This is a genomic window from Deinococcus detaillensis (assembly GCF_007280555.1).
Classification (GTDB): Bacteria; Deinococcota; Deinococci; order Deinococcales; family Deinococcaceae; genus Deinococcus; species Deinococcus detaillensis.
The window spans coordinates 1-55722 of record NZ_VKDB01000006.1; the positions used below are offsets into that span (position 1 = coordinate 1).

Consider the following 55722-nt stretch of genomic DNA (forward strand, 5'->3'; position numbering starts at 1 on the left):
CAGGACCCCCGTGAACCACTTCGGAAGGAGTGTCATGCCCAAGTTTGACAGGGGGAGCAGCTTGCTGCTCCCCCTGTCAATGGCCAAAGTCGAGCTTACGGATAAACCGTTTACTGTAAATAACAAAGCCGCCCACTTGAAGAGAAGAGCGGGCGGCTAGACAAGAAGAACTTACTTTTGCAGATTGGTTTTGGGAGCGTCGGGTGCTACTGGAGAAGTTGCAGCAGCCACCGGCTCAACTTTAACGTCTGTTCTGGCTTCCGAGATCACGCTGCCGAACTGATCGGCGTGGGCTTTTTCGGCGGGCACCCTAAAGTCGCGTACCGGCACGTCACGCGAGGCGTAAGCGATGTCTCTGGCGGCTTGCTGGGCGGGGGTGAGATGCAGATTGCCGCGCTCGTCCGCGTGGGCTTTTTCGGCTGGGGCGCGGAAATCGCGGATCACCACTTCTTTGCTGGCTTTGGGCGCTTTGGGAGATTTACCCGCGTCTCCAGCTTGCTGGGTCAGGTTTTGGGCCAACTCCTCCAGCTTGGGCGCGATCACCCGGTCTTGCAGCAGCTTGAAGGCCAGCGTGCCGAGGGTCGCCAGCAGCGCTCCGCCGATGCTCGACGCCGGGCCTTTGTGGCGGGCTTGGGCTTTTTCAAAGGCCTTGCGCTCTTTTTTGGAGAGCGTGTCGTCCACGTAAATTTTCTTGGTCTTATTAAACGAGCGCCCCAGCACCAAGCCCAGCACCGCGCCGACGCCGGTGGCGATGCCCAGCATCTTCAGCGGCTCTTTTTGCATCTGCACTTGCAAGCTGGCCTGCTGGCCGAGCCGGTCGACCGAGTCTTGCAGCCGCATCCGGGCTTCTTCGCGCTGGGTCATCAGTAACCTTCCTTTTTCATGTCGTCTTTGTAAGTGGGTTCAGTGCTGACGCTGATTCCAGCCGGAGCTGACTTGCTCTTATCCGGCACATGCGGCCCCGCGTCGTTGTTGCCGTGCTTCTGGTGCTGGGGATTATGGGCAACGGTACTGGACGCTGTACCGCTGCGCTCGGCAATGCTGCCTTCGCCTGCATTTTTGCCGGCGGCCAGCGGCGCAGTTGGCACGATGTCTTCTTTGCCGCCTCTGACGCCTTCGACTTTGGCTGCGCCGTGCAAATGCACTTCTTGTACGCGGCCGACTTGCTGGCCCTGCGGCACGCTGGCGCGGCCAGCCACGATGGTGTCGTCGTCACGGAGTTCGCCTGCTTGCTGGGTGTACGGCGTTTTGAGGTCGTAGCTCTCAGCGGTTTCGTCGTCCTTGACTTTGGCCGAGAGTCTGCCCAGCCCGATGACCACCAACAAGCCCGCCATGCCGAAGCTGGCCAGCGCGATAAACAGCGCGGCGGCCCAAGCCCCTAACCCCAAGCGCATCAAGCCGTAAAACAGCGCCAGAATAATAAAAATGAGGCCCAATGTTAGCGGTGCAGTGGCCGCCAGCAGCAGCACCACCCCGATGCCCTTGGCTTTGATTACGTCAGTGGCCCGCTTGGTCAGCACGCCCGCTTCGGTCTTGATTAAATTCACTGCGGCGTCAAAGACATCAATCAATGACCCGCCGAGACCTTTGTTCTGTTCCATGTTTACATCCTCCGTGCCAATGTTGATTTTGGTGCACCGACTTCAGCGTCACTTCAAATGCCGAGTTGGGTTCAGTCTGAAGGTGCAGCGCCTCCCGCCATCATCTGCCTAGCATAATGGCAGTATGTCTGGCTCTGGGCAACTTGAACAAAGCGTCATTGAAGGAACCGTAAACTTCTCGCCTGTGGGGAGCGCTCCGGCCCGCCCCACTTCACCGTCTGCCCGCACGCCTGCGCAGCGCAGCAACATGCTGGATCTGACCGCCCGGGGGTACGCGCTGTGGCGTGCCCACTCGCTGAGTCTGCTCACCGGCGGCCCGCTGCCGCTGACCCGCGAGGCCGAGTATTTCCTCTCGCTGTGCCGCCCACAAACGGGGCAGCAGTGGCTCGACGTGGGCACCAGCGCCGGATTTTACGCTGGGGTGTTGGCCCGCGCCGGAGCCGAGGTGCTGGCCTGCGACATCAGCCCCGCCATGCTGCGTGAAGCGGCCAGACGCGAGCCGGACTCGCGCATTCAGTACGCTCTCCTCAACGCGGAGCATACTGGACTCCCCGCCGAGAGTCTCGACGGCGTGAGCATCGGCGCGACCCTCAACGAAACGGCGTGTCCCCAGCAGATGTTCACCGAAGCCCAGCGCCTGCTGCGTCCCGGCGGGCAGTTGTGGGTGATGGCTTTGGGGCGCGACGGCACCGCCAAGCAGGCGCTGCTGAGTCGGCTGGGCGGCCTGAGCTTCCCTGATGAAGCTCAGCTTGACGCTTGGCTGCCGCAGATGCGCTGCGTGGACGGCTGGCGGCGCTCGAATGTGCTGTTTCGGCACTGGATCAAGTCAGATGGACAAGGCAGCCTCTAGGGCTGTAAGCATGAGCAAGTCTGTAAGCATAGGCGCTCTTTGCCGCCGGACTTTGCCTCTAGACTGCTCACCTAAGGAGGGGGACGTGAGAGAAAGCCTCAGCAGCGGCTGGACATCCAGTGGACGGACATCCAATGAACTCAGCAGCGCCTTAGAGCACTGCCGGACGCTGACCCGTCACCATTCCAAAACGTTTTACTTCGGTTCGCGTTTTTTTCCTTTGTCTCAGCGCCAAGCGGTCTGGGCGGTTTACGCCGCTTGCCGCCAGGGTGACGACATTGTCGATGAACCGGGCGGCGGCTCGGCGGTGCTGGAAGAATGGTGGGACGCCACACGCGCGGCGCTGAGCGGCTCGGGTTTTTCCGCGCAGCACGCCCACCCGGTCGGCAAAGCGCTCCGCTGGGCCGCTTCGCAGTACACCATCCCTGCCGAGGCCTTTTACGAGCTGTTTTTGGGCCTGCAAATGGACCTGAAGATGGACGCCAGCGGCCAACCGTGCGCCGACTTTGCCGACCTCGAACTGTATTGCCGCAGGGTCGCGGGCGTCATTGGTTTCATGATCGCGCCGATTTGCGGCTACAGTGGCGGAGAGCGCACGCTCGACTATGCGCTGCGGTTGGGTCAGGCCATGCAGCTCACCAACATTTTGCGCGATGTGGGCGAAGACCTTGAGCGGGGCCGGGTGTATCTGCCGCAAACCTTGCTCGACGAGTACGGCGTGACCCGTGCCATGTTGGAAGCCGGGCAAGTCACCCCGCCTTACCGCGCTTTGATGCGCTACCTGACCCAGCAGGCGCGGGCGTGGTACACCGAAGGCCGCGCTGGGCTGCCGTATCTGCACGGCTCAGGCCGCTTGGCGGTGACGGCCGCCGCCCGCGCTTACGAAGGCATTTTGGCCGACTTGGAAGCCAACGACTACGACAATTTCAGCCGCCGCGCCCATGTCAGCGGCCCGCGCAAACTGCTGATGCTGCCCGGCGCGTGGTGGGAAGTCAAATCGCAGCCCAAACTCGCCTAAGCAACTGGTTTTCCCCAAATCCACCCAAATACTCTGGCAGCCCAGCTTTCAACTGCGCTGACGGCTCACACGCCAGAAAGGAACTCTTATGTCCATTCCCACTCCTGTCAATCCCATCACGACTGCGCCTCCCCGCGAAGCGTTCAGCTCCCGCCGCAAAACTGCGCTGATTATCGGCAGCGGCATTGGCGGGTTGAGCCTCGGCATCCGCCTCCAGAGCCTCGGCTTCGACACCACCATTTTGGAGCGTATGGACGCCCCCGGCGGACGGGCCTATCAGCGCCGGGTCAACGGCTACGTCTTCGATATGGGGCCGACCGTGATTACCGTGCCTCACTTTATCGAGGAATTGTTTGCTCTCGAGCGTGACCGCGCCCACCTGTCTGAGCCGGACTTTCCCAACGAAAACAGCGCCGAGCCGCCTTCGCACGACCACACCGCCAAGTACGTCAAGCTGGTGCCGATTTCACCGTTTTACCGGATTTACTTCGACGACGGCACCTTCTTCGATTATGACGGCGATCCGGTACATACCCGTGAACAAATCGAAACGCTGGCTCCCGAAGATCTGAGCGGCTACGAGCAGTTCCAGCGCGACGCCAGAGCCATTTTTGAGCGCGGCTTTCTAGAACTCGGTTACACCCACTTCGGTGACATGCCCACCATGCTCAAAGTGGTGCCGGATCTGATGAAACTCGACGCTGTTCGCAGCCTGTTTTCATTCGTGCAGAAATACTTCAAGAACCCCAAGATGCAGCAGGTCTTTTCCTTCGAGACTTTGTTGATTGGCGGCAATCCACTGAGCGTGCCCGCCATCTACGCCATGATTCACTTTGTCGAAAAAACCTGGGGTATTCATTACGCGGTGGGCGGCACCGGCGCTCTGGTGCGCGGTATGGTGAAAAAGTTCGAGGAACTCGGCGGCACGTTGCGCTGTGAGGCGGGTGTCGGCGAAATCCTGACCGCCAAAGAAGGCCGGAAAACGGTGGCGCGTGGCGTGAGGTTGGAAGGCGGCGGCGAAGAACTCCACAGCGACATCGTGGTGAGCAACGGCGACTGGGCCAATACCTACCTCAAGCGGCTGGACAGCAAGGCCCGTAAGATCAACTCGGACACCCGCGTCAAGCTCGCGCCGCAGAGCATGAGCTTACTGGTGATCTATTTCGGCTTTCGCGATGACCCCGCCCGCCCGCTGAGTTTGCGCCATCACAACATCATTTTGGGGCCGCGCTACGAAGAACTGCTGCGCGAAATCTTCGGGCAAAAGGTGCTGGGCAAGGATTTCAGTCAGTACCTGCACGTGCCTACCCTCACCGATCCTGATCTCGCCCCGGCAGGCCACCACGCCGCCTATACGCTCGTTCCGGTGCCGAACAACGCCAGCGGAATCGATTGGGCGACGCAGGGCCCGCGCTTGGTGGACAAGGTTCTGGAAATGCTCGACGAGCGCGGCTACATTCCCAACCTGATGGGCCGCCTGACCCACCTCGACTACGTGACGCCGGACTACTTCGAGCAGACCCTCGACAGCTATCAAGGCAATGCCTTTGGCCTTGAGCCGCTGCTGGTTCAGTCGGCCTTCTTCCGGCCCCATAACCGCTCGGAAGACGTGACCCATTTGTATTTGGTCGGTGCCAGCGCCCAGCCCGGTGCGGGCACGCCCAGCGTGATGATGTCGGCCAAGATGACGGCCCGCTTGATTGCTGAGGATTTCGGTATCCATCCGTCCATCGCTGACTGAACCTTGGACGACTTGCTCGGGTCTAGGTCGTGAAACGCTTTTTAATCAAGTTGCTGCTGTCTGTTGTTGTTCTGTGGTGTTTTACCGGCTTGATCAAAAGTCAGATTACTCCTCAAGCTTCGCAAGAGATGCAAACGCTTGAAAGACTGACTCGGGACTTCTATCAACCCGGTAAGATAGAAGTCTATCAAACGAGCTGGAATGTGAATCACACCAAGCTGTGTGGCTCGCTCGATTACAAAGCGAAAGAGGCAGCACGGTTCAACCCCGAGTCGCAACAGGTCTTCAGAGACTCTTTCACTCCGTATGTTTCTCTTTCATGGAGGAGGGTGAGGGGTGGGATGAAGAATAAAGTCCTGCTCAACATTCACGACGCCGTGAATTTGAAGCGCAATCGCAGGGCCGTATTCTTCGTCACTGAAGACAAGAGAAATGTCTTCGCAACGGATATAAAAAGCTGGAGTTTTTGTTCCTTCCGATTGGTTAAGTCACTCACCTTACCGGAACCGGTCAAGGGAGGAGTACTCAAGTTCTCTTGGTAGAGGCCGCGCGTTCAGTAGCTTTTCGGTTGATCTGGACTGGGATGCACACCTCAACATTCAGGTTCACATGAAGGCTGAGATGACAACACACTGGAGACAAGTAGCGGCTGGGCGCGGCCCCAGCAAGCCCTTGACCAAAAAGAGTTGGGCTTTATCTCACCAGCCTCAAACGGTTTTATGTAAAAATAATAGAGTTGCGCCCAGCTCAAAAAACTGATGCAGGACATTTGAAGTACACCTTATTGAGCGCCGCACTGAACCCATTTGGAGAACCACACTATAGCGCACCTTGCCTCTGGAGGCTCAATGTTTAACCCACCTACCGTCGAAGACCTGCAAGAAACCCGCCGCGCCAACGAAAAATTGGTGCTGGCCGCGCTGGACAGCAAACCAGAGTGGGTCGAGACGGAACTCGCCAAAACCACCAGCTTGGCACTCTCGCACCTGCGTGCGGCGCTGGCCAGCTTGCTCGATCAAGGCCGGGTGCGCCGTTTGCCCGGTACCGGCACCCGCGCCGTGTACGGTCTGGCCGATCCGGGTCTCGCCGACGTGCCCGCCACCCCGCTGACGGCGGACGCCAAGAAAATCCGTGACTACCTCGAAGGCCGCGCCGACAGCGCCCTGCACATGGCCGATCAGCTCCGCATGACCCGCGAAGACATTATGGTGGCCCTGAGTTTGCTCAACGCCCACAAGCAGATCACCTGCACCTTTGTCGGCAGTCTGGTGGTCTTCCGTCTGCGCGAGGCCCAGGCCTTGATCGACCAAAAAGACAACAAGAAAAAGCAAGTGGCTTAAAGCCTCCTGCGCTTTTCTGAGCGGCTCTCCCTATCTGGGCGGGCCGCTTTTTTTGGCTGAGGAGCAATGCCGCGACACCTCCTTTTCGCATGAGCGGCCTTTCGTCACATCCGCGCCCATCCAGACCCGGCAAATGCGGCAGACTGAGCGGCAATGCGTTTAACCATCCTCGGCTCAACTGGTTCTATCGGCACGCAAACGCTGGACGTGGCCCGTGAACGTGGCGACACGCTGGCGGCGCTGGCAGCGGGCAAAAACCTCGACCTTCTCGAAGCCCAAGTCCGCGAATTCAGGCCGGAGCTGGTCAGCGTGGACGAAGCGGTGCTCAGCGAAGCCAGACAGCGCTTCGGCTCGCTCGTCCGCGTGATCGCCGACGAAAGCGAAGTGGCCGTTCAAACGGCGGAGGTCTGCGTCAATGCCATGAGCGGCCTCAAAGGACTCGCGCCTACCCGCGCCGCGCTGGAAGCGGGCAGGGCGGTGGCGCTGGCGACCAAAGAAGCCATGGTGATTAGTCACCACCTGATCTGGGAAGCGGCCGAGCGCGGCGGTGGGCGGATCGTGCCGGTGGACTCCGAGCACACCGGCATTTATCAAGCGCTGGCGGGCGAAAACATGGATGACGTGGCCGAGCTGATTCTCACGGCGTCGGGCGGCCCGTTTCGGCAAGGCCCCGCCGACCTGAGCCACATCACTCCGGCCCAGGCGCTCAAGCACCCGTCGTGGAGCATGGGCCGCAAAATCACCATTGATTCGGCCACTCTCTTTAACAAGGGGCTCGAAGTCATGGAAGCCGCCAGCTTGTACGGCGTGCCGGTGGAAAAGGTGGGCGTGCTGGTGCATCCGCAGAGCATCGTTCACGCCCTGGTGCGCTTTTGCGACGGCAGTCTCAAAGCCCAGCTCGGCCCCACCGACATGCGACTCTCTATTGCTTACGCCATCGACGCTGCGCCCAGCGGAATGCGTGGCCCCGGTGATGTGCGTGGGACGCGGCGTAGGGGAGAGGTCGCGGGTCATCTCGGCTTTCATTTGACGGGTCAGCTCGAATTTACCGACCCCGACTTGGAGCGTTTTCCCTGTCTGGCACTGGCTTACCGGGCGGGCGCGGCGGGCGGCTTACTTCCCACTGCTCTCAACGCCGCCGATGAAGTGGCGGTGGAGGCCTTTTTGAATGGGCAGCTCAGTTTCTTGGGGATCGCCCGCGTCCTCGAAACTGTGCTGGACGAAACCCCCAATGGAACACTGACTTGGGACGCCCTCGCCGAAACCGATGCTTGGGCGCGGCGGCGAACGGGCGAACTGATTCACTCCGGAACACTGAACAACCGAACATTGAACCCAGAGGTCAACCTATGAATTTCTTGCAAGGCATCGCCTCGGCCCTCACGCCCGCTGGACTGATCTGGACACTGCTCATTATTACTGTTGCCACCTTTTTGCATGAGCTGGCACACTACGCCCTCGCCCGCTGGCAGGGCGTCAAGGTCAATTCGTTTTCTATCGGCATGGGGCCAGTGCTGATCAAGCAGATGTGGCGCGGCACTGAGTGGCGGCTGAGCTTGCTGCCCATCGGCGGCTATGTGGAAATTGACGGCATGGCCCCCGACCTAGAGGACGGCACGGCCCGTGCGCCGACGCGGGGATTTGCGGCGCTCAGTCCGCTCGGTAAAATTGCAGTGTTGCTGGCCGGGCCGGTCATGAATTTGCTGGTGGCGTTTTTGATCATCACCGCCACCCTCAGCGCCAACGGCCTGACCACCCCGATCGAGAATCAAATCACCATTTCGCAGGTTCTGCCCGACTCGAAGGCCGAGGAGCTGGGCCTCAAAGCGGGCGACACCATCACTGCTATTGACGGCTCAGCCTTGCCGCAAAGCTACCGTGAGGCCGGTCAAGACAAACCCGGCTGGCAGCGCCTCGCCTCGGTGCTGGGCGTCAGCGGAGCGCATCGCCTCACCGTCGAGCGCAGTGGGCAGACTTTGCAGGTGCCGTTTGACTGGACGGCCAAAGTCGGCGGCGTGCAGCAAAAGCTGGGCGTGGCGTATGGGCCGGGCCAAAAGGTCACGCCGCTGAGTTTGCCGGGGGCCGCCGTACAGTCCGGCAAAGTGCTGGTGGGTGCTGTGCCGCAGGTGCTCAACGCCTTTAAGAACTTGTTCGTCCGTTTCTTTACTCTCAACCTCAAAACTGATGAAGGAGTGGTCGGGCCGGTTGGCACCGTGCAGGTGGTGTCGCAGGCGGCCAGTCTCGGCGGGTGGACGCTGCTGGGCATCGCGGCGGCGATCAACCTCAGTCTCGGCTTTTTCAACTTGCTGCCGATTCCTGGCTTGGACGGCGGTCGCATTTTGCTGGTCTTGGTCGGCGTGCTGCGGGGCCGTCCCCTGACGTTCGCGCAGGAGCAGGCGGTCACAGTGGCAGGCTTCGGGCTGGTCATGTTGCTAACGGTGTTTGTGCTGGTGCGCGATTTGGTGCGCTTTTTTTGAGCAGTTGATTCTCGGCTGACAGCTAAACTCACCAAAAATCCGCGTGCTGGGAGAAACATTCCTCGCACGCGGATTTTCGTAAGTGGCCCTGAAAAGATCTTGAGCTTCTTTTGGTGGAGCTCAGTAGCTCATATTGGGGTAAGTGGTGAACGATTTTGGATTGTCTCCCCACTTGTTGCTGCCTGGTTGGCTATCTTGCAAAGTGAAGACGAACAAAACGATTCCGCCCACTAGAGGAATGAGGCCGATGAACAACCACCATGCGCTGTAGCCTGCATCGTGGAGACGGCGAAAACCTAATGCTAAGACGGGGATATATAGTGCTATGCCGTAGATAGCTGTCAGAACCGTATACCCTTGACCATCATTCGTATAAGTTCCCAGGGAAAGGTTGATAGCAACGTCCAAACCGACAAACAAAAACGCGAACAGAGTGTAGAAGAGCTGAAACATCCAGTACTCTCTGCGTCTTGCCCGTCCGGTGAATGTCGCGTACTTCTTGAATACACCCAAAAATTCGTTCATCAGCTCTCCTTCTGCCCTGCTACTACGGCACGTGAGAGCTTTCCACGAATATTCTCACCTCAATCTTACTTAGGACGTGCTTTCAATAAAAAAGGCCGTCCCCGAAGAGACGGCCTTCACGATTTGGTGCTGGCTTAAGCTTTGCCGACGCTGCCCAGCACCCGCATTTTGTGCTCGATGACTTGGCTCATCACTTCGCGGGCGGGGCCAAAGATTTTGCGGGGATCGAATTCTTTGGGGTTGGCGTGCAGCACTTCTCTAATGCCCACCGTGCTGGCGAGGCGCAAATCGGTGTCCACATTCACCTTGGCGATGCCGTGCTGGCAGGCTTGGCGCAAATCGTCGTCGTCGATGCCCGCCGCTTCGCCGATGTCGCCGCCCGCTGCCCGGAAACGCGCAATGATGTCGGCTGGCACGCCACTGGAGCCGTGCGCCACCAAAGGAATGCTGGTCATCTCACCGATTTTGGCGATGCGGGCCTGATCGATGTAGGGGCGGCCTTTGCCTTTGAAAGCCCCGTGCGAAGTGCCGATGGCAATGGCAAGGTAATCGGTGCCCGTCTGCTCGATGAACTGCACCGCTTCTTCGGGGTCGGTCAGGAAGGCGTCTTTTTCGTCCACAATGATGTTTTCTTCGATGCCGCCGAGCCTGCCGAGTTCGGATTCCACCGAGATGCCCATGGCGTGTGCGGCTTCCACGACGCGGCGGGTTTCGGCCATGTTGTCTTCAAAGTTGTGGTGCGAGGCGTCGATCATCACCGAGGTAAAGCCCATCCGAATGGCGTTGAGGGCGCTGGCGTAGCTGCTGCCATGATCGAGGTGCAGGGCCACCGGCACGCTGGCGCGGTTGGCGAGGTCTTTGACGATGTTGGCCAAATCTTGCCCGCCGTACTTGATAGCCCCTTCGCTCATCTGCACGATCACAGGCGAGCGCAGCTTCTCGGCGGTGTGAATAATCGCTTGGGTGATTTCCATGTTGTTGGTGTTGAAAGCGCCGACGCCGTATTTGCCAGCGCGGGCGGGCACCAAAATAGCTGAACCGGTAACGAGCATGTGTGTTTCCTCCTGAAAGAAAGCGGGGGGTGAGCCAAAGGTTGCGCCCAACACCATAGCAAGTGCGGCGCTTGAGGTTGGCAAATGATATAGGCGGCTCCAATCCGCTAGACAGTCCGAGATAACCGGAAGCAGGCAAGGACGGCGGTTTGGCCTTCTCAGGCGACGGGGGAGTACCATGCAGCATGACGACTCTTGATACTCCAGCCAGCGATCAAGCGCAGCAGCAAACCCAGCAACAAGTCAAGGCCGCCCTCTGGAACGACGCTTTTTGGAAGTCGCGTTTGAGTGACCGCGCCCAGAGCATGACCGCCAGCGCCATCCGCGAAATTCTGAAAATCACCCAAGAACCCAGCGTGATTTCGTTCGCGGGCGGCCTCCCCGCACCGGAGCTGTTTCCGATGGAAGCCATCAAGCGGGCCTTTGACACGGTCATGGAAAAGTACGGCCCCGCTTCGATGCAGTATTCCACCACCGAAGGCCACCTGCCGCTGCGCGAGTGGATTGCCGGTCAGCAGGGTGTTCCTGCTGACCGAGTGCAGATCATGACCGGCAGCCAGCAGGGTCTGGATTTGCTCGGCAAAGTGCTGATCTCCGAGGGCGACGTGGTGCTGGTCGAGAGCCCGACCTATCTGGGGGCCTTGCAGAGCTTTCAGCCGTATCTGCCGCGCTACGTGGAAATGCCCACCGACGAGCACGGCATCGATATAGACGCGCTTGAGGCCCTGCTCAAAACCACCAAGGCCAAGCTGCTTTACGCCGTGCCGAATTTCCAGAATCCGACGGGCCGCAGCCTCAGCTTGGAGCGCCGCGAACGCCTCGTCGAACTGACCAATCAGCACGGCGTCATCGTGATTGAAGATGATCCTTACGGCAAACTGCGCTTTACCGGCGTAGAGCTGCCGAGTTTGTACCACATTGCGCTGCGCAACGCTGGCGGCGATCACGATAAAGTCAATGTCATTTATTCGTCTAGCTTTTCCAAGACGTTGGTGCCGGGTCTGCGCGACGCTTGGGTGCAGGCGGCCATGCCGATCATTCAAAAGCTGATTCAAGCCAAACAGGGCGCTGATCTTCATACGCCGACCCTCAATCAAATGATCGTGGCCGAGTTGGTTGAAGACACCTTGCCCAAGCAAATTGAAATCGTCAAAAAAGCGTATGGCGAACGGGCCAAGTATATGCTTTCGCAAATTGACCAGCATTTTCCGGAGGGCGCACACTACACCGTGCCGGAAGGCGGAATGTTTTTGTGGATAACATTGCCTGAAAGCGTAAACACGGTCACTTTACTGAGTGAGGCCGTCAAACGCAAAGTCGCCTACGTGCCGGGCAGTCCCTTCTTTGCCCTCGGCGGCGGCGAAAACACCTTGCGCCTGAGCTATTCCAGCGCCAACCCTGAGCAGATCGAGCGCGGCATGAAAGCGTTGGGCGAGACTTTCGCAGAAGCGCTATCGAAGGAGAAGGAAGTGACGCGCAGTCGGCGGTGAGGGGTTAAAAAGCTCTCTGGCCAAAACCCGCAACAACCCAAGAGCTCGGCCCACTTTGAACAGAGAAGTGGGCCGAGTTTGTTGCTGTTTGGTCTTCCTACTGACTTCTGACTGCTCTCCTTCCTGTATCCTGCGGTCACTGTGAGCGACACGGCCAGCCAGTCAAATGCGGATCAGCCCGCTTCTCCTCTTCCCGGAGGAGGCGACTTCAAGGCCCGGATGCGGCTGCTGGCCCGTCATTACGCTGCCGGGCTGCCCGCGCTGGATACCCACAGCCTCATGGACGGCGCACTCCTGCAAGCGGCGGGGGTGCGGCTGGAGTTCATGCCGATGGGCGAGCGCGACGGGGCTTACGACCCCGAAAACAAAGTTGTGCTCATCAACTCGCTCTCGCGCCCAGAGCGGCAACGCTTCACGCTGGCCCACGAGATCAGCCACGCGCTGCTGCTGAGTGACGATGACCTGCTCAGCGACCTACACGACCAATATGACGGCGAGCGGCTGGAAATGATGATCGAGACGCTGTGCAACGTGGGCGCGGCGGGCATTTTGATTTCGGACACGCTGATGAACGATGTCCTGACGCGCTTTGGCCCCAGCGGGCGGGCGCTTCACGAGTTGGTCAGGCGGGCCGATGTCAGCGGCAGCGCGGCGCTCTACGCCTTACTGGAAGCGGCCAGTGGGCAAATTCTTTTGGTGGTGTGCGCCGTTACGGGGCGCGGCGAGGCCAAGCAGCTTACGGTCAGGGCCAGCGGCGCAACCGAAAGCGTCAAATACCCGCTGAGGCCCGGCACGCCGATTCCCGACGAGCATCCCATTCAAATTGCCCTGGAAACGGGCCTAGAGATCAGCGCCAAAAGCTACGTGCCGTTTCGTTCGGGGCGCAAGATGCCCGCTTGGGTGGACGTGTATCCAGACGGCAACGGGCGGCGGGTGTTCGCCAGCTTCAACCTTGATCCGGCGCGTTTCGGCAGCGAGTGATCCAGCGGCAGTTAGATGGCGACAGCTGGACGGCGCGGCGCGGCCCACAAACCCCCGCTGAGCACAGCCTGACCAGCCAAGACCCCGACGGTGAAGACCACGCCCGCGTCATCCACAGTTACGCTTTTCGCCGCCTGCAAGGCAAAACGCAGGTGCTGGGCATTTTTGGCGCGGAGAGCGGCGACTTTTACCGCACCCGCCTGACCCACAGCTTAGAAGTGGCTGAATTGGGCAGTGCGATGCTGGGTCAGTTGCAGCGCCGCGCCGCCGTGCAGGGTGCCGACTGGGCCGCTGTATTGCCCAGCCGCACCTTGCTGGCCAATATCTGCCTCGCCCACGACCTCGGTCACCCGCCCTTCGGTCACGCGGGGGAGCGCACCTTGGACGCGGCCATGCGCGGGCTGGGCGTCCCTGATCTGGGCGGTTTTGAAGCCAACGGACAAACGCTGCGTCTGCTGAGTCACCTCGAAATTGGGCCGGAACAAGGCGACTACGGCCTCAACCTGACCCGCCGGGCGCTGCTGGGGGTGCTGAAATATCCAGTGGCTTATTCGGCAGCCGTCCACTCCGGCGCTCGCCCGCCCAAGTGCTACCTCGACACCGAACAAAAGGTGGTCGACTGGATTTTGGCTCCGCTGAGCGAGTCGGGCCGCGCCGCTTTCACCGCGCTGGGTGGGCGCGAGCGCAGCTTCGATTGCCGCTTGATGGAACTGGCCGACGACGCAGCCTACGGCGTCTACGACTTGGAAGACGGCGTGAACCTTCACTTGCTGGAGCGCGGCGCTTGGGACGCTCTGGCCGCCCAGATGCCTGAACTCAGCCAAGTGTCGCAGCTCCCCAGTTGGGCCGATCTGGTTTTCAGCGCTGACGAGGCCGAGCGCAAACGCGGCGTCGCGGCCCTTTCGCGGGCGCTCGTGACCGGCATAGACATTAGGTGGCAGGGCCGCTTTGACGAGCCGCTGCTGGATTTGTGGGCTGCCTTCACGCCCGCAGCTACCGCCTTGCAGCGCTTCCTGACCCGCTTGGTGTGGGAACAGGTCATCGACACCCCGCAGGTGCGCGGGCCGGAAGCTGGGGCGTGCCAGCAGCTTCTGGCACTGTTTGAAGCGGCCCAAGCCGAGCCGCTGCGCTGGTTGGGAGCCGAGTCGCGCCGGCGGTTGGCCGGAGCTGAAGGCGCGGCGGAGCGGGCGAGGGTGGTCTGCGATTACGTGGCGGGCATGACCGATCTTTTCGCGCTGCGGCAAGCTGGGCGGCTGGGCTGAGAAGGCGGTGAGGGGCAAGTTTTCCCATATCTCACCCCCAATGAATCCGTCATCAGTTCTATCTGACCGCTTCCTCACCGCCAGCCCTTAAGATGCTTGCTATGCTCCGCTTTGCCTTTGCTCTGTTGCCTTTTCTGGCACTCCCTGCCTTAGCCGATCCCTGCGACAGCGGCATCAAGCCGATGCAGCCCAACTGGGTCTGGACTTACCGCGACACCGACAAAGACGGCGTGGAATTTTATGAAATGCGCCGCGTCCTGACGGCCAGTGGCTACACCGACACCTACACCACCTCCGGTAAGCCGCCCGCGCCGCAAAGTTTCAAGTGTGACAACGGCGCACAGATCAATATCACCGCGCCCAGTATCGGCGGAGCTGAAATCACCAAACTGGTGGTCACGGGAGTCAGTTTTCCTGCGCCTGCCAATTGGAAAACCGGCTACGCTTGGCAGTACGTGATGAACTTACAGGGCCGTAAATCCGGATTTAATGCCAAGGCCGCCATTACCTTTGATTACCGCATCGTGGGCCGCGAAAAAATCAGCGTGGCCGCCGGAACCTTTGACGCGTGGAAAGTGGAGATGAACGGCAACGTGGACGCTCGCGTGGCCGTGCTGCCGATTCGCCAGAAGTTTTCCGAAACGCAGTGGATCGCTGAGGGCGTCGGTATTGTCAAGATCGTGCGGGCCAACAGCAGCTCGGAACTCGCCTCACTTAAAAAGCAGTGACCCAGAGACCAAGCTGAGCAGCACTGAATGAAGAACCGGGGCAGGCCTGCTCCAGGTGTTAGCTTAAGCGCATGACACAACCCGACGCTGCTCCTGAAATGCCCAAACTCAAACCCGGCGACGCCTTTCCCGCTTTCAGCTTGCCCGACGCCCATAACCAACTGCACAGCCTCAGCGACTCGGCGGGTCAGTATCTGGTGCTGTACGTCTACCCCAAAGACAACACCCCCGGCTGCACCAAAGAAGCCTGCGATTTCCGCGACAACATGGCCCTTAAGCAGCACGGCGCACAGGTGCTGGGCCTCAGTATGGACGACGCCGAGAGCCACGCCTCTTTTGCCGCCGAACACAGCTTGCCGTTTGCGCTGCTGTCCGATCCCAGCGCCGAGTTTCTCAAATCGGTCGGCGCTTACGGCACCAAAAACATGTACGGCAAAGTTTCGCAGGGCGTCAAGCGCACCACCTTTTTGATCGGCCCAGACGGAAGACTCGTTAAGGCCTGGTACGCCGTCAGCGTGGACGGTCACTCGGACGCGGTCGTCAAGGCCATCGAAGCCGACCAAGCGCGGGCCTGAGATGTCACCCGACTTGGAAGTTCTCAAAAAAGAAGCTGCCATCCGCGCTGTTTCGCTGATTGAAAGCGGAATGCATCTGGGCCTTGGTACTGGCAGCACCGCCAAGTACGCCATAGAAGAACTGGGCCGCAAAGTGGCGGCGGGCGAGCTGTCGAATCTGACCTGCGTGGCGACCAGTCAGGCCAGTGACACGCTGGCCCGCTCGCTGGGGCTGGACGTTGGGCCGCTGACGCCGCAAGCGTTTGACATTGCCATAGACGGAGCCGACGAAATCGCGCCCAGCTTAGATTTGATCAAGGGCCTCGGCGGAGCGCTGGTGCGTGAAAAGCTGGTGGAAGTCCAAGCCAAGCGCCTGATTATCATTGCCGATCACACCAAACTGGTGCAGGCTTTGGGCCAAAAAGCGCCGCTGCCGATTGAAGTGTTGCCGTTTGGCGTAGACAGCACGCTGGAGCGCCTTAAAGGGTTGGGCGCGGTGGGCGAGTTGCGCCGTCAATCGGGTGAGCTGTACATCACCGACAATGGCAATTTGATTTTCGACGCCCGCTTTGCTGGGCAAGACTTGGCGGGGTTGGAACGCACTCTCAAAGGCACTTTAGGCGTGGTGGAAACTGGACTTTTCCTCAATATGGCTGAGCGTGCGTTCGTGGCCGCGCCGGAGGGCGTGCGTGAGGTGGTGCGTTAAGTAAGTCTCAATCTTATTCACTCCCGTTTGGTAAACGCTTCACAATGGGTCATGGACGTTCAAACCCAGATTGACCAAACACCCTTTCCGGACGGCACTCAAGTCAGCAGCTACGAGGAAATGGAAGGCCGCGTGTTCCGAATTCGCCAGCGCTTAGGCGAAGTGCGCCGAGGTTTGGAGATTTTGTTGACCGACGAAGCTGCCCAACGGTACGGCGAAGAACCGATGGTTGCCACCGTGTTGCAGCAGCTTCAAAAGCATGCCGAAACAGGCCTCCCGGTGTTGGAAGCGGGCAAGGAATACGAGCGTTTGGTGTTTGTGGGCGACTGAAGAAAGGGGTGAAATGAGCATCGGGGGTTGCTCCTCTCACGCTCAAGCTCTCCCATAATACTCAATAAACTTGACACAACTGCACTCAAGTCCGATAATAAGGGGACTTGAGGAGGTTGCCCTTGAACCCCGAACACTTCACAGAATCATCGGTACAGGCTGTCGCTGAAGCGCAAAAGCAAGCTCAGGCGGCGGGCCACCAGACCATGACGACTTGGCATGTGCTCTCAGCGCTACTGGACAACGATGTGGCTTCCCGGCTCCTGACCCAAGCGGGGGGGGACATAACTGCCGTGCGCCGAGACTTGGAACGCGAACTGGGTAAGTTGCCCCGCGTGCAAGGCGGCGAGGGACAGACGTACCTCGATCCTGCTCTGGCCCGCGCTTTTACCAAAGCCCACGACATTGCCAAAAGCATGGGCGACAGCTTCGTGGCTCCCGACGCGCTGTTCATGGCGCTCAGGGGCGAGATCAAAAATCAGGTTCTTCCCAGCGCCGCCCAACTGACAGCGGCGGCGACGGCGGGCCGCAAAGGAAAAACTGTGACCAATAAGACCAGCGATCAGCAATTTGAAGCGCTCGAAAAATACGGCACCGATTTGACCCAGCGGGCCAGGGACGGCAAATTCGACCCGGTGATTGGCCGCGACGAGGAAATTCGCCGCGCCATGCAGATTCTGCTGCGCCGCACCAAAAACAATCCTGTACTGATCGGTGAACCGGGCGTCGGCAAAACCGCCATTGCTGAGGGTTTGGCCATGCGAATCGTTAAAGGCGACGTGCCGGAAGGGCTGAAAAACAAAAAGATCATCGGTCTCGATATGGGCAGTCTGCTGGCGGGCGCAAAGTTCAGGGGCGAATTTGAAGAGCGTTTGCGCGGCGTGATTGACGAAGTGGTGGCCTCGGCAGGCGAGATTATTTTGTTCGTCGATGAGCTGCACACTATCGTGGGCGCGGGCAAGACCGAGGGCAGCCCCGACGCGGGCAATATGCTCAAGCCCGCACTCGCACGCGGTGAACTGCACCTGATCGGCGCGACGACGCTGGACGAGTACCGTGAAATTGAAAAAGACCCCGCCTTGGAGCGCCGTTTCCAGCCGGTGTTTGTCAATGAACCGAGTGTAGAAGACACCATTTCGATTTTGCGCGGCATTAAAGAGCGGTATCAAGTTCACCACAACGTAGAAATTACTGATCCTGCTCTGGTGGCGGCGGCGCAGCTGTCTCACCGTTATATTGCGGATCGTCAGTTGCCCGATAAAGCCATTGACCTTATAGACGAGTCGGCGGCCCGCTTAAGAATGGCGCTTGAATCAAGTCCAGAGCGGATCGACCAATTAGACCGCCGCAAACTGCAACTAGAAATTGAGCGTGAAGCCCTCAAGCGCGAGAAAGATCAGGATTCACAAAACCGCCTCCTCGATATTGAAGCGCAGCTGGGAACCATCACCGACGAGCTGACTGAAGTGCGGGGCCGCTGGGAAGCTGAGCGCGGCGAAATTGCCCAGCTCCGTGAAAAGCGTGAATCGCTGGACGCTGTGCGAACTGACATTGAGCGGGCACGCCGCGACTACGACCTTCAAAAAGCCGCCGAGTTGGAATACGGTACGCTGCCGCAGCTCGAAAAAGACGTGCAGGAGCTGGAACGCAAGCTCAAAGGCGCGGAATTTGCCCACATGGAAGTTACTGAGGACGACATTGCCGCCGTGGTCAGCCGCTGGACAGGCATTCCGGTCAGCAAGCTGATGGAAGGTGAGCGCGAGAAACTGCTCAAGCTGGAAGAAGAACTTCACCAGCACGTCATCGGCCAAGACCGGGCCATCGTCAGCGTGTCGGACGCCATTCGCCGCTCGCGGGCAGGCCTCAGCGACCCCAACCGGCCCATTGGCAGCTTTATGTTCCTGGGGCCAACCGGCGTGGGCAAAACCGAGCTGGCCAAGGCATTGGCCGAGTATTTGTTCGACTCACCCGATTCGATGGTGCGGCTGGACATGTCCGAGTACATGGAGAAATTCAGCGTGCAGCGCCTGATCGGAGCGCCTCCCGGTTACGTGGGCTACGAGGAAGGCGGCCAGCTCACCGAAGCCGTGCGCCGCCGCCCATATGCCGTGCTGCTGTTTGACGAAATCGAAAAGGCCCACCCCGACGTGTTTAACGTGCTGCTGCAAGTGCTCGACGATGGCCGCCTGACCGATGGGCAAGGCCGCACGGTGGACTTTCGCAACACCCTGATTATCATGACCAGCAACACCGGCTCGCCGCTGATTCTGGAAATGCAGGCACGGGGCGACGACGCCGAAGACATCCGCGACGCCGTGATGGGCGCACTCCAGCAAAATTTCCGCCCGGAGTTTCTCAACCGCGTGGACGATATCATCGTGTTCGACGCGCTGACGCCCACCGATCTGCGCCGCATCGTGGAAATTCAGTTGGGTGGCCTGCGCCGCCGCCTCGCTGAGCGCCGCGTGAGTCTTAATCTGACCTCCGCCGCCCTCGACAAGTTGGCCCATGACGGCTATGACCCGGCTTTCGGCGCTCGGCCCCTCAAACGGGTGATTGCCAGCCAGATTGAAACGCCGCTGGCCAAAGAAATTCTGGCCGGACAAGTGCCGGACAACAGCAGCCTGAATATCGATTATGACGGCGAGCGCTTTGGGTTTAAGGTGGGGTCACTCAACTGAAGTTTTGAAATTCAATCAACAAACGCCGTCCCACATTCGGGACGGCGTTTGTTATGTTGCTCAGATACAGTTTTCGTTTTGGTGCCGATCCTCCGTAAAAGTGGCCCCCACCTAAGAGTAGGAGCCACTTTAAATCAACCTGAACGCTAAGCCGTTGCCATATCCTTTTCCACACCGAACATGCCCATATCCACGTCCAACGACTCGCCGCCCGCTTTGATGGTGGCCGAGAGCATTTTGGTTTCGGGGAAGAGTTTGTCGAAGTAGAATTTGGCCGTTTGCAGCTTGGCCTTGTAGAAGCCGTCCTTGTCTTTGCCCGCTTTTATGGCGTCCAGCGCCACTTTGGCCATCTTGACCCACAAGAAGGCGTAGGTTACGTGGCCCATGTAGCGCAGGTAATCCACGGCGGCGGCGTTGGCTTCGTCCGGGTTTTGCATGGCTTTCTGGCCGATTACCATCGTCAGGGTGGCGATTTGTCCGGCAGCTTTGCCGAGTTGGTCGGCGTAGCCTTGCAGTTCCTCGTCGTCTGCGACTTCATTGACCAGCGCTTCGACCTGCGAGGCCAGCCCCTGCAACTTCTTGCCGCCGTCCATCAGCACTTTGCGGCCCAGCAAATCCAGCGCCTGAATGCTGTTGGTGCCTTCGTAGATCATGCCGATGCGGGCGTCGCGGACAAACTGCTCCATGCCCCACTCGCGGATGTAGCCGTGTCCGCCGAAGACCTGTTGGCTTTGCACGGCGATGTTGAAGCCGTTGTCGGTCATAAAGGCTTTGGCAACGGGCGTCAGCAGCGCCACCAAGTCGGCGGCTTCTTTACGCTTGGCCTCGTCGGGGTGGTGGTGCTCGGTATCTAAGCTCAGGGCCAGCCACAGCGCCATGGCGCGGCCCGCTTCCGAGTAGGCCCGCCCGGTCAGCAGCATGCGGCGCACGTCGGGGTAGCTGATGATCGGGTCGGCTTTCTCGCTGGGCGTGACGCGGGGTTCGTGGCGCATCTGGAGGCGGTCTTTGGCGTAGGCCACCGCGTTCTGGTAAGCGATTTCGCCCAGACCCAGACCCTGCATCCCGGTGCCGAGGCGGGCGGCGTTCATCATGGTGAACATATTGTTCATACCCTTGTTGATTTCGCCCACCAAGTAACCCGTTGCGCCGTCGAAATTCAGGACAGCGGTGGCGTTGCCGTTGATGCCCATCTTGTGTTCCAGCGAACCACACACCACGCCGTTGCGCTCGCCAATCTTGCCGCTCGCGTCCACCAAAAACTTAGGCACCAGGAACAAAGAAATCCCCTTGGTGCCTTCGGGACTGCCTTCCAAACGGGCCAGCACCAGATGAATGATGTTGTCGGTGAAATCGTGCTCGCCCGCCGAGATAAAGATTTTGGTGCCGCTGATGGCGTAGCTGCCGTCACCGTTGCTCACGGCTTTGGTACGGATGATGCCCAAATCGGTTCCGGCGTGCGGCTCGGTCAGGCACATGGTTCCTGTCCACTCGCCGCTGACGATTTTGGGCAGGTACAGCGCCTGCAATTCGTCGCTGCCGTGCGCCACCAGAGCGCTGTATGCTCCGTGCGATAGGCCCGGGTACATGCTCCAGGCCGTGTTGGCCGAGATGTTCATTTCGGAAGTGGCGATATTGACCACGTGCGGCATGCCTTGACCGCCCCATTTGGGATCGGCGTCCAGGCCCGTCCAGCCCGCCTGACGAAACTTGGTGTAAGCGGCCTTGAAGCCGGTTGGCGTGGTCACGTTGCCCTGCGCGTCACGGACGCAGCCTTCCTGATCACCCACCGCGTTGAGCGGCAACAGTTCATTTTCGGCAAAGCGGGCGGCTTCTTCCATGACCTGATCCATCAAGTCGGCGTCGGCAGTCTCGTTGCCCGCGTAATACGGCATGGCGCTGAGGGCTTTGTCGGCCTTCAAAACTTCGTACATCACAAACTTCAAATCGCGGAGCGGCGCTTTATAGCTGGGCATAAGGGTATTCCTCCTGAGTGGGGTGAGGGCTAAATTGTGCTTACTTATACTCAGTCTAAAACCTTTTGGTGTGTATTGCTAGCGGGCATTCGTTAAGGTCACGGGCGACTGTCAGTCCCCTTTCACTTTCTGGCCTGCGCCTTCATTCTCCCGCTGCTTGTGCCGCCCAGCATGGAGGCCTTACGATACGTGTTATGTCCACCGCCCTGACTCCCGCCGAAGCGGGGGCACTGCTGCGCCGCCGCCGCGAGCAAAAGGAGCTGAGTCAGGAGCAGGTGGCAGCGGCGGTGGGCCTTCGCAGCGCCAATTATCTGAGTTACCTGGAAACCGGTAAGGTCAACCTCAGCCGCAGCAAATACTTCATGCCGCTGGCCCAACTGCTGTCGCTGAGTGCCGAGGATGTGGGAGCCATCGCGCCTGCGCTGCGCCTTACCGGACTGGGTTCGCCCACCATGCCGAGGGCGCTGCAAGACGCCGTTGCCGAGTACGGTGACAAATTTCCCGAGCTGCTCGATGCCGATTGGCAAGACACCTTGGCGGGAGCACGCTTCCGGGGCGGCGGGCCGGAAACACCAGAAGATTGGCTGGACTATTACCGCTTTATTCGCCGCTACACCAAGCCGAGGGCCGGAAGCTGATATGGACGAATACCTGTTTCAGCACTTCACCCAGTACGTCGAGCAAGTCCACGCGGGAGCCGAGTATCAGACTGACTTCCGCTTGCTGGCCGCCAATTTGGGCGTCCGGGTGCGGCCCAGCCAGCACAACTCGCTGGTGTGGGGCGAGCCGCCGCTGATTACCCTAAGTGCGGGCGAATACGGCGCACGGCAGGGCTTTAGCGCCATGCACGAAGTTGCCCACCTGCTGCTTAAGGAATGCGGCGCGGAGGCCGAGCTCCTGCACCATTTCGGCGGATTCGAGGAAGCTGCGCCGCACATTGAAGCGTGGTGCAACCACGCCGCCGGACTGCTGCTGCTGCCCGCACCGCTGCTGCAAGCCGCCGAGCGCCAATATGGCTTGAGCGCCCAGACGGTTCTGAGTTTGTATGAAGCTGGAGCGGGCCGGGTCAGTTTGGGAGCGGCCCTGCGGCGGCTGGTCTACGCCGACTCGCAGCGCCGTCTGGCCGCCTTTGTCAGCACCGCGTCTCGGCGGGTCAGTGACCTTGCCAAACTCAATATCGCCCTGCCGTTTTGGTTTGCCGACCCTCTGCCGCGCAGCATTCCCGCCGCCGCCGAGCAACAAAAAACCTTCGCCCTGAGCGGCAGCGAAGGTTCGGTGATGCGGGTGCCGAAAAGAAGCTTGAGTTCAGGCTTGTTGGTGGCGGAGCGCTGAGGTGCTGACTGTACCGGCTCAGCGCCGCGCGGTGGGCGTCACCAAGCTCTGAGCGCGGCCCTGAAAGTAAGCGCTGGCTCCGGTGTTGCTGTCGCGGTCGCGGCGCGAGAAACGCCAGACCAGCTTGCCCACCTGGGTGTTGACTTCCACCCTCGGATCAAGCTCGGTAAGGGCGCTGGTCAGCGTGTCGATGTCGGCCCGCCAATCTTCTTTGCTGACGGTGGTGCTGTGGTGCCCGTAATCTTCCAAAATTTTAATGAAATACCCGCCGTTGCGGTTTTCGGCTTTGTAGCGACCTTGGAGCGTGTTCATCCCTTGAGTTTACACTTAATCTCCGTCCTCAAACACAGGGCCGCTGTGCCGGGAGGCGCTTCTTCATAAAGTTTTCCTTATACTCCCAGCCCGCCGCGCGGCGTCACGTCCACCCGCACCCGCGCTTTGAAACTGCGGTTGAGCGCTTCCAAGAGCGCCGAAAGTCTCGCTTCGTCGCGCACCCGCAGCATCAGGTGATACGGATACAGCCCCCTGACCCGCGTGACCGGACTGGGCGCTGGGCCCAAGACTTCGGCGGAAGTCGCTCCGGCAGCAAACAAGGCCTGCGCCACTTCATCGGCTCCGGCGCTGGCGCGGCTTTGATCGCGGGCGGTGATCAGCACTTGGGCCAGCGTCGCGTGCGGCGGGTAGTGCAGCGCCCGGCGCAACTCGTACTCGCTGCTGGGAAAACTCAGAGCATCGAGCCCGTCCACCACGCTCCTAAGCGCTGGATGCTCGGCCTGAAAGGTCTGAACCAGCAGCAGCGGAGCGCGTTCGGGGTGCCAACTGATGAGTTGCCTGAGCAGCCGGTGGTAGCGTTCCGAGGCGCGGAAGTCCGATAAATTCAGCCACGTATCGGCCAGCGTGATGCCGATCAGGGCCAAGTTGGGCAGCGCTTCTTGCGACAGCAGCGCTTGGGTGCCCACCACCACGCCGCTCTCACCGTTCATCAGGGGCGTCAGGTTGTCTTGGTGGTCTTTGTCGAAGCGGTAGACCGGGCAGCCCGGCAGCAAGGTTCCCGCTTCGGCGGCAATCCACTCGGTGCCGGGGCCTTTGGCGCTCCACATCATCTCGCCGCATACGTCGCAGCGCTCAGGTATGCCCTGCGCGTAGCCGCATTGGTGGCAGGTCAGTTGGCGGGTGTGTTGGTGCAGCCGCAGAGGAATATCGCAGTTGCGGCACTGCGGGGTGTGTTCGCAGGCTGGGCAGCGAATCAGCGCCGAATAGCCGCGCCTCGGAGCCAGCAGCACCGCTTGCCGTCCGCGCTCGGCGACTTGGCGCAGCACTTTGGCGAGGTCGTGTGAAATCGGGTAGCCCGCGCCGCTACTGCGCAGCTGCACTCCACTGAGCGGCCCCATCTCGGGTTGGGCGGCGGGGTTGGCGTAGTCCACGATATGCAGGCGACTGCGCGGCGCGTCCAGCACCACTCCCGCGTGCGGCACACTTTCCACTGCGGGAACCGTACCGACATAAGCCAGCGGTGTTTGCAGGGCGCGGGCCATTCTGGCGGCCAAGTCCGGCACGAACACCCCCGAACCCGACAGCAATTTATAAGCGTCGCTGCCTTCTTCCAGCACCACCACCAGGGCCAGATCGGCGATGGGAGCGGGCAGCGCCAGCGCCGAACCGATGACCAGCCTCGCCGCGCCCGACTGAATCAGTTGCCAGGTGTGTTCGCGCTGCACTTCGCTGAGAACACCCGAAAAGAGCGCGGCCTGTGTGCCGGTTTCCTCAGCCAAACCGCTGAGCGCTTCCCAAGCGCGGCGCAGCGTGGCGGCTTCGGGAGCCAGCACCAGCACGCCGCGTCCGAGCTCCAAGCGGCGGCGAATGCGGGCGGCGAGGCGCACGAAGCGCTCGCGGTCACGCCCGCCGTGCAAGCGCCACACCAGCTCCTCGGGCAAATCATCGGGCACAGGGCGCGGCGCGGCGGCAGGCAGCGGCAGAGCGGGCGGCGGTGCGGGAACTTCCACGCTGTCGGCCCAGCGGCGGGCCAGCACACCGGCAATCTGACTGCCGGACATGCCAGCGGCCTGCGCCCAAGCGCTCTGGGTTTCAAATTGCCCGGCTGCCCTCAGCACCTCCCAAGCGTGGGGCGGCTGAGCGTCAAGTTGTACCGGCTCGGCCCAGCCGCGCTGCAACACCGCCATCACCACGCTGCTGCCCACGCCCGCTCGCCGCCCCCACTCGCTCAGGCCGCTGACTGGGCCATGTTCGCGCAGCCATTCCCAGGCTTTTTGTTGCCGGGCTGTCAGCGCAATTGGACTAGAAGCCAGGGCTTGCCAAGCGGTCTGAACGCGCTGCTCGGCGGGAACCTGCGCCCAAGGCCGCGCCCTGTAGACGCCAGTCATACGTGGCAGCAGGGTGAAGTCTTCTTCCAATAGACCCTGTTCGCGCACGGCATCAAGCAGGGTTGCAGGAAAAGTACTGGCGTCTGTCCAATCGGGTGTGGGCGTGTGTAGCCCAAAAACGCTCAAATCGGCGTCCTGCACAGCACGGACGCGGTGGCGGTAGCGCGGCGTGAGTCCGACGCCCAGCAAGTCCGAGAGCAGCAAGCCGGTGGGCACCCGTGAAAGGGCGCTGAGGCTGGCTACGCCTTCCAGAAAGCCCTTTCCGACCCACGCCGCTTCGTCTAACACGCCCGCCACTTCGCGCAGCTTGTGTCCGCTGCCTGCGCCGCCGCCCACCACCACGCCCAGCGCCAAGTCACCGCGCCAGGGCACCAGCACCCTCCGGCCCAGCGGCAGCGCCTGTGGGCCGTGCAACGCGGCAAAATCGTAAGCTGGCAGCGGCAACGGCAGCGCCACCGACCAGACAGCGGCGGTGGGCGAAGTGGCAACGGGAGAAGCAAGCAAAGCGGCAGACATGCGAGCGGCAGTATCCCGCCTCGGGGGTGTGCAGGTCTGTGGGCTAAGGCGGGGGGTACTGAAAATTTATAAAAAGTTGGACTCTATGTTAAACAGTCCGTTTAATCGAGACCTTGGAGAACTGCATATTCAGACGTCAAAAATTTCGTAAAACGGAGCGCCTTTTGTGATGAGTGACCTCACCGCATCCGCTGTACGCCGTCGAGTGCCAATTGATAATTTGGAGCGAGCCGAGCAGCGCGGCTGTAAGAGTCCAGCGCCTTAATTTTATCGGGGGCGGCGTCTTGTCCAGAGCGCTCGTAAGAAAGACCTAAGTAATACAAGTATTCGGGCGTGGTGCTGGCCAGCGCCACTGACTTGGTGAGATTGTTGCGGGCTTCTTTTAAATTGCCCTGATCGAGTTCTAAGCGGCCCATATAATAATAAAACTCTGGGTAACGCAGTGGATCGAGCTTGATCGAGGCCATAAGCTGGGCACGGGCGGTTTTGGCGTCTTTGGCCAAATACGACACCACCCCGTATTGGCCCACCGCATACGGATTTTGAGGCGCGACACGGGCCGCCTGCGCCGCTTCAGATTTGGCGGCGTTGATATTACCGCTCAGGGCCAACAGCTTGGCATAATAAGCTCGGTTAAAGGGATCGCCGGGATCAGCAATGACCGCCAACTGTAAATAGTTAAGCGCCTGCGGAATATCGCCGGTGGCGTAATACATATCGCCGATATTGTACAAGATGATGCCGTTATCGGGATTAAGGGTGTTGGCCTTCTTGAACGTCTCAATGGCTTTATCACTTTGCTGCTGCAAACGGTAGATATAGCCGCGCTCATTATAAATCTTAGATAAATTGAGATCGAGTTTATCGCTTTCGCCGCCGCGTGTCGCTGCTTCGCCCGCGTCCAGCACCTTGAGGGCGGCGTCTAAGTTGCCCAAAATAGGATTGCGGTCGGAGGTGCCGACGTACTGAGCCTGATACGCCTGCGCCAGGGCCAAGTAACCGCTGACATTGCGCGGGTCTTGCGCCACTAGCTTTTTGAGGGTGTCGAGCGCCGGTCCGTAGAGCCGCAGCCGCGACTGGGTGCGTCCCAACCCCAAGAGCGCTCCACTGATAGAGGGGTCGGCCTCCGCCGCCGTGCGGAATGCCAGATAAGCGTCGCCGAAATTGCCTTGGTCGTAGTACAGCACGCCCAGCGCCACATAATTGGCGGCGGGTGGCCTCGGCTTGGCAGGTAAGCCGGCAGCCGGAGCGGGCGCGGCGGGGACGCTCGGGGCGGTGGTCGCCGGAGGCGTAGAGCTTGGAGCAGCCGGCGCGGCGGTTTGTGCGGCGCTCAGTGTTAGGCCCAGCGCCACGAGCAAGGCGGCAGCGCGGCGGCTTTGAGAGTGGCGGCGCTGGACTGAACTTTGGGGACTTAAACCATGAGCCAAACACGAATCCAAAACAACCTTCGGCCACGCCGAACGGGGTGCCAGATTCGGGGCCATCTTTGCGTTGCTGTTGGGCATCGCCGCTCAGTATAGGGAGTTTTAGAGGGGCGGGCGTGAAAAAGAAGTGATGCAGGCAAATCTGGAGGTGTGGGCAGCGCCTTTTTCCAACTCCAGACGCCGCCTCAAGGTTCAGGGGTCTGGACGCTTATGATGCGGTCATGACGACGCCGATTCCTATTTCACTTTCGCAAAAAGTGCAAAGTCTCAAGCCTTCTTCTACGGTGGCGGTCACGTCGCGGGCGCTCGAACTCCAGCGCTCCGGCGTGGACATTCTCTCGTTGTCGGTGGGCGAGCCGGATTTTGATACCCCGCCGCATGTGGTGGCGGCGGCCAAAGCGGCTTTGGATGCGGGCAAAACCCGTTACACCAACGTGGGCGGCATTCCTGAACTGCGTGAAGCGATTGCCACCAAACTCCAGCGCGAAAACGGCCTCAACTACGCTCCTGAAGCGGTGGCCGTCACCAGCGGCGGCAAGCAAGCGCTGTTCAACGCCTTCTTTGCTCTGCTTGACGCGGGGGATGAAGTGCTGATTCCCGCGCCGTACTGGGTCAGCTATCCCGAAATAGTGTCTTTTGCGGGCGGCGTGCCGGTGGCGGTGCCGACCACGCCCGAAAGCGGCTATCAGTTGGACGTGGAGGCGCTGCGGGCTGCCGTCACTTCCAAGACCAAGCTGATCGTCATCAACAGCCCCAGCAATCCGACCGGGGCGGTCTATCCGGAACAGACCTTACGGGCGGTGGCTGAGCTGGCCCGTGAAAAAGACCTGCTGATCATCACCGACGAGATGTACGAACACATCGTCTACGACGCCCAGCACGTCAGCATTGCCCGCTTTGCGCCGGAACGCACCCTGACCATCAACGGAGCCAGCAAAGCCTACGCCATGACCGGCTGGCGCATCGGCTACGCGGCGGGGCCGCTGCCGCTGATTCGGGCCATGAACGCCATTCAGAGCCAGAGCACCAGCAATGCCAACAGCATCGCCCAGTGGGCGGCGGTGGCGGCCATCAGTAACAGCTGCGAATTCATCGAGCGCAGCCGCGCCGCCTTTTGGGAGCGCCGTGACAGGATCGTGGCGGGCCTTAACGATCTGGGGTTGCCGACGCCCACTCCGCAGGGCGCGTTCTACGTGATGGCCGACACCACGTCCATTCACTCCGATGAACTGGAGGCTGCGAGGATCATCTTGGACGAAGCGCGGGTAGCCGTCGTACCCGGCACCGACTTTGCCGCGCCGGGCCGGGTGCGCCTGAGTTACGCCGTGAGCATGGAGACGATTGAGGAAGTGCTGCGCCGATTCGCAGCGCTGCTGGACAGCCGTTAAGCGGGCTTCATGAACGCTTGAAGCCCGAACTTCTTACCCAGTCTCAGCTTGTCAGCGGTATCATGACAACATGTCAAGAGCGTTTACCAAAGAAGACAGCGGGATTCGCTGGGAAGCGCCCGCCGAGGCCAAAGCCTACCGAGTGCTGTGGGACGGCAGCGGCGAAAACGACGTGCTGCGCGAGTCTGATGATTTGCTTGAGCTGCTGAAATGGGCCCAGGCGAGGGAGCAGGGGAGATACCTTGTGCAGAGTGCGGACGGCAAAGTGCTGGCGCAGGTGCTGGAAGCGGCCTAAACGCCGTGCTACAGCAACACCAATTACAGCAACACCAAATCGTCTCTGTGCACCACTTCTGGCCCCTGATTAAAGCCCAGTGCGGCCTCGATGGCGCTGCTGCGCAGGCCCACGATGCGGCGCAAATCCGCTGAGCGGTAGCGGGTCAGGCCGCGTGCCATCTCCTCGCCGCTGGGCGCAAACAGACGCACGGTATGGCCGCGCTCGAATTCGCCTTCTACGCCGCGCACGCCCACGGCCAGCAAACTGCTGCCGCGCTGGCGCAGCGCTGAGGCCGCTCCCTCGTCGAGTATGACTCGCCCGCTGGCAATTTCAGCCAGAATCCAGCGCTTGCGGGCTTCGAGCCTGGAGCCGCCCGCCACGAAACGGGTGCCGATGGCCTCGCCCGCCGCCGCCCGCAGCAGGGCGTTCTCGGCGTCGCCAGGAGCCACGATGACCGGCGTTCCGGCGCGGGTAGCGATTTCGGCGGCCTGAATTTTGGTGTGCATCCCGCCAGTCCCTCTGTGTGAGCCAGCGCCGCCTGCCAAAGCCCACACCGAAGCGTCGATGCTGCTCACTTCAGGAATCAGCACGGCGTCGGGGTGGCTGCGCGGGTCGGCGGTATACAGGCCCGGCGCGTCGGTGAGAATCACCAGCAAATCGGCTTCGGCTAAGTTGGCCACGAACGCCGAGAGCGTGTCGTTGTCGCCGACTTTGAGCTGGGCAGTGGCCACCGCGTCGTTTTCGTTGATGATCGGCAGCACGCCCCACGCCAAGCAGCTGTCGAGGGTGGTGCGGGCATTCAGGTAGCGGGTACGGTCTCGGAAGTCGGCGGCGGTCAGCAGCACTTGGGCCACCTTGAGGCCGTAAATCTCGGCGAGGGTGGCGTAGGTGTGCATCAGCACGCCCTGACCAACTGCCGCGAGCAGTTGTTTTTCGGCCACGGTGCGGGTGCGCGGCGGAAACCCCAGCGCTTCCCAGCCTGCCAGTACCGCCGCCGACGTGACCAAAATGACTTGGTGCCCACCGGATTGCAGCGCCGCGATCTGGCGCACCAAATCCACCATCCGGGGGCGGTCGAGGCGGTCAGAGCCGCCAGTGAGCACCGAAGTGCCGAGTTTGAGAACGACGCGCATAGCTTAAGAGTCTAGCGGGGTGCAGCGGGGGTTGTGGCCTGAGGCGCACTCAGAGTTTCATGCCCTTCAAGACAATGGCGGCCAGCGCTTTGGCGGTGGTGGTCAGTTCAGCGCTGGCGTCGTCCGCGCCGCTTTGGGCAATGGCGGCGATCAGTGCGCCGGTCATCACCGACGTTTCGTACATCGCCTGAAGATCGCTTTGTTTGCCTTTCATCACGCCGGAATCCACCAGCAGGTCATTGAGGCCGCGCTGCAACGCTTCCGTTTCGGTTTCACCCAGCTCCACGCTGGTCTGCACCTGAAGACTGATGCCGATCAGCAAGGTCAGTCCGCTGGCCAGATTGTTTTTCCGAAACTCCGGAATGCTCTGGGCCGCGTTGAAAAGTTGCAAACAGGCGTCGGCCATCTGCTTTTGGTCGCTCGCCTTTTGCACCATCGCCGCGCAGTTTTTTTGCTGGGTCGGAGCGCCCTTGAAGGCAAAATCGGTTTTGGAAAGCTCGTATTTGTATTTGACGGGCGTGGCGGGCGGCTTCAGGGCTTGCTGAACCACCTTGGCGGTGAAATCGGGTCTGACGGTGGCTGCCACATAGCCCACCGAGCGCTGCGCGAAGCTCTGGTAATTTTGAAAGGAAGGCGTGAAAAATTGGGCCTGTCCGCTGCTCAGCAACGCGCCCGCCGCCAGCATCACTTGCCACCTGTTCCGTTTGCCGTGCCGGACGTTGCCCATCCTGTCTCCTCAAGTTTCGCTCAAAAGAATGACGAAGTGGCGGAACGCCGTTTTGAAAACTCCTCACAGCCTTTGATTCAGTGCTTATTGGGTAACAATCATAGCTGACCTTCCGTCTATTTTCAAGAAAAGGCGCTGAGTTTACCGATTTAGAGAGCAACTCCTGGTCAGGCCGCTTGATTTGGCGCTTTCAACTTGCTGCCCGTGAAGCTCAGGGCCAGCAACGCCGCACCGACGAAGGCAATCGCCAGCGAACCCCACACGAAACCCTGCGCGGGGTGGGTGTCGGGCGCAGCCAGCAGCAGCGGACTGAGAAACTGGCCCAAAAATACCGCGCTGCTCATGCCTGCCACGATGCGCCCGCGCCATGCCGCCGGGGTGATGTCGGCCAGCCAGGTGTAGAGGTTGGGCAGCACCAAGCCGCCGCCGAGGCCGCCCAGCACCAGCGCGGGCAGCAGAGCGGCAATGCTGTGGGCCTGCGTCACCACACTCCAGCCCGCCGCCAGCAGCAAAAAGCCGAGTGCTGCTGCCCGGCGCGGATCGAAGCGGCCCGAAAAACGCGAGTACAGCAGCGAAGTGACTGCTGCCACCAGCGTAAAAGTGCCGAGCAGCAGCCCGGTGCTGGCGGGCGCGGCCCCCAAGGACTTCATCAAAAATGGCCCCTGCGCGGGCATCAAATAAAACACCACCATGTAAGCCAGCGCCAAAGCGTAAACCAAGCCGATGGCGGCCCAGCGCGGCTTTTCACCGAGGTCAAGGCTGCGATGTGGCTTGGGCACGCCCCCAGGCAACTTGAAGACCAACGGCAACAAGCAGAGCGCCACCAAATAAATGCCAAACGGCGCACGCCAGCACCCCGCCGAGCGGCAGCAGCACCGCGCCGCCGAAACTGCTGAAGGCCGCTTGCTGACTCAGAAACTGGCCGCGTGCTGGGCCGCTGAAGAAGTCGTTGATCAGCGCTCCGCTGGCGGTCATGGTGCCCGCGACGGCGAGGCCCAAAACGACGCGCCCCACCAAGAGCATTCCCAGCGAGCTGACCATCAGGCCGCTGGCTCCGCCGAGGGCGTACAGGAGCAGCGAGCCGATCAGCACGGGCCGCCGTCCGTAACGGTCTGCCAACACGCCGCTGAGTGGAGCGCTCAGCGCAATCGCCAGGCCCACGATCGTCAGCGCCAGTTTGACGAGCAATTGGACATTGGGCTGCGAGGCGAAGTGATCTTGCATCGCTGGCAGCGCGGGCGCGATGGTGGCTCCCGCCATGATGGTCAGCGCCGAGAGCAGCAGCAAGGTCAGGCGGATTGAAGCCTCTGGCGCTGCGCCCTCTTGGTCTTTGAGCGGCGTAGCAGAGGAAGCGGTGGCGGGAGCGGTTCGGGTCACGGAAGCCATCATAACTTCAAAAAGTAAATTGGTTTGTCAGACAAAGCCGGTTCGAGCGTTCGGTTTCATTTCTACGGTGGCCTGCCGATTACAGCACCAGCACTCCTTGGTGCTTGGCTTTTTCCTGCGGCTCCACGTGAATGGTGACGCTCACGCCTTCCACCGCCAGTTGCAGGGCGTCTTCCAAGCGGTCGCAGATGGCGTGGGCGGCTTCCACCGTCATCTCGCCGGGTACCACCAGATGAAACTCCACGAAGGTGAGCGCTCCGGCGTGGCGGGTGCGCAGGTCGTGGGCTTCTAAGGCTCCCTCGCCCTCCAAGCTGATGGCCTGCCGAATGCGTTTTTCGGTGTCGGGGTCTACGGCGGCGTCCATCAAGCCGCCCACGCTGTCACGAACGAGGCCATAGCCGCTCCACAAAATGTTGAGGGCCACCAGTGCGGCGAGGAGCGGATCGAGGACAAACCAACCGGTCAGTTTGGCCAGCAGCAAGCCGCCCAGCACGCCCACGCTCGTCACCACGTCGGACATCACGTGCCGCCCGTCGGCCACCAGCGCCGGAGAACGCCGCGCTTTGCCGGTTCGCAGCAGCACGCCTGCCCAGACAAAGTTGATGACGCTGGCCCCCGAGCTGATGAGCAGGCCCAGCAGCGGCGCGTTCACTTCACGCGGATTGAAGAGCAGCGGATAGGCCGTCCAGAGAATGCTCAGCGCGGCCAGCACGATCAGCACGCCCTCGGACACTGCCGAAAAATACTCGGCTTTGCTGTGGCCGTAAGGATGGCCCGCGTCGGCAGGGCGGGCGCTGACCCGCAGCGCGAAGTAGGCCCCGCCCGCCGCCGCCACGTTGATGATGCTCTCCAAGGCGTCGGAATACAGCGCCACGCTGCCGGTCAGCCAGTAAGCGAGGGATTTGAGACCCAGCACCAACACCGCCACCACGACGCTTTGCAGCGCGGTGCGAATGGCATGGTGGGGGGATGAAGGCATTGGCACAGAGTACAAGATGAAAACGGGTCAGCGTGCGGACACTACACTGGCTTGATGTCTGCCGCGCCGCGCTCACCAATCGGACGCCGCCCCGTGCGGCCCGCCGAAGTTGACATCTGGCGCGAATGCTCGCGCTGCCGCTACCCAATGCTGAGATGGGCGGCCTTATGCGGCGAGGTGCCTCAGCGGGGCTTGCCGCAGTTTGAATTCCCGCTGCCTCCTCCAGCCGAGCCTTTCTCCTTTGCGCGTTTACTCTTCACTCCACGCACCAAACGGGGTGGTGGGTCTGTGCTTGTGGTTGGTCTGTATTTGATCAGGCTGGTGATAGACGAAATTGACGTTCGGCTGCGAAGGCGCAAATATCGCCGCTTATTCGGCGTTGCCAGACCGGACGACTGGGTCTGCGCCAACTGCCTGCACCGCGAATCTCCAGTCCGGACATCTACACTGGGTGAATGACCGAAGCCAATCTTTCCCATGTGCCCATCACCGAGTGGGCCGCGCTGGTGCCGGAGTTGGATGTCCGCGACCTAGCGCACAGCCAAGACGTGTACACCCGCTTGTTCGGCTTCACCGTCAACTACACCCGCCCCGGCTTTGCTTACCTCAGCTTGGGCCGCATTCAGTGGATGCTCTCGCAAATCCGTGAAGGCGGCTCGTGGCAGACCGGAGCGCTGGACTATCCTTTAGGGCGCGGGATCAATTTCCAGATCAGCGTGCCGGATGTGGACGCGCTGTACAAGCGGCTGGAAGCGGACGCCTATCCCATTTATGTGCCGATGAAGACTTCGGTGTATCTGGAAGGCGGCACCGAGCATGAGCAGCGCGAATTTCTGGTGCTCGACCCCGACGGGTATCTGCTGCGCTTCACCGACTGAGGCCTTCTGCCCACAGCGTAATCCCGCCGCCTTCGCGCTAGACTCTGCCGATGACTGTGCGTGATCTTCTCTCCGAACTCAACCCCAATCAGGCCGAGGCCGCCGCCCACTACGAAGGCCCGGCGCTGGTGATCGCAGGCGCGGGCAGCGGCAAAACCCGTACCCTGATTTACAGGATTGCCCACCTGATTCAGGCGCATCAGGTCGACGCGGGCCAGATTTTGGCCGTGACTTTTACCAACAAAGCCGCCGCTGAAATGCGCGAACGCGCCTCGCACCTGATCCCCGGTTCAGAGCGCTTGTGGATGAGCACCTTTCACTCGGCGGGCGTGCGGATTTTGCGGGCGTACGGCGAATACATCGGCCTGAAGCGCGGCTTTGTCATTTACGACGACGACGATCAACTCGATATTCTCAAAGAAATCATGGGCAGTATTCCAGGCATAGGCCCCGATACCCATCCCCGCGTGCTGAGAAGCATTATCGACAAAGCCAAGAGCAATCTGCGCTCGCCGGGCGACTTGGACAAGTGGCCGGAGCCATATATCAGCGGCCTGCCCCGCGACGCCGCCGCCGAAGCGTTCAGGCGCTACGAAACCCGTAAAAAAGCCCAGAACGCGATTGATTTTGGCGACCTCATTACCGAAACGGTGCGGCTGTTTCAGGAAGTGCCGGGCGTGCTGGCAAAGGTGCAAGACCGGGCCCGATTCATTCATGTGGACGAGTACCAAGACACCAACAAAGCGCAGTATGAATTGACGCGGCTGTTGGCTTCAAGAGACAAGAATTTGCTTGTGGTGGGAGACCCCGATCAATGTTTGCCGCCCGGCACGATGATCTGCACACCGCAAGGTGAGCGGGCTATTGAAACGCTGCGAGAAGGTGAGATGGTTTGCGGCACAGGCGGCAGTGCGTCGCTGATTGCCGGACAAATTACCCACGTCAAACGCGGTCAGTATCAGGGCCAGTTGTGGCAAGTGGAGGCGGGTGACATTACTCTGCGCGGCACGCCTCACCACGTCGTTTTGGCGAGGCATGAGCCGATGGCGGGGCAGTGGTACGTCTATTTGATGCAGCGTGAAGACCGGGGCTACCGCGTTGGCCTGACGATGGGGGCGCGGGTCAACAGCGAGGGCCAAAGCGATTACGGTTACCGTGTGCGGCTCAACCAAGAGCATGGCGATAAAGTTTGGGTACTGCGGGTATGTGCCTCGCGCTCGGAAGCGGCGTACTGGGAAGCGCTGTATGCTGCCCGCTACGGTTTGCCCACCGCTCTTTTTCACGGGGTGGGCCGCCAGTTATCTATGAATGAAGAGCAACTCAGCCGCTTGTTTGCTGAGTTAGACACCGCTGCCAGTGCCGAGCGCTTGATGAATGACCTGCATCTCCACCCCGCCTTTCCGCACCACCGCCCGCAAAACGGCCTACGGCGGCAGAGCGTCAACTTGATTATGTTCTCGGATTTCCGGCACGGCACGGTGGGCTATCACCGCATTCAGTGGAGCAGCAACCGTGAAGACGTGGCTCAGCGCTTATTGGCGGCAGGCCATCAAGTTCGCGGCAATGGCAAAGGGCGCGGCGGCTACCGCATAGAGATCAGCCGTAAAGACTATCCTGAAGCGCTCGCCTTAGCCGAACAAATAGCCCGAGACGGCGGTTTAGAGTTGCAGCGCAAGGCTTGTGTGGACGGTAAGATGTACAGCTTTCAGCCGCTGTCGCATTTGCATCCAGGCATGAAGATCTTGGTTCAGTCTAAGTTGGCACAGTCGGGTGGACAGCTTGCTGAAGAAAGCGTCAGCGCCGTCTCACAACAGCACTACAGCGGCCCAGTTTATGATTTGACGGTTTCGCCTCTGCACACCTATGTGGCCGGTGGAATGCTCGTTCACAACAGCATTTACAAGTTCAGAGGCGCAGATATTCAAAACATTCTCGACTTTCAAAAAGATTATACGGGTGCCAAAGTCTACATGCTTCAGCATAATTACCGATCCAGCGCCCGTGTGCTTGGCCTTGCCAACAAACTGATTGAAAACAACACCGAGCGCTTAGAGAAAACACTTCTGGCCGTCAAAGAAGACGGAATGCCAGTGATGTTTCACCGCGCCAACGACCACCGAGGTGAAGGCGATTTCGTGGCCGAGTGGGTGACTCGGTTGCACGCCGAGGGACAGCCGTTCAGCAAAATGGCGGTGCTGTACCGCACCAACGCCCAGTCCCGCGTGATCGAAGAATCCATGCGGCGCGTTTCCATTCCGGCCAAGATCGTCGGTGGAGTCGGCTTTTATGACCGACGCGAGATTAGAGACATCCTGGCCTACGCCCGCCTGAGCATCAATCCGGTGGACGACGTGGCGCTGCGCCGCATCATCGGGCGGCCCAAGCGCGGCATCGGCGACACGGCCATGGAAAAAATGCTGACCTGGGCGCAGATCAACGGCACTTCACTGCTGACCGCCTGCGCCAATGCCGAGAGCATTCTGGAGCGCGGAGCCAGCAAGCCCGTCGAATTTGCCAAGCTGATGGAAGCCTTTTCTGAAGCCGCTGACAATTACTCTCCCGCCAGTTTCCTCAAATTCCTGATCGAAAGTAGCGGCTACCTCGATCTGCTGCGCCAAGAAGGGCAAGAAGGCCAGGTGCGCTTGGAGAACTTGGAAGAACTGGTCAACGCCGCCGAGGAATGGAGCCGCGAGAACGAGGGCGGCATTGCCGAATTCTTGGATGACGCTGCGCTGCTCTCCAGCGTGGACGATATGCGAACCAAAATTGAAAACAAAGATCAGCCCGAAGACGCCGTCACGCTGATGACCATGCACAACGCCAAGGGCCTGGAGTTTCCCAGCGTGTTTATCGTGGGCGTGGAAGAAGGGCTGCTGCCCAGCCGCAACAGCCTCAACGAGCAGGGCGGCATCGAGGAGGAGCGGCGGCTGTTTTATGTCGGGATTACGCGTGCGATGGACAGGCTCTTTCTGAGCGCCGCGCAAAACCGGATGCAGTACGGCCAGACCAAGAGCGCCGAGGACAGTAGGTTTTTGGAGGAACTGGGCGACGGCTTTGACAGCATCGATCCTTACGGGCGGGTAATCGACTACAAGCAAAAGACTTGGCGCGACTTCAGGCCCGTTGGCCCGCAAACCGTGCCGAGCGCCGTCAAAAACACCAGCCCGCTGACTTCGGAAATGGCGTACCGGGGCGGTGAGAAAGTCAAGCACCCCAAATTCGGGGAAGGGCAAGTCTTGGCGGTGGCGGGTGTGGGCGACAAGCAGGAAGTCACGGTGCATTTCGCTTCGGCGGGCACCAAAAAGCTGATCGTCAAGTTCGCCAATTTGAGCAAGGCCTGAGCGCAAGGGTGGCTAGCGCCGAGACACCAGATGCTGCACGCCCTCACTCGGCAAGTTGAGGAGAGCGGAGCGCAAAAATGGTGGCATCAATTGTGCTTCTTCCAAGTGCTCCAAGCTGACCCACTCAAAAGCACTGGTCAAGTCAAATTGATTGTCAAACGGCTGCTCGGGCAAGTCGGGCGGTGACTCGGCCAGATAGTAAAAGCCGATTTCATGCGTGAATTGCTCCTCATTCTCAAAGAAGTTTTCCAGCAGGTAGCTTAGTTTGAGTGGCCCCACCGCTCGCCCCATTTCTTCTTGTATTTCGCGTTTGGCGGCGCTGAGGCTATCTTCACCAGCTTTGATGCGGCCCCCTGGCAAGTAGCACCAAGACGCCCTATTTTCGCGGCAAATCAGCAACTTGCCGCCGCGAATAAGAATCACGGCGGCTCGGCTCAAGAAACGGTGCTGGCCCAAATGGATGTCTACATCAGTCATGCAACCAGTGTGCGGTCTAAATGCATCCACTCCGCCAACTGGCTTATTTCACCGAGATGCGAACCGGCTGGGCGCTGATTTTAGCGGTTTGTTCCGGCTCTCCGGCGAACCCCTGAAACCAGCCTTCCACCATGTATTCACCCGCTGGCAGCTTGAGGGTGCGCTCAAAAGTGGCGCTGCCGCCAGCCGCTGCGGTGCGTTCAACCATTTCCTGCGTGCAAATGCGCTTGTCGCCGGTCGGATAGACCACTTCCCGCGTGCCGACTTGCAGCACCCGGATGCTGGGAACTGCCGCACAGTTTTGATCGCTGTCGCGTCCGGCACTGAAATTCATCGGTGAGAGTTGGCCGTTTTTCAGCGTCAGACTGATGCTGAATTCAGTGCCCACCGTGCGCGGAATCTGTAAGGTGGCGCTGACCCCTTCCATTGACCTGACCGCCCGCGCGGCCATGTTATTGGTGTCTGGCAGGGTTGGGGCCGAGGTGGACAGCGGGCCCGGAGGCGCTGGAGTGGACGCAGGCTGGCTGCCAACGGGCGGAATTTCGGGCAAGGTGCTCTGTGCCGCAGCGGGCAGCGACAGGAGGCCCAAGAGCAAAAGGGGCAACAATTTGTTCATGCCGCTCAGTCTAAATGACGGGGGTGACCAAGCGCTGATGAGCGCTTAAGGCTCTGAGATGGGCTGGAGAGGGAGAACCGGAATGGGCGTCGCTGGAAGGCTGGGCGCGGGCGGCGGCACCAGCGGCGCGTCCGGCTGCGGCGCACGGGGCAGCGGTGTCAGTTCGGGAAACGGCTGGGGAGCGGTGGGCGTGGGCTGAGCGCTCTGGCGCTGGATCTGATACTGGGTCTGCTGCGCGTAATCGTCGGCAATGCCCTGCGCGATGCCCTGCGCCAAAGCCTCGCGGCCCGCACCGCTCATCAGCAGCCTCAAATCATCCGCTTGGGTCAGGTAAGCCATTTCGATCAGCAAGCTGCGCTGCGAAGTCGGGCGGGTCAGGGCCAAACTGCTGACGCGAAGGCCCGGTATGCCCAGCGGCGGCAAGGTGCTGACGAGCAGTTGCGGCGCGGAGCGCGGTATACTCCGCAGCAAAGCGCTGGCCAGCCCCCAGGTCATCGGGTGAAAGCTGTAGAGTTCCAGGCCGCGCCGCTGCCGAGGATCAACGCCGTCTGGTAGGGCGTTGGCGTGAATGCTGATCAGCAAATCGGCCTTGAGGGTTTCGGCCATTAGCGGGCGGTCATACAGCGCCACCCGCACGTCACGGTCACGGGTCAATCGGGCGTCGGCTCCCTGTGCCCGCAGCAGGTCTGCCACCCGCGCCGCAATCGGCAGAGTGACGTTTTTTTCCGGCTCACCCAAACTGCCCGCGCCGCCGAGTTCCGAGCCGCCGTGTCCGGGGTCGATCAAAATCACTCGGCCTTTGAGCGGCTGGGCAACATCGAGGCTGGGGGCTTTGCGCAGATGCAAGATCAGTGCGCCTTGCTGATAGCTGACGAAGTAGCCCCAGTTTTGAACTTGCGGCAGCGTGACGCTCAGTTGCAGCGCTGAACCGCTCGGCATCCAATTCAGTTCCGGCGCGTTGGCGGCAGCGAGCCTTCCAGCAGGCAAGCTGGCGCTGGCAAGCGTCAGGGTCAGGCCCGCGTTGGAGCCAGCCGAAGTTTCTTCCAAGCTCAGGGGCGTGCGCTGGGCAATCGGTAGCCGAACTTGCCATTCGTCCGGCAGGTCAAGTAATTGCGGCGTGCCTGCGGCGGCTTGCGGCGGCGGCGTGCCGATGGGCAACAGCGTCAAGACCGATTTGAGCGCGGTGGCCAGGCCGTCCGGCCCCTGCACCAGGTAATCTTCACCCAAATTGCCCAGAACACTCAGCCGCTGGCCCTGCTTGGGAAACAGCAAATCGGTGGTCTCAGGCCCGGTGGCAAAAGCGCTGGTGCTGGGATTGACGCCCAGGCCGACATCCGCCGCACTGACTTCGGCCACCCGTGCCGCGCCGCTGGGGTTGGAGGTCACTTTGCCAAGAGCGGTGGCCGTCACGGTTTTGCCGTCTGTGCCGGTCAAGCTCACTTTGACTGCGGCAGCGCTGAGCGCCAAGTTTTCCGGCAAAGTCAAGGTGGTCTGATACCAGCCGGCGGCTCTGGGTGGGCGGGCACTGGCGGTTTGCTCGGTGAGGCGGAAAGTCCCCCAGCCACTTACGGTGACGCTGGCTTTGCCGCCCGGCGAGCCCTGAAAGCCCACCACCAAGCTGCGCCCTTCAACAGGCACGCGGGTATACAGTGTCAGCGGCTGAGCGGGGCTGAGCGTGCCGGCTTTGATGGCGGTGGGTCTGGCACTCAGGGCGCGGGGCAGGCTAAAGGTGACATTGAACATCACGGCGCGGCTTTGGCTGCCGAGTGTGCTGATCAATTTGAGGGCATTTTTGCCGGCGCTCAGCGGCAGCCATTCCATGAACAGGCCGTCTGCGCCGACATTCAGTGCCCGTCCATTGATGCTCAAGCTGGCGCTGGGGCTGACGTGGCCTTCAAAAATCACGTGGTCATACGGCACGTTCGAGTTGGCCGGTGGATACGCCACCACGATTTCAGGCGCGGCGGCGTGAGCACTAGAACAGAGGGCCAAAGTCAGAGCAAAACCGCAGCAAAGGCGCATGGCCGCTACCTTAGCGCCTGCTTTTAAGGGCAAGCTGAGCTGTACTCGTTGGCGGTTGGTCACTTCCCATTTTTAGCAATCTGTTCACGACCCGCCTGCTTAAAACCGAACTTCTAACCCCGCGCCGGCGCTCAGGCCCGACTTGGTGTCGGTTTTGACGCTGGCCCGCCAACCGAGTGGCCCCACCAACGGCCCGCGCAGGCCGCCTTCCAAATAAATGCCCACGCCAGAATTGGTGTTGCCAGCCGTGTGATAAGCCAGCCCGCCGCTCAGGAAAGCGTCGGTGCCGGTGAACGGCAAATTGAGGTCGCGCAGGGTGCCGCCCGCCCGCACTTCGCTCAGGCCGCCCGCCGCGCTGCTGGTCGCTGCGCCCGCTTCGATGCCCACCGTGCCGATAAACGGAATCGGCAGGAGGGCGCTGCCCACGTGGGCGTCTAAGCCGTTGGTTCTCAAATCGGCTCCGGCCCACAGCACGGCGGCTTGGGCGGGGGCAAAGCTGACCGCGCCCAATGTAAGGGCGGCAACCACAGCAAAACGGGGAAGAAGATTCATACGGCTCAGGGTAAGCGGCCAGCATGAAGGCTGTCTGATGCAGGTCGAGCGGCCCGGCATTCGGCGCTGTTCTCCCTCCGTAGAGCCCACACCCTACGAGGAGCGCAGTCTCTTGCGCTCGGCCACCGCTAGCTCGTCGACCCGCTCGTTTTCGGCGTGGCCCGCGTGCCCTTTGACCCAAACGAACGTCAGGGCGTGCTTGTGGGCCTGCTCCACGAGTTCTTCCCACAAATCCTGATTTTTCACCGGATCGCCGCTGGCCGTTTTCCAGCCGTTGCGCTGCCACTTGAGAATCCAAGCGTCGGTAAAGGCTTTGCGCAGGTACTGGCTGTCGGTCACCACCCGCACCTGACAAGGTCGCTTGAGCGCCTTCAGGCCTTCCAAGAGGCCGGTGAGTTCCATGCGGTTGTTGGTGGTGCCCCCGGCGTGGCCGCACAGTTCGGTGGTGTGCTCACCGTACTTGAGCAAGGTGGCCCAGCCGCCGTGCCCGGCCTGGGTGTCGCAGGCTCCGTCGCTGTAAAGCGTCACGGCGTTGCCGGCCACCGGAACTTTGGGCTGGATGCAGGCTTGGAGTGGCAACTGGTCGCGGACGGTTTGGGCCTGCTTGGCCGCCGCTTTTTGAACGGGAGAGCGAGCAGAAGAAAACTTGCGGGTCATCAGGGGCGTGAGTCTAGCAGGTGGGCGCAGGGGAAGCGGCAAAGCAGCGGGTGGCGACACCATAAAGAGCAAAAGAAAGCGAAACACAACTGTAATCGGAGGCGGCAGATAAAGGAGACGCTTCCCCCGCCCCGCTAGGCAGCACGCCGCTCCAGCTTTCATACTGTGAGAGATGAATCTCAAGCTAAAAACCCTATTCGAGCTGCTCAAAGACGCGGTGAGCGCTTTTAACCAAGACAACGCGCCGCGTCTGGCCGCCGCTCTGGCTTACTACGCTATTTCTTCGATTGGGCCGATTTTATTTCTGATCGTTACGGTGGCCGGCATCGTCTTTCAGGGCCAAGACCGTGCCGCCATTACCCAGCAGCTTACCGACGTGGTGCAAAACGCTCTGGGCAGCAGCGGCGACCCAGAAACGTCTAAGAATATCTCTCAGTTTGTGGGATCGTTCGTTAAAAATATCAGCGACCAATTTGACAACCCCAGCGCCAATACCCTGGCGATTTTCACCGGCCTCGCCACTTTATTTCTCACGTCCACCGGCCTGTTCTTGCAGCTTCAAGGCGCACTCAATGCCCTGTGGGACGTCAAGCCCGCGCCGGGACTCCTCGGCATGATCCGCACCCGCTTGATCGGCTTTTTGATGGTGCTGGTGTTCGGGGCGTTGGTGGTGGTGTTCATCGCGGGCAACACCTACCTGACCGCCCTCACCAAACAGATCGGCGACACGGTGGGGCAAGGAGCCAACTTTGCGCGGCTGGGCACCGGCTTACTGGCGATGGTGTTTTTTACGCCGGTTTTTGCCGCCACCTTCAAATGGCTGCCTGCCGTGAATCTCAAATGGCGGCAGGTCTGGACTGGCGGGGCCATCACGGCGGTGCTGTTCGTGCTGTCGCAAGCGGCGATTGGGGTGTATTTTGCCCGCGCCACCCCCGGCAGCGTTTACGGCGCGGCCAGCACTTTGTTCGTGGTGCTGCTGTGGATTTACTTTTCCAGCATGGTGATCTTTTTTGGCGCGGAAGTCACTTGGGTTTATAGTCAGCGCCCCGGCGAAAAAGAGCAACTCGCGGGCGTACAGGGCCGGGCCAGCACCGCCAAGGCCGCCGCGCTGGGCCTGCATGAGCGCCGCCCGGTGCATCCGCCGCACCACGCGCCGCGTCCGCCGCTGCCGCTCAGGCCGCCGCCGCTGGGCCGGGCGGCAGGCAGCGCGGCGCTGTCGGTTCTGGCCCTGCCTTCGGTGCTGGTGCTGGGGCTGCTGCGACTCACCGGGCTGCTTGGGCCGGGCAGGGAACCGGTCAAAACTTTATCTACCCGTCAAAAAGCTCGGGCGCAGCAAGTCTGGAACCAGAACGGCCTCGAGAAAAACCCGCCCGCCGCCGACGAGCCAACTTCTCCTAAACGCTAAATCCTGCCCGCTGAGTATTCAGCAAGCCTTTATCCGCCGCGCCCCGAGGGTTGCGGCGGTTTACTTTGGAGCATGACCCGGACTCCGCGCTCTAAGACTTCACTGACCACCCATTTGCTGCGCCGCTTCGGTTTGATCGAGTTGTCTTCTCAGCCCTCGCCCGCGTACCGTGGAGCGCTGCTGGGCCTGGCTGGCAGCTTGGTCGGCACGCTGGCGATGGGCCAGTATTGGACGAAAATCGCTCCGCTGGTGCAGCCGCCCAAAGCCGGCGCGCACAAACAAAAGCCGCAACCCGACCAAAACGTCATTTCGCCGCTGGGCCAGCAACACCAAAACGGCGAAAGCCCGACGGCGGCGCTGGGCCGCTTTGCTTACGAGCTGATTGCCCACAAAACCCCCAGCCGAGATGCCCGCGCTTCTCTGAGTGAAGCGGTGCATTGGGGTATGGGCGCGGGCAGCGGCGCACTCTACGGCGCACTGACAGCCCAGCGCGGCGCGAACCCCCTCAGTGGCAGCTTGTTCGGCGCGGCACTTTGGATCGCCGTAGACGAGACTTTGGTGCCGTTTCTCGGCTTGCAAGACGGCCCGGCCAGCAGCGATGTGCGCGGACATCTCAACCGCCTCGGCGCACACCTCAGTTACGGCGCGGCGCTGGGCCTGAGCATCTGGGCGCTCGGCAAAGTGCTGCCGGACTGAGCGGCAGACAAGCAGTGTGGCGCTGGCGACGCTTTACATTTATGGTGTGAGGTCAACTTCGCTCTACACTGCGGGTGATGATTCGTTTGCTGCTGGCGGTACTGGGCCTTGTTCTCGCCGCGCTCTTGAGCTTGACGGCGCTGTGGTTGCTGGGCGAGTTGGTATCGGGACTGGGCCAAGTCCTGACCACCACCGCTTCGCTGCTGCTCGGTGTGCTGCGTTTCGCGCTGACGGCCGGCGTTTTGGGTGGGCTCGCTTATATTCTGACCAGTGCTTGGGGACGCCCGCACCGGTAAGTGAGTAAAAGGTGAGATTTAACCCAAATAGAAATGAAGTTTTGCTAAGGTATCCTATTCCCATTCCGCCAACGCGCTTTCGACTTAGAACGTAGTGTTGGTTAGGATTGTTAAATTTACGTTTAGAGGTGAATGAGATGCATAGAAAGATGATCGTTTTGCTGTCGTGCGGCTTGATGGCTGCTTCTGCCGCGTCTGCGGGCGGAGCAGGAGCCAAGCCCACCACCAAACCCACCGCGATGCCCGCTGCCAAGTGCATGAGCATTGCCGATACGGTGGCCAACAACGCCCAGTTCAGCACCCTGCTGGTCGCGCTGCAAGCCGCAGGCCTGGTGGACACCCTCAAGAGCGGGCAGTACACGGTGTTTGCGCCCACCGACGCGGCGTTCAACAAACTCCCCAGCGACGTGCTGTCGGGCGTTCTTAATGACCCGGCGCTGCTCAAGTCGGTGCTGCTCTACCACGTGGTGCCGGGCAAGGTGAATGCCAAACAGGTCATGAACCTCAAGAGCATCAAAACCGCGCAGGGCGCTACCCTCAGCGTCCAGATGATGGGCAGCAAAGTGATGATCAACGGCGCGAACGTGGTGCAGGCCGACGTGCCCGCTTGCAACGGCGTGATTCATGTGGTGGATACCGTGTTGTTGCCGCCGATGACGGCTATGAAGCCCGCCGCGCCAGCAGTGGCGGCGACTCCGGCCCCAGCGCCCGCAGCCACAGACGACACCATGACCAGCGATAACGGAATGGCAGACAACGCCGCGTCCACGGACACTGGAACGTCGGATGCTGCCGCTGCGATGCCCACTGAGATGGCTCAGGCTCCCGCAGCCGCGACGCCCAGCTCTATCCCCGCCACGCCGCTGACCATGCCTATGCCCGTAGACAGCGGCGCGATGAGCGTGGACACCACCGTTGCCACTGATACGGCGGCTGCCCCCGCTGCCACGACCGACACCGCTGCGACGGACACAACTACGGCTGATACGACTATGGCCGACGTCAGCATGGGCGACAACACCATTTATGACGTGATTGTCAATGACGACCGCTTCGGCACCCTGCGCTCCTTACTGAGTGACGCAGACCTCACCGAAACGCTGATGGGTGGCACCTACACCTTGTTTGCGCCCACCGACGAGGCTTTCGCCAAAGTCGATCCCGATACGCTGGCCAAAATCGCCTCCGATCCGGCGCTCCTCAAGCAAGTCCTGCTCTACCATGTGGTTGCAGGCAACCTGACCGGCGAACAAGTGACCGGCTCCACTCAACTCGCCAGCGCTGAAGGCCAAAGCCTCAACGTGACCAAAGACGGCAACAACGTCAAGATCAACGACGCCACCGTCACGGCTGTGGATATGAAAGCCAGCAACGGCGTGGTGCATGTCATTGACAGTGTCCTGATTCCGCCTGACTTGAAACTTCCCTAAACTTGAGTTTTTCACTCTGCGGCGGCGCTTTCTTAAAAGCGCCGCCGCTTCGTTTTCGCCCACATGCTCCGCAGCACGGGCAGCTCAGAGCAGTGACCGTAAGTGCTGTGCTGGGCGGCCCGATCAATCCAGACGCGCTTTCCAACACTTATCAGGCATTGGTGAAGCTGGCGGGTATGCCGCGCATCCGCTTTCACTCCATAACGAGCTGTTAAAAATGCCGTCTACGCACGCGTCACGCACACGGTCCAGAATTAGGCAATTGTTTAGCAGATATAGAAACGAAAAAACCCGCACTGGGCGGGCGAATTCTTTGGAGCCAGAGGTCAGATTCGAACTGACGACCTACTGATTACGAATCAGTTGCTCTACCCCTGAGCTACACTGGCGGGCTGCCGAGATCAACAAGTGACACAGACAAGCTCAGGGAGTATAGAAGAAAGGGCAGACGGGTGTCAATTCCAGCGGAGCTGCGAGCGGGTTTGCCAGTACGTTTCGGCGGGTTCGCGCAGCGTTTCCAGCGCTGAGAAATCGGCTTCGATCAGCTGCGCCGCGCTGAGGTTGCTTTCAAGCTGCGCCCGCGTACTCGCGCCGCTCAGCACCACATCTGCCCAAGGACGCGCCAAAGCGGCTGCCAGTGCCAGCGCGTCAGGTGTAGAAGCGTGCTGCTCAGCGAGGTCGCGCAGTGCGGGCGGCGCTGGTGTGGCCAGCCTTCCGTTGGCCAGCGCTTCTTTGATCACCACCCGCCAGCCCGCCGCCTTGGCTTCGCTGAGGGTGTCTTCGGCAGAGCGCTCCAGCACGTTCCAAGTGGCCTGCGCCGCGCCGAATGGCCCGCCCAGCGCCAAAGCGGCCTGCAAAATCTGGGCCTGTTGCGGCCCACTGACCGATAAGCCCACCGTGACGCCCCGCTCACCGAGCTGCGCCAAGCGTTTGAGCAAGGCTGCGTCCCTGAGAGCCGGACTGTCCGGCGTGACGCTGTGAATGAAGTACAAATCCGGCGGCCCACCCAGCGCCGCCAAGGTTTCCGGCCACTGCTGCTCAAAAGTGGTGAGCGAATGATCTTTAATTTCGTGCTGCGCGGCGTCCATGCGCCACTCGCCGACATAGCGGTAGCCCCATTTGGAGCCGATCAGCAATTGCCCGCGCCGATCCGGATGCGCCGCCAGCCACTCGCCCAAAAAGACTTCAGCCAAGCCATATGAGCGGGCCGCGTCGAAATACCTCAGGCCCGCTTCCCAGGTGGCGTCGAGCAGGGTGTGGGTGCGCTGCCGTAGGTCGCCTACGCTGCGGCCCTCCGCGAAGTCAGCCGCGTGGCCCACGTTGATGTAAGCGGGCCTGCCCACTGCCGCCAAGCCGTACCCGAGGACGGCGCTCACAGCCCCGCCCCGATCACTGCGTCTGCTTCAATTTCGACCAGATACTGCGGGTCAATCAGCGCGGCGACCTGCACCATGCTGGTGGCGGGGCGAATAGCGCCGAATACTTCGCCGTGAACGCGCCCCACTTCTTCCCAGCGCGAAATGTCAGTCAGATAAATCCGAGTTCGCACCACGTCACTTAAGCTTGCTCCGGCTTGTTCGAGGGCCGAGCGAATGATCTCCAAGATGACGCGGGTTTGGCCCGCCGCGTCGCCAAGATGTACCACTTGGCCGCCTACAGTGGCCGTCGTGCCTGCCACGCTGACGTGATGACCGACCCGCACCGCCCGTGAGTAGCCCACCACGTCTTCCCAAGGTGAAGTGCCACGAATGTTTTGCCGCATGAAGATAGTGTGGCGCAAAAAATAAGAGCAAGGCAAAAATGGGACTGAGCGCAGCGCCAAGCCACAACGAAAGAGCGGAAGCCTTAGCCTCCGCCCTTCTGTGATCTGAAATTAAGTGCTGACGCTGTGCTTAGCGGGGCGTAACGGTGCGGCCACCGCCTGCCGCGCTGCGTGCGCCGGTGATGGCCAGCAGCAAGGTCAGGCCAGCGGCCAGCAGCCAGCCCCAACCGGCGGTGTTGGCGGCGCTGCGGGCGATCCGCTCGGTGGCGGCAGCGGTGGCGGCGGCCTGCTTCTCGGCGGCGGTGATGCCGTCATTGACCGAAGTCTGCACTTCGGCGGCTTGCGCTTGGCTCAGGCCCTGACGCTGCAAACGGGTCAAGAACTGATCGCCGGTCAAGGCCTTTTTGATGGCGTCGGTGCGCTTGGTCACGAAGTCGCCGACGTTATTGACGCTGGTCAAGTCGCCCAAGTCGTTGGCGGCGCGGCTCACGATACCCGTGACCACGTTGCCAGCGGCGCTGACCTGCTGCTGGTTGAGGTCGGGGCTGGCCTGCGCGATCAGGTTTTCCACGTCCGACTGGCTGAAGTTGCCGATAATGTTTTGGCCCTGGGGCGTTTGGGCGGCTTGATTGGCGGCGTTGGTGGCGGAGCTGGCCAGTCCTGGCACGGCGCTGGCCAAGCTGCCGAGGGCGCTGGTCGCCGCGCCGGTGGCAGAGCTGAGCGCGTTGTAGCCGAGCAAGCTGCCCAGCAAAACCAACAAGCTGCCGGTCACCAGGCCGGTCAAGGTGGCGTCGTCTTTGGTCATGGCGGCGATGCCGGGCGTGCCGTCAACGGTAGACGGAGCGCTGGCCCGCACGGCGACCAAGCCGGCTGCGTAAGCCGCGATCAGCACGCTGATGGCCAGCCAAATGACGGCGGCGATGCCCACACCCGACAAGGTAATGCCGGTGACTGCGGTAATGGCTGTGCCGAGGGCGATGAGGGTCAGCTGAACCACCAAGCCCACCACCAAACCGGCAAAGATGCCGCGCCAGCTCAAACGATGTGAAAGAAAATCCCGATTGGTCATGTATATCTCCTTAAAAAGTCAGTCCAATTCATTCAAAAGAGAACTGAGGTTGAGTTGCCGAAATTTCGCTTCGCCTTTGTGAGATGAAAGGTATTTCATAAGACAACCGCCTGCCGGTGGCGCGTTTGGCCGCCGTACAGTCAGACCAACCGTAACGGTTCTGACACACTTTGGAAACCCATCCAATACCAATCTTTCTTTCATCTTTGGAGACGAAGCCGCTTTTACTCAAGAGAAAATGAAGGCCATTTTTTGCTGCACGCCAACGTGTTTAAGTCGCTGGATATGTTAGGAACAGCCTCTTTTTGTGAGACTTCTTAGAAAATCGTTCAACAGTTTCTTTAGGTCAAATCAGCAACGTATGAAGACTCAAAGTAAGCTGTCTTGCAACGGCTTTGGTGTAGTAACAGCGATTCCCTGAGCAGTTAGTGCTTGGCGCAGCATCGGAATATTTTTAAGGGCGTGCCCGCGAGTGGTGTTTTCAAAAAACACGTACAGTTCGTCGACTTCGCCGTCGACAAAAGCGATTTTGGCGGCCCATTCGTCCATTTCAGCTTGGGTGTAGCGGTAATCGTGGCGCTCGGCAGCGCTTTCCCCGCTCCACCAATTGCCGCTGTTGCGCCCGTGCAGCCGCAAGTAGGCCACGTCTGCCGTGACGTGCAGGCTCGGCTCCGGCACGCCCGCGACCGGCGGATAATCGGGGCTGACCCAGATCAGGCCGAATTCGCGCAGGCCCTCGCGCACCTCAGGTTTGTCCCAGCTCTGGTGGCGAAATTCCACGGCCAGCTCGTGTCCGGCAAAGCGCTCGGCCAGCGCCTGCAAGTATTTGCGGTTGGGCGGCGTGCGGTGAAAGCGGTAGGGAAACTGAGCCAAATACGGCCCCATGATGCCCGCTTCGCGCAGCGGCTCGGGGCTTTGCAGCATCCGGTCAAAGTCGCTGTCTTGGGGCGTTTGGTCGTGGGTAAAGACCTTGTTGAGCTTGACGGCCATGCGGGTGCGGCCCGCCGAGCGCTTGGCCATGCCTTCGAAAGCCTTGAGGCCGGGAATGCCGTAAAAGCTGGAGTTGAGTTCTACGGCGTCGAAGTGCTGAGCGTAAATACTCAGGAAATCGGTCTGCTTGGTGCCGGGTGCGTAGAGCAAGTCCTCGCCGATCCAGTCGTCGTTGGTGTAGCCGCCAGTGCCGATATAAACTTTCATGCTTTCAGTCTGCGGCAGGTAGACGGGCGGCGTGTGGCACACGGCTTGTGGAAAAAATAAGGAACGCCAATACGGTAGCAGCGCCCACCTGAATAAGTTGGTGGGCGCTGCTGTTGGTGCTGCTGCTTCGCGTTTAGCTGAACTTGCTCAAGTCCAAAATAAAGTCGTAGGCGCAGCCGCCCTGCTCGTTGCGAATCAACAAATCCACTTTGGCATTGGCGTTCAGGCCCGCTTTGAGCGGCTCGAAGTAATACACCAACGTTCCGGCCTGCTTCCCGTCGGCTCCAGCTTTCCAGTCGTTGACGAAGCTGAAGCGGGTGGGCGCGAGCAGTTTGCCGTCCGGCCCTTTGAGGCGCACCTGATAGGCGCTGCGCTGCTGCAAATCGCTCAGCCCCCTGACCGAGACATCAATTCTGAGCTGACCGTCAGGCAGAGAGGGCGCAGAGCCTGGAGCGGGGGTGGCAGCCGGCGCAGGCAACTTGGCTCCGTAATCGTTGCTGCCGTCCGGCAAGACGCCCGCGCCAAAGCTGCTCAGGGCGCTGGCGGAGGTCATGTTCTTGAAGTTGTCACGGGCGTCTTGGGCGGCAAACAAGAGCTGGTCGGCCTGACCGCTGAGCGTCAAGCTGCCCACCCGGCTGCCCTGAGCAAAATCGGTGGGGTTGGCCAGCCAACTGCTCAGGCAAGTGTCGCCGCCGTCGTACACCTTGACGCTGCCGTCGGGCGCTTTGAATTTTCCGCCGTCCACGCTGAGGTCAAGCGTGTAAAAGGTGGGCACAGTGGCGCGGCGGCCATACGCGCTGTCGATCACGGTTTTGGCGCTTTGGTCTTCGAGCTTGGGCACCCAAGCCAGTGCAGGGCCAGAAGTGAGGGCGGTGAGCAGAACCAGACCGAGAGACGTTTTACGCATGAATTACCTCGCTGAGCTGTTGAGTCAAGTGGAGTTTTGGGGAAGAGTGTCTGAACTAACCATCTATTTAGTGCTTCAAAATGACGCAGAGCTGACCTCAAGGTGACGGGTTTGAGACCTATGCTCTAGTCCTTGAGATAAGCCAAGCGGCAGGCCTGACCCGCCGATCTGAAGGCCGCTGCGCCGGCCGCGTCGAGTACCGCGTCGGTGATGTAGTTGCTCTTTGGCGCGAACTTGGTGGCCTGCACCCTGACGGCCCGAATGCGGGTGACATTCTTAAATTGGCTGATCTGGCCCTCGGCGGTCAGGTAGGTGTGCAAGTTGCCTTCATTGACGAGCTGTGAGCTGACGCCTTTAATCAGCTCGGCGTCGGGCCAGAGTTGATTGCCATTCTGGTCGAAGACAAAACTGGTCTGCGCCCGCTCAAAGCGCTTATCCAGGCCGCGCACGTCAACTGCAACGGTGCAGAGCAGGGCTTTGTTCTCGTTGCCCGCGCCGTCGCCGCCTGCGCCGCTGGCCCGCCCGCCGCCGCTAGCGATGCCGTCGGTTTGGCCCGCTGAAGGCCCGCCGTAGGTATCGGGGTTGCCTCCAACTTGCCTTCCCTCGGCGTCACCGGCGGGTTGTGGAGCGCCGGCCCGCCCGCCGCCCCCCGCTGGACGGCCTGCCACCTCACCCACAGCGGGGCTGCCGCCCGCGCCGCTTCCGGTGCTGCTGCCTGCCGATTCGCGGGGCGCAGCGGGAGCGTCGGCACTCACGCCGCGACTGCCGGGCGTGCCGCGTGTGGGCGCGGTGCTGTCCGCGCCGGGGGTATTGGCCGCCGCCGCGCCGCTGCCGCCTGCCGGGGTTGCCGCTTCGCCGCTGGCGGCATTTTGCGGCCCCGAACCGCTGCCTGCGCCGGGCCGAGCCGTGACCGGATTCGCGCCGCTCTGTGCTCCGCTGCTGCTGCCACCGGTGGGCCGGGTCGCTTCGGGGGTGGCAGTGCTGCCCGCCGCATTGCTGGCATTCCCACTTGGGCGCACGGCCGTTTCTGGGGTCGGGCTGGCCGAGGCTTGGCCGCCGCTGCTTCCGCGTGCGGGCGCTGGCGATTGGCTGGGGGTTTCGCTGGGCCGGGTGGCCACCGGACTGGTATTGCGGGCCGGCGCAGCGGGAATGTCGCTGGCAGAAATCTGCGGGCGCGGTGAGACGGGCGCGGCGGGAGCGGGCGCAGCCGTCGCTGCTCGGCCTGCCCTCGGCGCGGCCTGGGCGATCTCGTTGATGGCGGGTAAGTTGCTGGCTGCGCTCTCACTGCGGCGGGCGGGCGCTGCCGCTTGCGTGCCGGGGTCGCCCGCCGCGCCGCCGCCGCGTGCCGCTTCGGTCTGCTGGGTGGGGGCGGCAGCGTCCTCGCGTCTGGGCAGAGAAGTGATCGGGGCGGGGTCTGGAGCGGGTGCAGCGGCGGCCGTCGGCGTGGGCGGTGCGGGCGCGTCGGGCGCTGCGGCGTTGGGCTGAATCTCGCGGCTGGTGGGCGCGGCTGGCGTGGGCGTTTCCACCTGAGCCGCCTGATTTTGAATAGGTGCGGGTGTGGGGCTGGGCGTCGGAGACGGCTGATCGCTAGGCGTGCGCGAAGGCTCGGTGAGGGTGGCCTGCGGCGTTGGGGTTTGCGCGGGCCTCGATTCCGGCGTCGGCTGGGTGGTGGGTACGTCGCTGGGCGGCGTCAGTGTCGCTTGTGGAGTGGGGGTCGCTTGCGGTGTAGGGGTGGCCTGCGGCGTGGGAGTAGGGGAGGGGGTCGGCGTCGGGTTGGTCGTTGGCGTCCGGGTGGGCGCGGTGCGGGCCGTTTCGGTGGGAACTTTGGGCTGCTCTTGCGGCTGCGTGTTGGGTGCGGGCGTCGTTTGGGCCGTTGGTGTTTTAGGCGCGGCCGTTTCCGGCGTGGACGACTTCTGGGGCGTAGGTTTGGGCGGCGTGGCAACCGGCGGCTTAACCACTGGAGGCGTTACTGCGGTCGGTCTGGGCACGGGCACGACTGGTTTGGGCGGCTGCACTACCACGGGCTTGGGCTTGGGCGGCTCGGGTTTCAGCGTTTGGGTCTTGAGCGGCGTTTTGGGGGTGGGCTGAACCACCGTTTTGGGCGGCGTTTTGATTGTCGCTGGCGGCGTGACGGGTTGTGTGGGCGTCAGGACTTCGGGAGCCAGCGTCACCACTTCCAGCGGAGCGCGGCTCAAATCCGGCGGAGTCAGCGAGCGGGTGGGGGCCGGAGGGCGCAGCGCCAAAATGCCCAGCAGCAAGGCCGCGTGAACAATGAGGGTAACGCCCAGCGCCCGCGCCCGGTCAGCGTTGTCAGGTGGCAGCACTCGAACGGTCAAGGCCGACTCCTTTGGTGAATAGCTGGCGATGAAGTCAAGGAGAGTGCGGCAGTCTTCACGGCGCTTATTTGCTCCCGGTCTTGGTGCCGAGGGCCAGGCGCTCGCCGCCGGCTTTCTTGATCACGTCCATCACCTGCACCACGCCGCCGTAGTTGCCTTTTTCATCGGCCCGCAGGCCCACCGTGCCGCCCGACACCTGAAGCAGAGGCTTAAGCTGAGCGCCCAGTTTGGTCAGGGTGGTTTCTTTGCCGTTGAGGTACAGCTTGCCAGAGCGCTCCAAGCTGACCACCGGCAATTCGGGAGTTTGCTGCACCGTCTGCGAAGCGCGGGGCAAATCCAGCGGCAAAGCGTTTTGGCGGGCGTTGAGGTTACTGGTCAAAAAGAAGAAAATCAGCAGCAGCAACACGATGTCCACCATCGGCGCAAAATCAAAAGTCAGCGGCTGTTCTTCCCGGAAGCGGCGTCTCATAAGGCTTCCAAAGGGGGCCAGGCCTTTTGTGTTTTAGGAGTTGTTGCAGTGGCCGGAGTCCGCTTCATGGCGTTTTGCTGCCCTCGAAGGTGAATTCCAGCGGAGCAATCGGCGCGGCCTGGGCGTTGGTCTGGGCCGCTGGACGGGCGGGAGCAGCCCGCACGGGCGCAGTGGGCACCACCACGCTCAACCAAGCCGGAAGTTCCTCGCGCACCCGCTCGGCCCCCGCTGCGATTCGGTCGGCGCGGGAACGCAGAGCGTTGCGGGCCACGTACGCCACAATCGCCACGATCAGGCCGCCCGCCGTATTGATCAGCGCTTCGCTGATGCCGGTGGCAAGCTGCGAAGGCGTGGGCGCGGTGGTCTGCGAAAAGACGATAAACGAGCGCACCATTCCGATCACGGTGCCGAGCAAACCGATCAACGGCGCGATCTGGGCCACCGTGCCCAGCGCACTGATGCCCGCGTACAACCGGGCGTCTTCTTGCAAGATGGCTCCGTTCATGGCGGCCTGCGCGGCGTCGATGCCCCGGTCGGCTCTGGCGAGTCCGGCCCGCAGCACATTGGCGGTGGGGGTCTGCAAACCCGAATAATCAATTTCGGCCAGCGCCGCCGCTCCGCCCGACTCGGCAGTCACGGCCCGCGTGCGCTCGATCAGGGCCGCAGAAGCAGAATCCTGACCCAGCCTAGAGAGTTCCAAGACCCGCAGCGTCGTCAGGTAGATGGTGTAGATCGACAGCGCCAACAACACCCACAGCAGCGGCCCAGCGGCCTGAATCAGGGAAAGGACATTCACCCTTTACCTCTTAGCATAGCCGTCTATGGCAAGCGTGAAAAATGCCTCGGCCTTCTCATCTTGGAGCTTCCCGAATCCGCACTAAACCACTCGACTTTAGGGGTGCTGAGCCGTTAGAATGGGCCAGTAAGTAGGAATGATTCCTAAAAGCAGCTTCACATCCTAAGGAGAGTTATGACCGAAGATACCACCAGTCCGCAGCAGAGCGCCCCGCACCAAATCGAGATCCGAAACCTGCACGCTTGCGTCGGGGACTTGCAGATCCTCAAGGGCATCGACCTGATCGTGCCGCGCGGTGAGCTGCACGCGGTGATGGGGCCGAACGGCAACGGCAAGAGCACCCTCGCCAAAGTCATCGTCGGCGACCCTGAGTACACCGTCACCGAAGGCGAGATCCTGGTCGACGGTCAGAACATTCTGGAAATGGAACCCGACGAGCGTGCCCGCCTCGGCCTCTTTCTGGCCTTCCAGTACCCGGTTGAAATTCCGGGCGTGACCATCGCCAACTTCCTGCGCCTCGCCATGCAGGCCCGCAAAGCCGAGGGCGAGGAAGTCAGCTTCACCGAGTTTTACAACAAGCTGCTGGCCGCCCTCAAAACGTTGGAATGGGACGAGAGCATCGTGGAGCGCTACCTCAACGCGGGCTTTTCCGGCGGCGAGAAAAAGCGCAACGAAATTTTGCAGATGCTGATGCTCGACCCCACCTACATCATCATGGACGAAACCGACTCGGGCCTCGACGTGGACGCCCTCAAGATTGTGGCCAGAGGCGTCAACTCGATGCGCGGCGAGAATCTCGGCGGTTTGATCATCACCCACTACCAGCGCCTCTTGGATTACATCATCCCCGATAAAGTCCACATCATCGTGAACGGAAAAGTAGTGCAGTCTGGCGGCCCCGAACTCGCCAAGAAGCTGGATTCGCAGGGCTACGAATGGGTCAAGGAATTGGCTACAGCCTGAGCCGTTTCGCCTCGCTGCCCGCACCATCTATACACTCTAAGGAGTTCAAATGACCATTAATCCCGCAGTCAATGACATCAACACCGACTATGAATACGGTTGGAGCAATCCTGAGAAGTACGCCTTCAAAGCGCCCAAAGGTCTGAGCCGCGAAGTCGTCGAAATGATCAGCAAGACCAAAGACGAACCCCAGTGGATGCTGGACTTCCGCCTCAAAGCATTGGACATCTTCTACAGCAAGCCGATGCCGACTTGGGGCGCGGATTTGAGCGGCCTCAACCTCGATGAAATCTACTATTACATCAAGCCCGAGGGCATGAACGCCCGCAGCTGGGACGATGTACCCGAGGACGTGAAAAAGACCTTCGAGCGATTGGGCATTCCCGAAGCCGAGCGGGCTATGCTGGCCGGTGTGGGCGCACAGTACGAATCGGAAATGGTGTACCACAACCTCAAAGAAGAGTGGGAAAAGTTGGGCGTGGTCTTCCTCAGCATTGAAGACGGCCTCAAAGAATACCCTGAGCTCTTCCGCGAGCATTTCGCCACCATTATTCCGCCGGAAGACAACAAGTTCGCGGCCATCAACTCTGCGGTTTGGAGTGGCGGCAGCTTTGTCTACGTCCCCAAAGGCGTCAAGGTGGACATCCCACTGCAAACCTATTTCCGCATCAATGCCGAGAGCAGCGGTCAGTTTGAGCGCACCCTGATTATCATTGATGAAGGCGCTCAAGCGCATTACATCGAGGGTTGCACCGCACCTGCCTATAACGCCGACAGCTTCCACTCGGGCGTCATTGAAATCGTGGTCAAAGAAGGCGCACGCTTCCGCTACAGCACCATTCAAAACTGGTCGCACAACGTCTACAACCTTGTCACGCAGCGGGCCGCCGTGTACGGCAATGGCGTGATGGAATGGGTCGACGGCAACCTCGGCAGCAAAGTCACCATGAAGTATCCGGCCTGCTACCTCCTGGAAGAAGGCGCACGCGGCGAGATCTTGA

At 61.1% G+C, this 55722-nt stretch carries 54 protein-coding genes and 1 tRNA gene (1 of these 55 only partly in view); 28 read left to right on the forward strand and 27 right to left on the reverse strand.

All coding sequences use genetic code 11. The features are described 5' to 3' along the window. Positions 1-171: 171 nt before the first annotated feature. Entirely contained in the window at positions 172-864 is a 693-nt protein-coding gene (locus FNU79_RS07635; RefSeq protein WP_143720290.1) for a hypothetical protein, read from the reverse strand. Then, positions 864-1601, reverse strand: a complete 738-nt coding sequence (locus FNU79_RS07640) for a phage holin family protein (RefSeq protein WP_143720291.1) — start codon at positions 1599-1601, stop codon at positions 864-866. Before FNU79_RS07640 ends, FNU79_RS07635 begins: the two co-directional genes overlap by 1 nt. Before the next feature lie 124 nt (positions 1602-1725). Between FNU79_RS07640 and FNU79_RS07645 the strand changes: the two genes are divergently transcribed. The 7 genes from FNU79_RS07645 to FNU79_RS07675 all read left to right on the forward strand — a co-directional run bounded on the left by FNU79_RS07645 (position 1726) and on the right by FNU79_RS07675 (position 9027). Next, positions 1726-2451 (forward strand): class I SAM-dependent methyltransferase, encoded by a 726-nt coding sequence (locus FNU79_RS07645; protein WP_143720292.1) that lies wholly within the window; start codon positions 1726-1728, stop codon positions 2449-2451. 169 nt (positions 2452-2620) lie between these two features. Beyond that, positions 2621-3469 carry a phytoene/squalene synthase family protein gene (locus tag FNU79_RS07650; protein ID WP_404825776.1) on the forward strand — a complete coding sequence of 283 codons (849 nt, stop codon included), beginning with the start codon at positions 2621-2623 and terminating at the stop codon, positions 3467-3469. Positions 3470-3557: 88 nt separating this feature from the next. Next, complete coding sequence (gene crtI, locus FNU79_RS07655) at positions 3558-5210, forward strand: phytoene desaturase family protein (protein ID WP_143720294.1); 1653 nt, start codon at positions 3558-3560, stop codon at positions 5208-5210. A gap of 29 nt (positions 5211-5239) precedes the next feature. Continuing rightward, positions 5240-5752 carry a hypothetical protein gene (locus tag FNU79_RS07660; RefSeq protein ID WP_143720295.1) on the forward strand — a complete coding sequence of 171 codons (513 nt, stop codon included), beginning with the start codon at positions 5240-5242 and terminating at the stop codon, positions 5750-5752. A 306-nt stretch (positions 5753-6058) separates the two neighbouring features. Next, positions 6059-6550 (forward strand): transcriptional regulator, encoded by a 492-nt coding sequence (locus FNU79_RS07665; protein ID WP_124868390.1) that lies wholly within the window; start codon positions 6059-6061, stop codon positions 6548-6550. 153 nt (positions 6551-6703) lie between these two features. Continuing rightward, positions 6704-7903 carry a 1-deoxy-D-xylulose-5-phosphate reductoisomerase gene (gene dxr / locus FNU79_RS07670; RefSeq protein WP_143720296.1) on the forward strand — a complete coding sequence of 400 codons (1200 nt, stop codon included), beginning with the start codon at positions 6704-6706 and terminating at the stop codon, positions 7901-7903. Further along, complete coding sequence (locus FNU79_RS07675; RefSeq protein WP_143720297.1) at positions 7900-9027, forward strand: M50 family metallopeptidase; 1128 nt, start codon at positions 7900-7902, stop codon at positions 9025-9027. Before dxr ends, FNU79_RS07675 begins: the two co-directional genes overlap by 4 nt. 120 nt (positions 9028-9147) lie before the next feature. Here FNU79_RS07675 and FNU79_RS07680 read toward each other — a convergent pair whose 3' ends face one another. Beyond that, positions 9148-9552, reverse strand: a complete 405-nt coding sequence (locus tag FNU79_RS07680) for a DUF805 domain-containing protein (RefSeq protein WP_143720298.1) — start codon at positions 9550-9552, stop codon at positions 9148-9150. Between the two features lie 134 nt (positions 9553-9686). Beyond that, a complete protein-coding gene (gene fba / locus FNU79_RS07685) occupies positions 9687-10604 on the reverse strand; it encodes a class II fructose-1,6-bisphosphate aldolase (protein WP_143720299.1) in 918 nt (305 codons plus the stop codon). Positions 10605-10909: 305 nt separating this feature from the next. Here fba and FNU79_RS07690 point away from each other — a divergent pair, with 305 nt between their 5' ends. The 8 genes from FNU79_RS07690 (at position 10910) to clpB (ending at position 19336) form a co-directional block, all read left to right on the forward strand. After that, entirely contained in the window at positions 10910-12094 is a 1185-nt protein-coding gene (locus tag FNU79_RS07690) for an aminotransferase-like domain-containing protein (RefSeq protein WP_143720424.1), read from the forward strand. A gap of 141 nt (positions 12095-12235) precedes the next feature. Further along, positions 12236-13075 carry an ImmA/IrrE family metallo-endopeptidase gene (locus tag FNU79_RS07695; protein WP_318636136.1) on the forward strand — a complete coding sequence of 280 codons (840 nt, stop codon included), beginning with the start codon at positions 12236-12238 and terminating at the stop codon, positions 13073-13075. After that, positions 13072-14337, forward strand: a complete 1266-nt coding sequence (dgt, locus tag FNU79_RS07700) for a dGTP triphosphohydrolase (RefSeq protein ID WP_143720300.1) — start codon at positions 13072-13074, stop codon at positions 14335-14337. The genes FNU79_RS07695 and dgt overlap by 4 nt, the downstream gene beginning before the upstream one ends. Positions 14338-14438: 101 nt before the next feature. Then, a complete protein-coding gene (locus FNU79_RS07705) occupies positions 14439-15065 on the forward strand; it encodes a TapB family protein (RefSeq protein ID WP_143720301.1) in 627 nt (208 codons plus the stop codon). Positions 15066-15136: 71 nt separating this feature from the next. Continuing rightward, positions 15137-15640, forward strand: coding sequence for a peroxiredoxin (locus FNU79_RS07710; protein WP_143720302.1), 504 nt, complete (start codon positions 15137-15139; stop codon positions 15638-15640). A 1-nt stretch (position 15641) separates the two neighbouring features. After that, on the forward strand, positions 15642-16325 hold the full coding sequence (gene rpiA, locus FNU79_RS07715; RefSeq protein WP_143720303.1) for a ribose 5-phosphate isomerase A: 684 nt from the start codon (positions 15642-15644) through the stop codon (positions 16323-16325). Positions 16326-16376: 51 nt separating this feature from the next. Then, positions 16377-16655 carry a hypothetical protein gene (locus FNU79_RS07720; protein ID WP_143720304.1) on the forward strand — a complete coding sequence of 93 codons (279 nt, stop codon included), beginning with the start codon at positions 16377-16379 and terminating at the stop codon, positions 16653-16655. 122 nt (positions 16656-16777) lie between these two features. Next, positions 16778-19336, forward strand: a complete 2559-nt coding sequence (clpB, locus tag FNU79_RS07725; protein WP_143720305.1) for an ATP-dependent chaperone ClpB — start codon at positions 16778-16780, stop codon at positions 19334-19336. A 146-nt stretch (positions 19337-19482) separates the two neighbouring features. Here the strand turns inward: clpB and FNU79_RS07730 are convergent, their stop codons facing one another. After that, entirely contained in the window at positions 19483-21309 is a 1827-nt protein-coding gene (locus FNU79_RS07730) for an acyl-CoA dehydrogenase C-terminal domain-containing protein (RefSeq protein ID WP_143720306.1), read from the reverse strand. Positions 21310-21503: 194 nt separating this feature from the next. Here FNU79_RS07730 and FNU79_RS07735 point away from each other — a divergent pair, with 194 nt between their 5' ends. Together FNU79_RS07735 and FNU79_RS07740 are read left to right on the forward strand one after the other, a co-directional pair. Then, positions 21504-21947, forward strand: a complete 444-nt coding sequence (locus FNU79_RS07735) for a helix-turn-helix domain-containing protein (protein WP_143720307.1) — start codon at positions 21504-21506, stop codon at positions 21945-21947. A 1-nt stretch (position 21948) separates the two neighbouring features. Next, a complete protein-coding gene (locus FNU79_RS07740) occupies positions 21949-22641 on the forward strand; it encodes an ImmA/IrrE family metallo-endopeptidase (RefSeq protein ID WP_143720308.1) in 693 nt (230 codons plus the stop codon). Between the two features lie 18 nt (positions 22642-22659). Here the strand turns inward: FNU79_RS07740 and FNU79_RS07745 are convergent, their stop codons facing one another. From FNU79_RS07745 to FNU79_RS07755, 3 genes are all read right to left on the reverse strand, one after another. Beyond that, entirely contained in the window at positions 22660-22953 is a 294-nt protein-coding gene (locus FNU79_RS07745) for a DUF2461 domain-containing protein (protein ID WP_143720309.1), read from the reverse strand. Positions 22954-23030: 77 nt separating this feature from the next. Further along, the gene (gene priA, locus FNU79_RS07750; protein ID WP_143720310.1) at positions 23031-25538 is read right to left on the reverse strand and encodes a replication restart helicase PriA; all 2508 of its coding nucleotides are present in this window, start codon (positions 25536-25538) and stop codon (positions 23031-23033) included. 179 nt (positions 25539-25717) lie between these two features. After that, positions 25718-27043 carry a tetratricopeptide repeat protein gene (locus FNU79_RS07755; RefSeq protein WP_225429947.1) on the reverse strand — a complete coding sequence of 442 codons (1326 nt, stop codon included), beginning with the start codon at positions 27041-27043 and terminating at the stop codon, positions 25718-25720. Between the two features lie 140 nt (positions 27044-27183). Here FNU79_RS07755 and FNU79_RS07760 point away from each other — a divergent pair, with 140 nt between their 5' ends. Further along, complete coding sequence (locus FNU79_RS07760) at positions 27184-28350, forward strand: pyridoxal phosphate-dependent aminotransferase (RefSeq protein WP_143720311.1); 1167 nt, start codon at positions 27184-27186, stop codon at positions 28348-28350. 70 nt (positions 28351-28420) lie between these two features. Next, entirely contained in the window at positions 28421-28645 is a 225-nt protein-coding gene (locus FNU79_RS07765; RefSeq protein WP_143720312.1) for a hypothetical protein, read from the forward strand. 23 nt (positions 28646-28668) lie between these two features. On the opposite strand, the gene proB is transcribed toward FNU79_RS07765, so the two are convergent. The 5 genes from proB to FNU79_RS07785 all read right to left on the reverse strand — a co-directional run bounded on the left by proB (position 28669) and on the right by FNU79_RS07785 (position 32852). Next, positions 28669-29760 carry a glutamate 5-kinase gene (gene proB, locus FNU79_RS07770; RefSeq protein ID WP_143720313.1) on the reverse strand — a complete coding sequence of 364 codons (1092 nt, stop codon included), beginning with the start codon at positions 29758-29760 and terminating at the stop codon, positions 28669-28671. Between the two features lie 49 nt (positions 29761-29809). Beyond that, positions 29810-30487 (reverse strand): DUF6683 family protein, encoded by a 678-nt coding sequence (locus FNU79_RS07775; protein ID WP_143720314.1) that lies wholly within the window; start codon positions 30485-30487, stop codon positions 29810-29812. 167 nt (positions 30488-30654) lie between these two features. Beyond that, complete coding sequence (locus FNU79_RS19400) at positions 30655-31266, reverse strand: MFS transporter (RefSeq protein WP_225429948.1); 612 nt, start codon at positions 31264-31266, stop codon at positions 30655-30657. Next, on the reverse strand, positions 31241-31864 hold the full coding sequence (locus FNU79_RS19405; protein WP_263862365.1) for an MFS transporter: 624 nt from the start codon (positions 31862-31864) through the stop codon (positions 31241-31243). The genes FNU79_RS19400 and FNU79_RS19405 overlap by 26 nt, the downstream gene beginning before the upstream one ends. An 88-nt stretch (positions 31865-31952) precedes the next feature. Continuing rightward, positions 31953-32852 (reverse strand): cation diffusion facilitator family transporter, encoded by a 900-nt coding sequence (locus FNU79_RS07785; protein WP_143720315.1) that lies wholly within the window; start codon positions 32850-32852, stop codon positions 31953-31955. A 455-nt stretch (positions 32853-33307) separates the two neighbouring features. On the opposite strand from FNU79_RS07785, the gene FNU79_RS07790 reads away from it, so the two are divergent. Together FNU79_RS07790 and FNU79_RS07795 are read left to right on the forward strand one after the other, a co-directional pair. Next, positions 33308-33730: a bleomycin resistance protein gene (locus FNU79_RS07790; RefSeq protein WP_143720316.1), complete on the forward strand. Its 423-nt coding sequence runs from the start codon at positions 33308-33310 to the stop codon at positions 33728-33730. A 50-nt stretch (positions 33731-33780) separates the two neighbouring features. Continuing rightward, the gene (locus FNU79_RS07795; protein WP_143720317.1) at positions 33781-37071 is read left to right on the forward strand and encodes a UvrD-helicase domain-containing protein; all 3291 of its coding nucleotides are present in this window, start codon (positions 33781-33783) and stop codon (positions 37069-37071) included. 12 nt (positions 37072-37083) lie between these two features. On the opposite strand, the gene FNU79_RS07800 is transcribed toward FNU79_RS07795, so the two are convergent. The 5 genes from FNU79_RS07800 to rnhA all read right to left on the reverse strand — a co-directional run bounded on the left by FNU79_RS07800 (position 37084) and on the right by rnhA (position 41395). Further along, positions 37084-37548 carry an NUDIX hydrolase gene (locus FNU79_RS07800; RefSeq protein ID WP_143720318.1) on the reverse strand — a complete coding sequence of 155 codons (465 nt, stop codon included), beginning with the start codon at positions 37546-37548 and terminating at the stop codon, positions 37084-37086. A 43-nt stretch (positions 37549-37591) separates the two neighbouring features. Next, on the reverse strand, positions 37592-38164 hold the full coding sequence (locus FNU79_RS07805; RefSeq protein WP_143720319.1) for a hypothetical protein: 573 nt from the start codon (positions 38162-38164) through the stop codon (positions 37592-37594). A gap of 45 nt (positions 38165-38209) precedes the next feature. Next, positions 38210-40249, reverse strand: coding sequence for an N-acetylmuramoyl-L-alanine amidase (locus tag FNU79_RS07810; protein ID WP_143720320.1), 2040 nt, complete (start codon positions 40247-40249; stop codon positions 38210-38212). A 36-nt stretch (positions 40250-40285) separates the two neighbouring features. Beyond that, positions 40286-40738, reverse strand: a complete 453-nt coding sequence (locus tag FNU79_RS07815; protein ID WP_225429950.1) for a hypothetical protein — start codon at positions 40736-40738, stop codon at positions 40286-40288. A gap of 93 nt (positions 40739-40831) precedes the next feature. Beyond that, positions 40832-41395 carry a ribonuclease HI gene (gene rnhA / locus FNU79_RS07820; protein WP_143720321.1) on the reverse strand — a complete coding sequence of 188 codons (564 nt, stop codon included), beginning with the start codon at positions 41393-41395 and terminating at the stop codon, positions 40832-40834. Between the two features lie 172 nt (positions 41396-41567). Here rnhA and FNU79_RS07825 point away from each other — a divergent pair, with 172 nt between their 5' ends. From FNU79_RS07825 to FNU79_RS19640, 5 genes are all read left to right on the forward strand, one after another. Then, a complete protein-coding gene (locus FNU79_RS07825) occupies positions 41568-42800 on the forward strand; it encodes a YihY/virulence factor BrkB family protein (RefSeq protein WP_143720322.1) in 1233 nt (410 codons plus the stop codon). Positions 42801-42872: 72 nt separating this feature from the next. Then, positions 42873-43496: a DUF1440 domain-containing protein gene (locus tag FNU79_RS07830; protein ID WP_225429951.1), complete on the forward strand. Its 624-nt coding sequence runs from the start codon at positions 42873-42875 to the stop codon at positions 43494-43496. A gap of 77 nt (positions 43497-43573) precedes the next feature. Beyond that, complete coding sequence (locus tag FNU79_RS07835) at positions 43574-43792, forward strand: hypothetical protein (RefSeq protein ID WP_124868331.1); 219 nt, start codon at positions 43574-43576, stop codon at positions 43790-43792. Between the two features lie 137 nt (positions 43793-43929). Next, positions 43930-45222: a fasciclin domain-containing protein gene (locus FNU79_RS07840; RefSeq protein WP_143720323.1), complete on the forward strand. Its 1293-nt coding sequence runs from the start codon at positions 43930-43932 to the stop codon at positions 45220-45222. Positions 45223-45314: 92 nt separating this feature from the next. Continuing rightward, the gene (locus FNU79_RS19640; RefSeq protein WP_263862366.1) at positions 45315-45437 is read left to right on the forward strand and encodes a hypothetical protein; all 123 of its coding nucleotides are present in this window, start codon (positions 45315-45317) and stop codon (positions 45435-45437) included. A gap of 99 nt (positions 45438-45536) precedes the next feature. Here the strand turns inward: FNU79_RS19640 and FNU79_RS07845 are convergent. The 9 genes from FNU79_RS07845 to FNU79_RS07885 form a co-directional block, all read right to left on the reverse strand. Then, positions 45537-45611 (reverse strand) — tRNA-Thr (locus FNU79_RS07845). A gap of 66 nt (positions 45612-45677) precedes the next feature. Further along, on the reverse strand, positions 45678-46598 hold the full coding sequence (locus tag FNU79_RS07850; RefSeq protein ID WP_143720324.1) for an aldo/keto reductase: 921 nt from the start codon (positions 46596-46598) through the stop codon (positions 45678-45680). Further along, positions 46595-46984, reverse strand: a complete 390-nt coding sequence (locus tag FNU79_RS07855) for a RidA family protein (protein ID WP_143720325.1) — start codon at positions 46982-46984, stop codon at positions 46595-46597. Before FNU79_RS07855 ends, FNU79_RS07850 begins: the two co-directional genes overlap by 4 nt. Positions 46985-47114: 130 nt before the next feature. Beyond that, the gene (locus tag FNU79_RS07860) at positions 47115-48053 is read right to left on the reverse strand and encodes a hypothetical protein (RefSeq protein ID WP_143720326.1); all 939 of its coding nucleotides are present in this window, start codon (positions 48051-48053) and stop codon (positions 47115-47117) included. A 369-nt stretch (positions 48054-48422) separates the two neighbouring features. Next, a complete protein-coding gene (locus FNU79_RS07865) occupies positions 48423-49250 on the reverse strand; it encodes a DUF72 domain-containing protein (protein WP_143720327.1) in 828 nt (275 codons plus the stop codon). Between the two features lie 133 nt (positions 49251-49383). Beyond that, positions 49384-50157 carry a hypothetical protein gene (locus FNU79_RS07870; RefSeq protein ID WP_143720328.1) on the reverse strand — a complete coding sequence of 258 codons (774 nt, stop codon included), beginning with the start codon at positions 50155-50157 and terminating at the stop codon, positions 49384-49386. Between the two features lie 125 nt (positions 50158-50282). Next, the gene (locus FNU79_RS07875) at positions 50283-52493 is read right to left on the reverse strand and encodes a hypothetical protein (protein ID WP_143720329.1); all 2211 of its coding nucleotides are present in this window, start codon (positions 52491-52493) and stop codon (positions 50283-50285) included. A gap of 64 nt (positions 52494-52557) precedes the next feature. Next, positions 52558-52962, reverse strand: coding sequence for an ExbD/TolR family protein (locus FNU79_RS07880; RefSeq protein WP_124868307.1), 405 nt, complete (start codon positions 52960-52962; stop codon positions 52558-52560). A 64-nt stretch (positions 52963-53026) separates the two neighbouring features. Continuing rightward, entirely contained in the window at positions 53027-53758 is a 732-nt protein-coding gene (locus FNU79_RS07885; protein ID WP_124868305.1) for a MotA/TolQ/ExbB proton channel family protein, read from the reverse strand. 174 nt (positions 53759-53932) lie between these two features. Between FNU79_RS07885 and sufC the strand changes: the two genes are divergently transcribed. After that, a complete protein-coding gene (gene sufC / locus FNU79_RS07890; protein WP_143720330.1) occupies positions 53933-54721 on the forward strand; it encodes a Fe-S cluster assembly ATPase SufC in 789 nt (262 codons plus the stop codon). Between the two features lie 49 nt (positions 54722-54770). Beyond that, positions 54771-55722: the 5' portion of a Fe-S cluster assembly protein SufB gene (sufB, locus tag FNU79_RS07895; protein WP_143720331.1), read on the forward strand. Its footprint extends 455 nt past the window's final position; 952 of the gene's 1407 nt are visible here — the first part of the coding sequence; the start codon lies at positions 54771-54773; its stop codon lies off the right edge, out of view.

What these genes read in the sequence shown, in the direction of transcription:
- FNU79_RS07775 (WP_143720314.1), bottom strand. Translation starts at nt 30,487, where the DNA reads ATGGGCAACGTCCGGCACGGCAAACGGAACAGGTGGCAAGTGATGCTG.
- FNU79_RS07825 (WP_143720322.1), top strand. Translation starts at nt 41,568, where the DNA reads ATGAATCTCAAGCTAAAAACCCTATTCGAGCTGCTCAAAGACGCGGTG.
- FNU79_RS07665 (WP_124868390.1), top strand. Translation starts at nt 6,059, where the DNA reads ATGTTTAACCCACCTACCGTCGAAGACCTGCAAGAAACCCGCCGCGCC.
- FNU79_RS07795 (WP_143720317.1), top strand. Translation starts at nt 33,781, where the DNA reads ATGACTGTGCGTGATCTTCTCTCCGAACTCAACCCCAATCAGGCCGAG.
- FNU79_RS07680 (WP_143720298.1), bottom strand. Translation starts at nt 9,552, where the DNA reads ATGAACGAATTTTTGGGTGTATTCAAGAAGTACGCGACATTCACCGGA.
- dxr (WP_143720296.1), top strand. Translation starts at nt 6,704, where the DNA reads ATGCGTTTAACCATCCTCGGCTCAACTGGTTCTATCGGCACGCAAACG.
- FNU79_RS07840 (WP_143720323.1), top strand. Translation starts at nt 43,930, where the DNA reads ATGCATAGAAAGATGATCGTTTTGCTGTCGTGCGGCTTGATGGCTGCT.
- proB (WP_143720313.1), bottom strand. Translation starts at nt 29,760, where the DNA reads ATGCGCGTCGTTCTCAAACTCGGCACTTCGGTGCTCACTGGCGGCTCT.
- rpiA (WP_143720303.1), top strand. Translation starts at nt 15,642, where the DNA reads ATGTCACCCGACTTGGAAGTTCTCAAAAAAGAAGCTGCCATCCGCGCT.
- FNU79_RS07735 (WP_143720307.1), top strand. Translation starts at nt 21,504, where the DNA reads ATGTCCACCGCCCTGACTCCCGCCGAAGCGGGGGCACTGCTGCGCCGC.
- FNU79_RS07635 (WP_143720290.1), bottom strand. Translation starts at nt 864, where the DNA reads ATGACCCAGCGCGAAGAAGCCCGGATGCGGCTGCAAGACTCGGTCGAC.
- rnhA (WP_143720321.1), bottom strand. Translation starts at nt 41,395, where the DNA reads ATGACCCGCAAGTTTTCTTCTGCTCGCTCTCCCGTTCAAAAAGCGGCG.
- FNU79_RS07745 (WP_143720309.1), bottom strand. Translation starts at nt 22,953, where the DNA reads ATGAACACGCTCCAAGGTCGCTACAAAGCCGAAAACCGCAACGGCGGG.
- FNU79_RS07800 (WP_143720318.1), bottom strand. Translation starts at nt 37,548, where the DNA reads ATGACTGATGTAGACATCCATTTGGGCCAGCACCGTTTCTTGAGCCGA.
- priA (WP_143720310.1), bottom strand. Translation starts at nt 25,538, where the DNA reads ATGTCTGCCGCTTTGCTTGCTTCTCCCGTTGCCACTTCGCCCACCGCC.
- FNU79_RS07835 (WP_124868331.1), top strand. Translation starts at nt 43,574, where the DNA reads ATGATTCGTTTGCTGCTGGCGGTACTGGGCCTTGTTCTCGCCGCGCTC.
- FNU79_RS07760 (WP_143720311.1), top strand. Translation starts at nt 27,184, where the DNA reads ATGACGACGCCGATTCCTATTTCACTTTCGCAAAAAGTGCAAAGTCTC.
- FNU79_RS07785 (WP_143720315.1), bottom strand. Translation starts at nt 32,852, where the DNA reads ATGCCTTCATCCCCCCACCATGCCATTCGCACCGCGCTGCAAAGCGTC.
- FNU79_RS07805 (WP_143720319.1), bottom strand. Translation starts at nt 38,164, where the DNA reads ATGAACAAATTGTTGCCCCTTTTGCTCTTGGGCCTCCTGTCGCTGCCC.
- FNU79_RS07640 (WP_143720291.1), bottom strand. Translation starts at nt 1,601, where the DNA reads ATGGAACAGAACAAAGGTCTCGGCGGGTCATTGATTGATGTCTTTGAC.
- FNU79_RS07765 (WP_143720312.1), top strand. Translation starts at nt 28,421, where the DNA reads ATGTCAAGAGCGTTTACCAAAGAAGACAGCGGGATTCGCTGGGAAGCG.
- FNU79_RS07830 (WP_225429951.1), top strand. Translation starts at nt 42,873, where the DNA reads ATGACCCGGACTCCGCGCTCTAAGACTTCACTGACCACCCATTTGCTG.
- FNU79_RS07860 (WP_143720326.1), bottom strand. Translation starts at nt 48,053, where the DNA reads ATGACCAATCGGGATTTTCTTTCACATCGTTTGAGCTGGCGCGGCATC.
- FNU79_RS07790 (WP_143720316.1), top strand. Translation starts at nt 33,308, where the DNA reads ATGACCGAAGCCAATCTTTCCCATGTGCCCATCACCGAGTGGGCCGCG.
- FNU79_RS07870 (WP_143720328.1), bottom strand. Translation starts at nt 50,157, where the DNA reads ATGCGTAAAACGTCTCTCGGTCTGGTTCTGCTCACCGCCCTCACTTCT.
- FNU79_RS07705 (WP_143720301.1), top strand. Translation starts at nt 14,439, where the DNA reads ATGCTCCGCTTTGCCTTTGCTCTGTTGCCTTTTCTGGCACTCCCTGCC.
- FNU79_RS07690 (WP_143720424.1), top strand. Translation starts at nt 10,910, where the DNA reads ATGACCGCCAGCGCCATCCGCGAAATTCTGAAAATCACCCAAGAACCC.
- fba (WP_143720299.1), bottom strand. Translation starts at nt 10,604, where the DNA reads ATGCTCGTTACCGGTTCAGCTATTTTGGTGCCCGCCCGCGCTGGCAAA.
- FNU79_RS07880 (WP_124868307.1), bottom strand. Translation starts at nt 52,962, where the DNA reads ATGAGACGCCGCTTCCGGGAAGAACAGCCGCTGACTTTTGATTTTGCG.
- FNU79_RS07815 (WP_225429950.1), bottom strand. Translation starts at nt 40,738, where the DNA reads ATGAATCTTCTTCCCCGTTTTGCTGTGGTTGCCGCCCTTACATTGGGC.
- FNU79_RS07720 (WP_143720304.1), top strand. Translation starts at nt 16,377, where the DNA reads ATGGACGTTCAAACCCAGATTGACCAAACACCCTTTCCGGACGGCACT.
- FNU79_RS07755 (WP_225429947.1), bottom strand. Translation starts at nt 27,043, where the DNA reads ATGCCCAACAGCAACGCAAAGATGGCCCCGAATCTGGCACCCCGTTCG.
- FNU79_RS07675 (WP_143720297.1), top strand. Translation starts at nt 7,900, where the DNA reads ATGAATTTCTTGCAAGGCATCGCCTCGGCCCTCACGCCCGCTGGACTG.
- FNU79_RS07710 (WP_143720302.1), top strand. Translation starts at nt 15,137, where the DNA reads ATGACACAACCCGACGCTGCTCCTGAAATGCCCAAACTCAAACCCGGC.
- FNU79_RS07855 (WP_143720325.1), bottom strand. Translation starts at nt 46,984, where the DNA reads ATGCGGCAAAACATTCGTGGCACTTCACCTTGGGAAGACGTGGTGGGC.
- sufC (WP_143720330.1), top strand. Translation starts at nt 53,933, where the DNA reads ATGACCGAAGATACCACCAGTCCGCAGCAGAGCGCCCCGCACCAAATC.
- FNU79_RS07730 (WP_143720306.1), bottom strand. Translation starts at nt 21,309, where the DNA reads ATGCCCAGCTATAAAGCGCCGCTCCGCGATTTGAAGTTTGTGATGTAC.
- FNU79_RS07645 (WP_143720292.1), top strand. Translation starts at nt 1,726, where the DNA reads ATGTCTGGCTCTGGGCAACTTGAACAAAGCGTCATTGAAGGAACCGTA.
- FNU79_RS07740 (WP_143720308.1), top strand. Translation starts at nt 21,949, where the DNA reads ATGGACGAATACCTGTTTCAGCACTTCACCCAGTACGTCGAGCAAGTC.
- crtI (WP_143720294.1), top strand. Translation starts at nt 3,558, where the DNA reads ATGTCCATTCCCACTCCTGTCAATCCCATCACGACTGCGCCTCCCCGC.
- FNU79_RS07865 (WP_143720327.1), bottom strand. Translation starts at nt 49,250, where the DNA reads ATGAAAGTTTATATCGGCACTGGCGGCTACACCAACGACGACTGGATC.